54 protein-coding genes and 1 riboswitch (1 of these 55 only partly in view) are annotated in these 56,571 nt (G+C 71.7%); of the genes, 26 read left to right on the forward strand and 28 right to left on the reverse strand.

Annotated features, from left to right (window positions below; all coding sequences use genetic code 11):
• Nucleotides 1-45: 45 nt before the first annotated feature.
• From KBX50_RS13570 to KBX50_RS13580, 3 genes are read right to left on the reverse strand one after another with little or no spacing between them, the layout of a single operon-like run.
• Complete coding sequence (locus KBX50_RS13570; protein WP_210937396.1) at nt 46-1,254, reverse strand: ABC transporter substrate-binding protein; 1,209 nt, start codon at nt 1,252-1,254, stop codon at nt 46-48.
• Nucleotides 1,251-1,655 carry a roadblock/LC7 domain-containing protein gene (locus tag KBX50_RS13575; RefSeq protein ID WP_093408465.1) on the reverse strand — a complete coding sequence of 135 codons (405 nt, stop codon included), beginning with the start codon at nt 1,653-1,655 and terminating at the stop codon, nt 1,251-1,253. The genes KBX50_RS13570 and KBX50_RS13575 overlap by 4 nt, the downstream gene beginning before the upstream one ends.
• Before the next feature lie 38 nt (nt 1,656-1,693).
• The gene (locus tag KBX50_RS13580) at nt 1,694-4,186 is read right to left on the reverse strand and encodes a nitrate- and nitrite sensing domain-containing protein (protein WP_210937397.1); all 2,493 of its coding nucleotides are present in this window, start codon (nt 4,184-4,186) and stop codon (nt 1,694-1,696) included.
• 322 nt (nt 4,187-4,508) lie between these two features.
• Between KBX50_RS13580 and KBX50_RS13585 the strand changes: the two genes are divergently transcribed.
• Both KBX50_RS13585 and KBX50_RS13590 read left to right on the forward strand, forming a co-directional pair.
• Nucleotides 4,509-6,560, forward strand: coding sequence for a copper-translocating P-type ATPase (locus KBX50_RS13585; RefSeq protein ID WP_247673657.1), 2,052 nt, complete (start codon nt 4,509-4,511; stop codon nt 6,558-6,560).
• A 61-nt stretch (nt 6,561-6,621) separates the two neighbouring features.
• The gene (locus KBX50_RS13590; RefSeq protein ID WP_210937399.1) at nt 6,622-7,053 is read left to right on the forward strand and encodes a DUF2000 domain-containing protein; all 432 of its coding nucleotides are present in this window, start codon (nt 6,622-6,624) and stop codon (nt 7,051-7,053) included.
• On the opposite strand, the gene KBX50_RS13595 is transcribed toward KBX50_RS13590, so the two are convergent.
• The gene (locus tag KBX50_RS13595) at nt 7,028-7,849 is read right to left on the reverse strand and encodes an AraC family transcriptional regulator (protein ID WP_210937400.1); all 822 of its coding nucleotides are present in this window, start codon (nt 7,847-7,849) and stop codon (nt 7,028-7,030) included. The two genes, KBX50_RS13590 and KBX50_RS13595, sit on opposite strands and share 26 nt — an antisense overlap.
• Before the next feature lie 129 nt (nt 7,850-7,978).
• Here KBX50_RS13595 and KBX50_RS13600 point away from each other — a divergent pair, with 129 nt between their 5' ends.
• From KBX50_RS13600 to KBX50_RS13610, 3 genes are read left to right on the forward strand one after another with little or no spacing between them, the layout of a single operon-like run.
• Nucleotides 7,979-8,566 (forward strand): copper chaperone PCu(A)C, encoded by a 588-nt coding sequence (locus KBX50_RS13600; RefSeq protein ID WP_210937401.1) that lies wholly within the window; start codon nt 7,979-7,981, stop codon nt 8,564-8,566.
• A 17-nt stretch (nt 8,567-8,583) separates the two neighbouring features.
• Nucleotides 8,584-9,783, forward strand: coding sequence for a Dyp-type peroxidase (locus KBX50_RS13605; RefSeq protein WP_210937402.1), 1,200 nt, complete (start codon nt 8,584-8,586; stop codon nt 9,781-9,783).
• A 17-nt stretch (nt 9,784-9,800) separates the two neighbouring features.
• Nucleotides 9,801-10,430 (forward strand): copper resistance CopC family protein, encoded by a 630-nt coding sequence (locus KBX50_RS13610; RefSeq protein WP_210937403.1) that lies wholly within the window; start codon nt 9,801-9,803, stop codon nt 10,428-10,430.
• A gap of 42 nt (nt 10,431-10,472) precedes the next feature.
• Here KBX50_RS13610 and KBX50_RS13615 read toward each other — a convergent pair whose 3' ends face one another.
• The 3 genes from KBX50_RS13615 to KBX50_RS13625 all read right to left on the reverse strand — a co-directional run bounded on the left by KBX50_RS13615 (nt 10,473) and on the right by KBX50_RS13625 (nt 14,237).
• Nucleotides 10,473-11,573, reverse strand: coding sequence for an L-dopachrome tautomerase-related protein (locus KBX50_RS13615; RefSeq protein ID WP_210937404.1), 1,101 nt, complete (start codon nt 11,571-11,573; stop codon nt 10,473-10,475).
• Between the two features lie 141 nt (nt 11,574-11,714).
• Complete coding sequence (locus KBX50_RS13620) at nt 11,715-13,682, reverse strand: ABC transporter ATP-binding protein (RefSeq protein ID WP_210937405.1); 1,968 nt, start codon at nt 13,680-13,682, stop codon at nt 11,715-11,717.
• Between the two features lie 219 nt (nt 13,683-13,901).
• Nucleotides 13,902-14,237, reverse strand: coding sequence for a YnfA family protein (locus KBX50_RS13625; RefSeq protein ID WP_093408611.1), 336 nt, complete (start codon nt 14,235-14,237; stop codon nt 13,902-13,904).
• 192 nt (nt 14,238-14,429) lie between these two features.
• Between KBX50_RS13625 and crcB the strand changes: the two genes are divergently transcribed.
• Together crcB and KBX50_RS13635 are read left to right on the forward strand one after the other, a co-directional pair.
• A complete protein-coding gene (gene crcB, locus KBX50_RS13630; protein WP_374224624.1) occupies nt 14,430-14,912 on the forward strand; it encodes a fluoride efflux transporter CrcB in 483 nt (160 codons plus the stop codon).
• A complete protein-coding gene (locus tag KBX50_RS13635; protein ID WP_210937407.1) occupies nt 14,909-15,283 on the forward strand; it encodes a CrcB family protein in 375 nt (124 codons plus the stop codon). Before crcB ends, KBX50_RS13635 begins: the two co-directional genes overlap by 4 nt.
• Nucleotides 15,284-15,331: 48 nt before the next feature.
• Here KBX50_RS13635 and KBX50_RS13640 read toward each other — a convergent pair whose 3' ends face one another.
• Together KBX50_RS13640 and KBX50_RS13645 are read right to left on the reverse strand one after the other, a co-directional pair.
• Nucleotides 15,332-17,983 (reverse strand): HAD-IC family P-type ATPase, encoded by a 2,652-nt coding sequence (locus tag KBX50_RS13640; protein ID WP_210937408.1) that lies wholly within the window; start codon nt 17,981-17,983, stop codon nt 15,332-15,334.
• A gap of 215 nt (nt 17,984-18,198) precedes the next feature.
• On the reverse strand, nt 18,199-18,954 hold the full coding sequence (locus tag KBX50_RS13645) for a potassium channel family protein (protein ID WP_210937409.1): 756 nt from the start codon (nt 18,952-18,954) through the stop codon (nt 18,199-18,201).
• A 310-nt stretch (nt 18,955-19,264) separates the two neighbouring features.
• Here KBX50_RS13645 and KBX50_RS13650 point away from each other — a divergent pair, with 310 nt between their 5' ends.
• The 3 genes from KBX50_RS13650 (at nt 19,265) to KBX50_RS13660 (ending at nt 23,515) form a co-directional block, all read left to right on the forward strand.
• Nucleotides 19,265-20,875, forward strand: coding sequence for a potassium/proton antiporter (locus tag KBX50_RS13650; RefSeq protein ID WP_210937410.1), 1,611 nt, complete (start codon nt 19,265-19,267; stop codon nt 20,873-20,875).
• Nucleotides 20,876-20,963: 88 nt separating this feature from the next.
• Nucleotides 20,964-21,905 (forward strand): ABC transporter ATP-binding protein, encoded by a 942-nt coding sequence (locus tag KBX50_RS13655; protein ID WP_307870949.1) that lies wholly within the window; start codon nt 20,964-20,966, stop codon nt 21,903-21,905.
• Nucleotides 21,902-23,515 carry an ABC transporter permease gene (locus tag KBX50_RS13660; protein ID WP_210937411.1) on the forward strand — a complete coding sequence of 538 codons (1,614 nt, stop codon included), beginning with the start codon at nt 21,902-21,904 and terminating at the stop codon, nt 23,513-23,515. The genes KBX50_RS13655 and KBX50_RS13660 overlap by 4 nt, the downstream gene beginning before the upstream one ends.
• Before the next feature lie 59 nt (nt 23,516-23,574).
• Here KBX50_RS13660 and KBX50_RS13665 read toward each other — a convergent pair whose 3' ends face one another.
• Entirely contained in the window at nt 23,575-23,940 is a 366-nt protein-coding gene (locus tag KBX50_RS13665; RefSeq protein WP_210937412.1) for a sensory rhodopsin transducer, read from the reverse strand.
• A complete protein-coding gene (locus KBX50_RS13670) occupies nt 23,940-25,157 on the reverse strand; it encodes a D-arabinono-1,4-lactone oxidase (protein WP_210937413.1) in 1,218 nt (405 codons plus the stop codon). The genes KBX50_RS13665 and KBX50_RS13670 overlap by 1 nt, the downstream gene beginning before the upstream one ends.
• Before the next feature lie 122 nt (nt 25,158-25,279).
• Between KBX50_RS13670 and KBX50_RS33585 the strand changes: the two genes are divergently transcribed.
• Nucleotides 25,280-25,906 (forward strand): universal stress protein, encoded by a 627-nt coding sequence (locus KBX50_RS33585; RefSeq protein WP_210937414.1) that lies wholly within the window; start codon nt 25,280-25,282, stop codon nt 25,904-25,906.
• 113 nt (nt 25,907-26,019) lie between these two features.
• Nucleotides 26,020-26,856, forward strand: coding sequence for a zf-HC2 domain-containing protein (locus tag KBX50_RS13680; protein WP_210937415.1), 837 nt, complete (start codon nt 26,020-26,022; stop codon nt 26,854-26,856).
• A gap of 7 nt (nt 26,857-26,863) precedes the next feature.
• Here the strand turns inward: KBX50_RS13680 and KBX50_RS13685 are convergent, their stop codons facing one another.
• The gene (locus KBX50_RS13685) at nt 26,864-27,439 is read right to left on the reverse strand and encodes a sigma-70 family RNA polymerase sigma factor (protein ID WP_210937416.1); all 576 of its coding nucleotides are present in this window, start codon (nt 27,437-27,439) and stop codon (nt 26,864-26,866) included.
• A gap of 117 nt (nt 27,440-27,556) precedes the next feature.
• Here KBX50_RS13685 and KBX50_RS13690 point away from each other — a divergent pair, with 117 nt between their 5' ends.
• Both KBX50_RS13690 and KBX50_RS13695 read left to right on the forward strand, forming a co-directional pair.
• Nucleotides 27,557-28,402 (forward strand): MEDS domain-containing protein, encoded by an 846-nt coding sequence (locus KBX50_RS13690; RefSeq protein WP_307870950.1) that lies wholly within the window; start codon nt 27,557-27,559, stop codon nt 28,400-28,402.
• Nucleotides 28,399-29,358 carry an anti-sigma factor RsbA family regulatory protein gene (locus KBX50_RS13695; protein WP_210937418.1) on the forward strand — a complete coding sequence of 320 codons (960 nt, stop codon included), beginning with the start codon at nt 28,399-28,401 and terminating at the stop codon, nt 29,356-29,358. Before KBX50_RS13690 ends, KBX50_RS13695 begins: the two co-directional genes overlap by 4 nt.
• 57 nt (nt 29,359-29,415) lie before the next feature.
• On the opposite strand, the gene KBX50_RS13700 is transcribed toward KBX50_RS13695, so the two are convergent.
• The 4 genes from KBX50_RS13700 to KBX50_RS13715 form a co-directional block, all read right to left on the reverse strand.
• Complete coding sequence (locus tag KBX50_RS13700) at nt 29,416-29,589, reverse strand: CsbD family protein (protein ID WP_210937419.1); 174 nt, start codon at nt 29,587-29,589, stop codon at nt 29,416-29,418.
• A 72-nt stretch (nt 29,590-29,661) separates the two neighbouring features.
• Nucleotides 29,662-31,911, reverse strand: coding sequence for a cation-translocating P-type ATPase (locus KBX50_RS13705; protein WP_210937420.1), 2,250 nt, complete (start codon nt 31,909-31,911; stop codon nt 29,662-29,664).
• A gap of 11 nt (nt 31,912-31,922) precedes the next feature.
• Nucleotides 31,923-32,936 carry a hypothetical protein gene (locus KBX50_RS13710; protein WP_210937421.1) on the reverse strand — a complete coding sequence of 338 codons (1,014 nt, stop codon included), beginning with the start codon at nt 32,934-32,936 and terminating at the stop codon, nt 31,923-31,925.
• Between the two features lie 33 nt (nt 32,937-32,969).
• Complete coding sequence (locus KBX50_RS13715; RefSeq protein WP_093408540.1) at nt 32,970-33,179, reverse strand: heavy-metal-associated domain-containing protein; 210 nt, start codon at nt 33,177-33,179, stop codon at nt 32,970-32,972.
• 116 nt (nt 33,180-33,295) lie between these two features.
• Here KBX50_RS13715 and KBX50_RS13720 point away from each other — a divergent pair, with 116 nt between their 5' ends.
• The 3 genes from KBX50_RS13720 to KBX50_RS13730 all read left to right on the forward strand — a co-directional run bounded on the left by KBX50_RS13720 (nt 33,296) and on the right by KBX50_RS13730 (nt 36,532).
• The gene (locus tag KBX50_RS13720) at nt 33,296-33,592 is read left to right on the forward strand and encodes a metal-sensitive transcriptional regulator (RefSeq protein WP_093408543.1); all 297 of its coding nucleotides are present in this window, start codon (nt 33,296-33,298) and stop codon (nt 33,590-33,592) included.
• Nucleotides 33,593-33,867: 275 nt separating this feature from the next.
• On the forward strand, nt 33,868-35,214 hold the full coding sequence (locus KBX50_RS13725; RefSeq protein ID WP_210937422.1) for a YibE/F family protein: 1,347 nt from the start codon (nt 33,868-33,870) through the stop codon (nt 35,212-35,214).
• Nucleotides 35,215-35,380: 166 nt separating this feature from the next.
• Nucleotides 35,381-35,512: riboswitch (cyclic di-AMP (ydaO/yuaA leader) on the forward strand.
• Nucleotides 35,513-35,515: 3 nt separating this feature from the next.
• Nucleotides 35,516-36,532: a hypothetical protein gene (locus tag KBX50_RS13730; protein WP_210937423.1), complete on the forward strand. Its 1,017-nt coding sequence runs from the start codon at nt 35,516-35,518 to the stop codon at nt 36,530-36,532.
• Between the two features lie 136 nt (nt 36,533-36,668).
• On the opposite strand, the gene KBX50_RS13735 is transcribed toward KBX50_RS13730, so the two are convergent.
• Nucleotides 36,669-37,367 carry a carbonic anhydrase gene (locus KBX50_RS13735; RefSeq protein WP_210937424.1) on the reverse strand — a complete coding sequence of 233 codons (699 nt, stop codon included), beginning with the start codon at nt 37,365-37,367 and terminating at the stop codon, nt 36,669-36,671.
• Between the two features lie 198 nt (nt 37,368-37,565).
• Here KBX50_RS13735 and KBX50_RS13740 point away from each other — a divergent pair, with 198 nt between their 5' ends.
• From KBX50_RS13740 to KBX50_RS13775, 8 genes are all read left to right on the forward strand, one after another.
• A complete protein-coding gene (locus KBX50_RS13740) occupies nt 37,566-37,901 on the forward strand; it encodes a MarR family winged helix-turn-helix transcriptional regulator (RefSeq protein ID WP_093408553.1) in 336 nt (111 codons plus the stop codon).
• 97 nt (nt 37,902-37,998) lie between these two features.
• Nucleotides 37,999-38,397 (forward strand): hypothetical protein, encoded by a 399-nt coding sequence (locus KBX50_RS13745; protein ID WP_210937425.1) that lies wholly within the window; start codon nt 37,999-38,001, stop codon nt 38,395-38,397.
• 176 nt (nt 38,398-38,573) lie between these two features.
• A complete protein-coding gene (locus tag KBX50_RS13750) occupies nt 38,574-39,359 on the forward strand; it encodes a hypothetical protein (protein ID WP_210937426.1) in 786 nt (261 codons plus the stop codon).
• 92 nt (nt 39,360-39,451) lie between these two features.
• Nucleotides 39,452-40,606 (forward strand): AI-2E family transporter, encoded by a 1,155-nt coding sequence (locus KBX50_RS13755; RefSeq protein ID WP_210937427.1) that lies wholly within the window; start codon nt 39,452-39,454, stop codon nt 40,604-40,606.
• Nucleotides 40,607-40,909: 303 nt separating this feature from the next.
• A complete protein-coding gene (locus KBX50_RS13760; RefSeq protein WP_210937428.1) occupies nt 40,910-43,615 on the forward strand; it encodes a fibronectin type III domain-containing protein in 2,706 nt (901 codons plus the stop codon).
• Nucleotides 43,616-43,714: 99 nt separating this feature from the next.
• Nucleotides 43,715-44,548 (forward strand): hypothetical protein, encoded by an 834-nt coding sequence (locus tag KBX50_RS13765; protein WP_210937429.1) that lies wholly within the window; start codon nt 43,715-43,717, stop codon nt 44,546-44,548.
• On the forward strand, nt 44,545-45,471 hold the full coding sequence (locus KBX50_RS13770) for a nucleotidyltransferase family protein (RefSeq protein ID WP_210937430.1): 927 nt from the start codon (nt 44,545-44,547) through the stop codon (nt 45,469-45,471). The genes KBX50_RS13765 and KBX50_RS13770 overlap by 4 nt, the downstream gene beginning before the upstream one ends.
• Nucleotides 45,464-45,898 carry a lasso peptide biosynthesis B2 protein gene (locus tag KBX50_RS13775; RefSeq protein WP_210937431.1) on the forward strand — a complete coding sequence of 145 codons (435 nt, stop codon included), beginning with the start codon at nt 45,464-45,466 and terminating at the stop codon, nt 45,896-45,898. Before KBX50_RS13770 ends, KBX50_RS13775 begins: the two co-directional genes overlap by 8 nt.
• On the opposite strand, the gene KBX50_RS13780 is transcribed toward KBX50_RS13775, so the two are convergent.
• The 6 genes from KBX50_RS13780 to KBX50_RS13805 all read right to left on the reverse strand — a co-directional run bounded on the left by KBX50_RS13780 (nt 45,874) and on the right by KBX50_RS13805 (nt 49,783).
• Nucleotides 45,874-46,155, reverse strand: a complete 282-nt coding sequence (locus KBX50_RS13780; protein WP_210937432.1) for a PqqD family protein — start codon at nt 46,153-46,155, stop codon at nt 45,874-45,876. The genes KBX50_RS13775 and KBX50_RS13780 overlap by 25 nt on opposite strands.
• Entirely contained in the window at nt 46,152-47,303 is a 1,152-nt protein-coding gene (locus KBX50_RS13785; RefSeq protein ID WP_210937433.1) for an asparagine synthase-related protein, read from the reverse strand. Before KBX50_RS13785 ends, KBX50_RS13780 begins: the two co-directional genes overlap by 4 nt.
• A gap of 7 nt (nt 47,304-47,310) precedes the next feature.
• Nucleotides 47,311-48,186, reverse strand: coding sequence for an ABC transporter permease (locus KBX50_RS13790; protein WP_210937434.1), 876 nt, complete (start codon nt 48,184-48,186; stop codon nt 47,311-47,313).
• Nucleotides 48,183-48,797: an ATP-binding cassette domain-containing protein gene (locus KBX50_RS13795; RefSeq protein ID WP_210937435.1), complete on the reverse strand. Its 615-nt coding sequence runs from the start codon at nt 48,795-48,797 to the stop codon at nt 48,183-48,185. The genes KBX50_RS13790 and KBX50_RS13795 overlap by 4 nt, the downstream gene beginning before the upstream one ends.
• A 7-nt stretch (nt 48,798-48,804) precedes the next feature.
• Nucleotides 48,805-49,041 carry a lasso RiPP family leader peptide-containing protein gene (locus KBX50_RS33805; RefSeq protein WP_374224626.1) on the reverse strand — a complete coding sequence of 79 codons (237 nt, stop codon included), beginning with the start codon at nt 49,039-49,041 and terminating at the stop codon, nt 48,805-48,807.
• Nucleotides 49,042-49,105: 64 nt separating this feature from the next.
• Nucleotides 49,106-49,783 (reverse strand): dienelactone hydrolase family protein, encoded by a 678-nt coding sequence (locus tag KBX50_RS13805; protein WP_210937437.1) that lies wholly within the window; start codon nt 49,781-49,783, stop codon nt 49,106-49,108.
• A 167-nt stretch (nt 49,784-49,950) separates the two neighbouring features.
• Between KBX50_RS13805 and KBX50_RS13810 the strand changes: the two genes are divergently transcribed.
• Entirely contained in the window at nt 49,951-50,130 is a 180-nt protein-coding gene (locus KBX50_RS13810) for a hypothetical protein (RefSeq protein ID WP_210937438.1), read from the forward strand.
• Nucleotides 50,131-50,145: 15 nt separating this feature from the next.
• On the opposite strand, the gene KBX50_RS13815 is transcribed toward KBX50_RS13810, so the two are convergent.
• From KBX50_RS13815 to KBX50_RS13835, 5 genes are all read right to left on the reverse strand, one after another.
• Nucleotides 50,146-52,521 carry a glycoside hydrolase family 65 protein gene (locus tag KBX50_RS13815; protein ID WP_210937439.1) on the reverse strand — a complete coding sequence of 792 codons (2,376 nt, stop codon included), beginning with the start codon at nt 52,519-52,521 and terminating at the stop codon, nt 50,146-50,148.
• Nucleotides 52,518-53,270 (reverse strand): HAD family phosphatase, encoded by a 753-nt coding sequence (locus KBX50_RS13820; RefSeq protein WP_210937440.1) that lies wholly within the window; start codon nt 53,268-53,270, stop codon nt 52,518-52,520. The genes KBX50_RS13815 and KBX50_RS13820 overlap by 4 nt, the downstream gene beginning before the upstream one ends.
• Before the next feature lie 108 nt (nt 53,271-53,378).
• Nucleotides 53,379-53,963 carry a hypothetical protein gene (locus tag KBX50_RS13825; protein ID WP_210937441.1) on the reverse strand — a complete coding sequence of 195 codons (585 nt, stop codon included), beginning with the start codon at nt 53,961-53,963 and terminating at the stop codon, nt 53,379-53,381.
• Between the two features lie 799 nt (nt 53,964-54,762).
• Nucleotides 54,763-55,227 carry a DUF4442 domain-containing protein gene (locus tag KBX50_RS13830; protein WP_210937442.1) on the reverse strand — a complete coding sequence of 155 codons (465 nt, stop codon included), beginning with the start codon at nt 55,225-55,227 and terminating at the stop codon, nt 54,763-54,765.
• 236 nt (nt 55,228-55,463) lie between these two features.
• A protein-coding gene (locus tag KBX50_RS13835; protein WP_210937443.1) for an ABC transporter ATP-binding protein crosses the window boundary here: on the reverse strand, nt 55,464-56,571 show its 3' portion. Its footprint extends 194 nt past the window's final position; the window shows 1,108 of its 1,302 coding nt (coding positions 195-1,302); its start codon lies beyond the right edge, outside the window; it ends in the stop codon at nt 55,464-55,466.

Genomic DNA, 56,571 nt, shown 5'->3' on the forward strand with positions numbered 1-56,571 from the left:
GGCGGCGCCCCCCCCCCCCCCCCCCCACGCCGGGTACCGCCGAGCTCAGCCGCCGAGAGTGGCCAGTTCCGAGACGACGACGTTGGTCAGGGCCCGCCCGTCCCGGCGGACCTGGCGGAGATACCACTTCTGGATCGGTGCGTGGGTGGACTTCGCGAACTGCCAGGGCCCACGAGGGCTGTTGAGCTGCCCGAGACCGGCGATCGCGGCATTGATCTGCTGCGGGGTGGGGTTCGTGCCCGCCGCGGCGATCGCCCGGTCCAGCACGGCCGCCGCGTCGTACGACGCCATCACGATCGACGTGGGTACCCGGCCCGGGTAGGCCGCGTTCCAGGCGGCGACGAATTCCCGGTTGGCCGCGTTGTCGAGGTCGGGTGAATAGTTCAACCCGTTGTAGATGCCCTCCGCCGCGTCGCCCTGCTCGACCAGGCTCGCCGGCTCCGTGACGAAACCCGCCGCGTAGAGCGGCAGGTCGGCGACGGGGGATTCGGCGTACTGCTTGACGAAGGTGATGGCGTTCTGCGCGTCGAAGAAGCAGTAGACCGCGTCGGCGCCGGACTCGGCGATCTCGTCCAGGTACGGCCCGAAGTCCTCGGTGACCGGGAACGGGCTGAAGACGGCTTTGCCGCCCGGGTTGGCCAGTCGGCCACCGAGGTCGGTGAAAGTGTCGACGAATCCGCGCAGCTCGTCCCGACCGCTCTGGAAGTCCGGCCCGATGGCGTAGACCCGGCCCTGCCCCACCTCCTGCTTGACGAACGGTGCCATGGCCACCCCGGGCTCGACGGAGATCAGGTTGGTGTGCCAGATGTACGTCACGTCGGTCAGCGCCGGCCGCCCCAGCGCACCGACAAGCGGAACCTTGTGCTCGTCGATCAGCGGAAGGATGGCGGCGACGCTACCGCCGTTGATGATGCCGGTGATCGCCGAGACCCGGTCCTGCTCCAGCAGCTTCGTGGCGGATTCGACGGTCACGTCGCGTTCGTATCCCTCGTCGGCGACGATCAGCTCGGCCGGGTGACCGCCCAACTGCCCGCCACGCATGTCGAGGTAGAGCTGGAAGCCGTCGCGCAACTCGGAGCCCGGGGCCTCAAGCGACCCGGCCAGGGCGGTGATCATTCCGATCTTGATGGTCTGCCGCTCCGGCTCCGACCCGCCGTCACAGCCGGCGGTGACGGCGACCAGCACGCCGGTCAGCAGGGCTGCGCCGAGCCGTCGGGCGGCCGCGACACGTCGGGTGGGGTGGCTGGCGTTCACAGCATCCCCAGCAACTGGGAACGCACCGCCGGGGTCAGCACCTCGCCCATCCGGTTCGCCAGGTCGGTCATCTCGTACGAGACCTGGCCCACGTCGCAGACCGGGGACGCCAGCACGAGCAGCGAGGCCCCGTCGCTGAACGACATGCAGAACATGAAGCCGCCGTCCATCTGGGTCACGTTCGAGATCACCGTTCCGGCCTGGAAGAACCGGGCGGCACCGACCAGCAGGGCGATCAGACCACTGCCGGTGGCGGCGAGCTGATCCGCCCGATCGCGGGGCAGGCCGTGATTGTGTGCCAGGACCAGCCCGTCGGTGGAGATGGCCAGGGCATGACTGACCTCAGGAGTACGGCTCACGAAGTTCTGCAACAGCCAGCTCAGGTCGTTCGGGCTTGTCACGACGTCACTCCAGATCGGGGAGGGGTGGACAGTCAGCGTCAGAAGGAGTTGGGGGACCGGCGTCCGGCGACGCCCTTGGCGTAGGCCGACATGGCCGCCGCCACGGTTGCCGGATCCAGCTTCCGCTGCGGGTCCGCGCTCGGTTGCGGTGTATCGGGCACCAGATGGGGCTGCGGCACCCGGCGTGGCAACCCGACCTGGGTGGACGGCGCTGGCTTGGCGGTCGCCCATTTCTCACCGGCATCGACCGGCCAGATGACGGCCACCGAGTCGCCGTCGAGGGCGGTCTTGAACCAGCCGTTCACCGTCGGTCCGGCCGGCAGCCCCACCGCGGGTTGCGGCTGAGCTGCTGGCTGGAACAGCGGTGCGGGTACGGGAGGCGCGGCGACCGAGCTGGGTGGCGCCGGCGTGCTCGCGCGTACCGCGCCGGCACCGACCGGGACCCGCCCGGCATTCGGCACGGGGTTGCCGGAGCCGGCCACGGGGAGGCTGGCGCGGGTTCCGGAGGTCATGGCCGGACGGCCTCCGGTGGCGGAGGGTCGGACCCGGCCCAGCTCGGACTCCACCGGTTGCGGCTGCTGCACCGGCCGGCGTACGACGATCGATGCCGGCAGCGTGATCTCTGCCACCGTTCCGCCCGTCGGCCCGGGGCGCAGCTCGACCCGGACGGCGTGCCGGGCGGCGAGCCGGGCCACCACGGTCAGGCCCATGGCCCGCACGCCCGACACGTCGATCGACGACGGGTTGGCGAGCGCCATGTTCAGTTGCTCGCACCGCTGGGTGGAGAGCCCGACGCCCTGGTCCACCACCTGCACGATCGCCCGATCGGAGAGGGCGTGGCCGGTGACCAGCACCTCGGCCTCCGGCGGGGAGTACCCGGTCGCGTTGTCCAGCAGTTCGGCGACCAGGTGCACGATCTCGTCGACCGCCGTACCGGCGATCGCCAGCTCCTTGTCCACGGTGCCGATCCGGACCCGGGTGTAGTGCTCGATCTGGGACAGCGCGGCCTGGATCACGTGGTCGAGCGGAACCGGCTCCTGGCGTACCCGGGAGATGCCGGAACCACCGAGCACCAGCAGGCTCTGGTTGATCCGGGCCATCCGGGTCGCGAGGTGGTCCAGTTGGTACAGCTGCTGGAGACGTTCGGGGTCGGCCTCGTCGCGCTCCACCTCGTCGACCTGGGCGAGCATCGCGTCCACCAGCCGCTGCTCACGTCGAGAGAGATGGACGAAGATCTCCGCGACGTTGGCCCGCATCACCGCCTGTTCGCCCGCGATCCGGACCGCTTCCCGGTGCAGTGCCCGGGTCGCGGTGGCCACTTCGGCGATCTCGTCGGAACCGGTGATCCGGAATTCCGAAACGGAGCGGTCCGCCACCTCGTTGGGTTGCACGCTACCGGGAGGCGCAGCGGTGAGCTCCCGGACGACGGCCGGTAGCCGGTCGTACGCCACCTTGGTCACCGTGTTGCGCAGCGACCGCAGCCGCCGGGTGATCCGCCGCGCCACCACACCGGTCAGTACGGCGGTGAGCACCAGGACCAGGAAGATGCCGACACCCTGTAGCAACGCGTTACGCAGCAGTTGCCCGCGCTCGGTCGACACCCGGTCGGCGACGGCGGCATCCAGGTCGCTCTGGATCCGGAACATCTGGCTGACCCAACCGTCGGTGGCCTCGACCCAGGCGTCCGGGTCGACGGCGAGCCGTCCGCCGGGCAGCGTCCGGCCCACCTGGTCCTGAAGCCGTTGTGCGGCGACGACCTGGGGATCGGTACCGATCTGCTCCCAGCTGGCCGCCCACCCCGGTTCGGCGAGGGCCAGGAAGGCGTTGGTGGCCTCGGCGTATCGGGCCTGGGCACCGACGATCTCCTGCTGTCCGGCCGGGGTCAGCTCGCCCCCGGCGAGGCTGCGCAGCACGATGACCTGAAGCTGACCGATCGCTTCGCCCGCCTCCGAGACCGCCACCGCGGCCCGGACGTCGTCGGCGATGTTCGTCGAGGTGTCGGTGGCCACGGAAGCGCGGAAGGTCAGCAGGTCCGCGACGAGAATGCGGTAGCTGAAAGCGATCGCGGACAGGGTGGCGCGAGGGCTCGATCGGACCTGCTCGCGTACCGAGCCGAGTGCCGCGAGGCCGGCGTCGATCCGTTGCAGGGCGGAGTTTCCGGTCGACACCTCGTCTCTGCGTTGTTGGAACTCGGCGATCTCGGCGTCGGTCCGGGCGACCTGGTCGTCGAAGGCGGCGCTGGCAGCCTGGCTCTGGGTGGTCACCTCGACCGCGGCGATCACCCGCTCGGCCTGTAGCGCACGGGCGAGCGCGCCGGCCTGGGTGGAGAGTGTGACGACGTCGTGCACGGTGCCCGCGTTGAGCACCTGCCGGACCGTACCCTCAAGGGCCAGGCCGGCGAAGGCCACGACTGCGATCAGTGGTACGGCGACCAGCAGCCGTAGCAGTCGGACGATGCTGCCCCGCGCCAGCCATCCCCGGCGCGCTTCGGCATGGGTACGCACTGCGGCTGCCGCTGTAGCACGTGTCACCGGCGTACTCCGCCCCCTAGCCTCATCGACGTTGATCTCAGCAGAAACCGACGTACCCGTCGGTTACATGGTGGAGGGTGGGCGTGCCTGCCCACGTCAGAGCGCCATTCCTACCACGATGTATCGGTTCACCTCTAGATCCCTACTCGCCCGCTCGTGGGTTGACTGACGTCTCGGACATGAACCGGAAGCACGACAGCGAAACTTGTCCAACCAGTCGTGGTCAATGAATGACGGAAAGGGCGAGGTCCAACCTGGCTCGATCTTGTTATGTGTCATTAATACCCCCGAGGGGTATATGGTGGTGTCGGGAGGCGATGACATGTCCCACGGCGATACCCAGCACCACCCGAAGCGGCACGGGCACGGCGGGCACGACAAGCACGCCGGGCACGATCCCGCGGCGTTCCGCCGCAAGTTCTGGCTGAGCCTGGCACTGACCCTGCCGATCGTGGCCACCAGTCACATGGTGATGGACTGGCTCGGCTACGAACTGGACTTTCCCGGGATCGGCCTGGTGGGGCCGGTGCTCGGCACAGTGGTCTTCGGCTACGGCGGCTGGCCGTTTCTTCAGGGCGCGGTGCGCGAGATCCGGGACCGGGCGCCGGGCATGATGCTGCTGATCGCGATGGCGATCACGGTTGCCTACGTGGCATCGCTGGCCACCTCGTTCGGCGCCTTCGACCTGGACTTCTGGTGGGAACTCGCGGCACTGGTGACGATCATGCTGCTCGGCCACTGGCAGGAGATGAAGGCGATCGGCCAGGCCCGGGGCACCCTGTCGGCGCTTGCCGCGCTGCTGCCGGACGATGCCGAGCGACTCGACGCGGACGGAGCGCCGCACCGGGTGACGGTGGCCGACCTGAGCGTCGGCGATGTGGTCCTGGTCCGTCCGGGCGCCCGGGTTCCGGCGGACGGCACCGTGGTGGACGGTAGCGCCGAGATGGACGAGTCGATGATCACGGGCGAGTCGCGCCCGGTGGCCCGCTCCACCGGCGACCGGGTGGTGGCCGGCACGGTGGCAACCGACGCGGCGCTGCGGATCAGGATCGAGGCGGTCGGGGACGACACCGCGCTGGCCGGCATCCAGCGGCTGGTGAGCGAGGCCCAGCAGTCCAGCGGCCGGGCGCAGGTGCTGGCCGACCGGTTCGCCGCCTGGCTGTTCTACATCGCCACCGCGACCGCCGTGCTGACCCTCGTGGTCTGGTCGCTGCTGGGCACTGTGGACGAGGCGGTGGTGCGGACGGTGACGGTGCTGGTCATCGCCTGCCCACACGCGCTCGGACTGGCCATCCCGCTGGTCATCGCGCTGTCCACCGCAGTGGCCGCCAAGGGCGGCATCCTGATCAAGGACCGACTGGCCCTGGAGCGGATGCGCACCGTCGACACGGTGCTGTTCGACAAGACCGGCACGTTGACCCGGGGCGAGCACGTCCTGACCGACGTCGCCGCCGGCACCGGCACGACCGAGCAGGATGTCCTCGCCATCGCGGCGGCGGTGGAGGCCGACAGCGAGCACCCCCTCGCCCGGGCGATCGTGACCGCCGCCGCCGACCGGAGCGACAAGCGGGCGGCGTCCGGATTCCACTCGATGACCGGTCGCGGGGTACGCGCCGAGGTGGACGGGGTGACCTATGCCGTCGGCGGTCCGGCGTTGTTGCGGGAGCTCGACGTCACCGTGCCGGGCGACCTCGATGAGCACCGGCAGGACTGGTCGCGTCATGGCGCGGCGGTGCTCTACCTGCTGCGGCTCAGCGACGGCGGTGCCGTCGTCCTCGGCGCCCTCGCGTTGGCCGACCAGGTTCGGCCGGAGGCCCGGCAGGCCGTCGCCGACCTACGGAGCCAGGGCATCCGCAAGATCATGATGATCACCGGGGATGCCCGTCCGGTCGCCGAGGCGGTCGCCGCCGACCTCGGATTCCGCGCCGGTGAGGACGAGGTCTTCGCCGAGGTGCTACCGGCGGAGAAGGACGACACCGTGACCGGGTTGCAGCAGCGTGGACTGCGGGTGGCCATGGTGGGCGACGGGGTGAACGACGCACCCGCCCTGGCCCGCGCGAACGTCGGCATCGCGATCGGCGCCGGCACCGACGTGGCCATCGAGTCCGCCGGGGTAGTGCTCGCCTCCTCCGACCCGCGCGGTGTGAGCGGCGTGATCCGATTGTCTCGGGCCGCGTACCGGAAAATGCTCCAGAACCTGGCCTGGGCCGCCGGCTACAACGTGGTCGCGCTGCCACTCGCCGCCGGGGTCCTGGCCTGGGCCGGTGTGGCGCTGAGCCCGGCGGTCGCCGCCGTGCTGATGTCGGCCTCCACCATCGTGGTCGCACTCAACGCCCAACTGCTGCGCCGCGTAGAGCTGCGGCCACCGGATTGAACACCCGTCAGGGCAGCTTCGTACAAGACCCCGGCACGCCTGCGGGCCCAGACTCGGCGGCATGGAAACCGTCACCGAGCCCGTACGATTTGACACCAAGATCGCAGTCCTGCTCCGCGACGACCTGCCGACCTGGCAGCGACTCAACATGACCGCGTTCCTGGTCAGCGGCATCGGTCAGGCCGCGCCCGAGGTGATCGGTCAGCCGTACGCCGACGCCGACGAGACGCCCTACCTCCCCATGTTCCGGCAGCCGGTGCTGGTGTTCGCCGGCACGAAGGAAACGGTGACCGCCGCCCACCAGCGCGCCGTGGCCCGTGGGCTACCGCTGGCCGTCTTCACCTCGGACCTGTTCCGGACCGGCAACGACCGGGACAACCGGACGGCGGTACGCGCCGTCGGCCGCGACCACCTCGACCTCACCGGGCTGGCCGTGTACGGCCCGAAGAACGCCGTGGACAAGATCCTCAAAGGGGCTCGGATGCACCCCTGAACCGGCGGTGACGGGTGTACTGGCCGGGATTGAAGCCGAGGATCCGCTTGAAGTGCCGGCTCAGGTGTGACTGGTCGTGGAAGCCGGCCGTGGCGGCTGCCTCCCGGGCCGGTACGCCCTCGCGCAGCAGTCGTCGAGCCAGATCCACCCGCCGGGAGATCAGATACTGGTGCGGGCCGATACCGAAGGCCGCGGAGAAGGCCCGCACGAGGTGGGTCGGGTGAGCATGCACCAGACCAGCGGCCTCCGCCAGGGTGAGTCCCACCACGAAGCGCTCGTCGAGCAGGTCACGTAGCCGCCGGGCGATCCGTGGATCCCGCAGCGATGGGACCACGGGCGTAGGGCTGGCCAGTCGCGCCCGCAGCCGCTCGACAACGAGTGCGAGATGCACCTCGGCGGCGAACTCGTCACCCGGCTCGGTCAGCCGTGCGTGCAGCAGATCGATCCGCCGCCGCAGGGCTGCGTCGTCGAAGGTCGGTCGGTCCACCGCCCGACCGGCCAGGCGTTCGTCGAGCTGCCCGGCGTCGAGATAGAGCACCCGTTTGCGGAACCCCTGCGCGGTGACGGGGGAGCCGTTGTGCGGCACGTTCGGCGGCAACAGCGTGACGACCTGCCGGAACGCGCCGTGCTCGTGGCGATCCAGGTCGTACCGGACAACTCCCTCGTCGACCACGAGCAGCGCCCAGCTGTCATGGGTGTGCATCGGGTAGGCGTGGTCGGTGAACCGTGCGTGCAGCACCTCCGTGATCCCGCTGACCGCGGGGGACCAGACCTGTACCTGCTGTCGCCGGGACACGGCGGAACTGTAACCGCTCGGCCAGCGGCCACCACCAGAGCGCACGTGACCAGGGCTACTGCGGCGGGCGGAACTTCCGGGCGGCCCCGGCCGACCAACCTCATGACATCGATCTTCGAGGGGAATTCCATGCCCAGCCTCCTGCCCCGTCGGGCCCTGCGCCCAGCGGTCCTGTTCACCGGGGCCGCACTCATCGTCTCCCTGGCCGCCTGCGGACCGTCCGGGGAGTCGTCGACCACCCCCACGCCGTCCGCCACGGCCACCGCGGCCACCGTCGAGGCCGGCGTGCTGGGCGTACGCGATCCGTGGGTGAAGGCCGCCGACGAGGGGATGACGGCAGCCTTCGCCACGTTTGTCAACGACAGCGACACCGACGTCACGATCACCGGTGCCGCCACCGACCTGTCGCCGATGGAGCTGCACGAGATGGCCATGGCGGACGGCAAGATGGTGATGCGGGCCAAGCAGGGCGGCGTGGTGATCAAGGCGAAGAGCGAGTACAAGCTGGAACCGGGCGGCGACCACCTGATGCTGATGGACCTCGCCAAGCCGGTACGGGCCGGTGACGAGCTGTCCTTCACCCTCACCTTCGCCGACGGGCGCAGCCAGACGTTCCGCGCGGTGGTCAAGCCGTTCACCGGGGCGCAGGAGAGCTACGCGCCCGGGCACGGGGAGCCGATGCCGGACATGCCGACGAGCCACAGCCCGGCACCGTGAGGCCCACCAGCCGCCCGGTGAGCCGGCGTGGCCTGCTCACCGGCGGCGCCCTGGCCGCCGGTGGCACGCTTGCCGGCGCTGCCGCGGTGGCCAGCACCCGCACCGAGCCAGCGGAGCGCCCGCCGGAGCGGACACCGGTGGCGGGCGTCGGCGAGGCGGTCGAAGCGTTCCACGGCAATCGGCAGGCCGGAGTCGTCAACGAACCGCAGGCGCACGCCGCGTTCGTCGCCTTCACCCTGCGCCCCGGCACCGACCGGGCCGACCTCGGGCGACTGCTGCGGCTGCTCTCCGACGACGCCGCCCGGCTCACCCAGGGCCGACCCGCACTCGCCGACACCGAACCCGAGCTGGGGCTGCTGCCGGCCCGGCTGACCGTCACGTTCGGTTTCGGCCCGGGGTTGTACGCCGCCGCCGGTCTCGACGACCGCCGCCCGCCTTCCGTGGTCGAGCTGCCCGCGTTCCGCATCGACCGGCTGCAACCCCGCTGGTCCGGCGGGGATCTGCTGGTGCAGATCTGCGCCGACGACCCGCTCACCGTGGCACACGCGCAGCGGGTCCTGGTCAAGGACAGTCGACCCTTCGCCACCGTGCGCTGGGTGCAGCAGGGTTTCCGGCGGGCGGCCGGCGCGGAGCCGGGCCGGACCCAACGCAACCTCTTCGGCCAACTCGACGGCACCGCCAACCCGAAGCCCGGCGCACCGGTGGAGACCGCGGTCTGGGTCACCGACGGGCCGGACTGGCTGCGGGACAGCACCACCCTGGTGGTGCGGAGGATCAGCATGAACCTGGAGACCTGGGACCTGCTCGGTCGCACCGACCGGGAACTGGCCGTGGGGCGGCGGCTGGACACCGGCGCCCCGCTGACCGGCACACGCGAACACGACGAGCCCGACTTCGCCGCCCTCGGCCCGGACGGGCTGACGGTCATCCCGGACTTCTCGCACCTCACCCGGGCGCACGTCACCGACGACCGGTTCCGGATCCTGCGCCGTCCCTACAACTACGACGGCGTACCCGCAGCCGACGGCACCGCGGACAGTGGGCTCATCTTCGCGGCGTACCAGGCCGACATCGCCACCCAGTTCCTGCCCATCCAGCGGCGGCTCGCCGAGCGGGATCTGCTCAACGAGTGGACCACCCCGATCGGCTCCGCCGTCTTCGCCGTCCCGCCCGGCTGCCCGGAAGGTGGTTGGGTCGGTCAGCAACTGCTCGACTGACGAGGAGAATGACCGTCATGTCTCGCCACCTGCGCCGGCCGCTCGCCGCCGCCCTAGCCGCAACGCTGGCCGCCACCGCCCTGCTGATCGGGCCGGTTGCCCCGGCGTACGCCCACAACGTGCTGCGCAAGGCCACTCCTGCGCAGGACGCCAAGCTGAAGAAGGCACCGACCCGGATCACCCTGGAGTTCCTCCAGAAGCTGAACCCGTCGTTCACCACCATCACCCTCAGCGACGCGGACAAGCAGCAGGTGGCCACCGGCGAGCCGGAGGTCAGCGGCACCAAGGGCACCGTCACCGTCGAGCCGCCGCTGGCCAACGGCGTCTACACCGTCGCGTACCGGGTGGTCTCCACCGACGGGCACCCGGTGCAGGGGTCGTACAAGTTCACCGTCGCCGACCCGACGGCCACCGCCGAACCGAGCCCCAGCCCTGCGGCGAGCGAGCCGACGGAGACGGCGGCGACCCCGAGCGCCGAGCCGACCCCGTCCGCCGCAGCCGCCAGCCCGGCCGCGAGCAGTTCCTCCGGCGGTCCCGGCACGGCGGCGCTGCTGGCCGGCGGCGGAATCGTGCTGGCACTGGTGGCTGCCGCCGCAGTGCTCCTGCTGCGCCGACGCAACGCCGTCGGGGGCGGCCCCGCGCGCTGAGCATCGCCGGGGCGGCACCCCAGCGGTCAGCACCGGCGGGCCTCAGCGCAGCAGCACCGGTCCCGCGTCGATCCGGGTCCGGAACAGCGCGTACGGCTTGCGGCGCAGATCCCTGCCCTGCTGGAAGCTGGGCTGTCGGTGCAACTGGTTCGCGGTGACGTAGAGGTGCCCGTCCACCGCCACCGACAGGGTGTCCGGCCAGAGCAGCCGAGGGTCGTGGACGACCGTCTCGTACTCGCCGTCCGGACGCCGCCGCAGCACCGCGTTGTGCTCGTACGCGGTGAGGTAGATCCGCCCGGCGTCGTCGCTCTCCAGGCCGTCGGAGCCGGTGCCCTTGTCGCCCTCGTGGACCACCGTCGCGGCGACCTCGTCCGCGCTGGCCGAGACGTCGGCGAGCGCGTCGGTGGCGACGCTGTACCACTGGCGCGAGGCCAACGGACAGTAGTAGAGCCGGGAACCGTCGGCGGAGATGGCTATCCCGTCCGCGCCGATCGTCAGCGGTGTCGGCGGCCCGTCGGCCGACCGTTGCAGGAGGGGTCTCCCCTCCACCACCGGCCGGAACCGGGCCAGTGGTTCCGCCTTGGTCGAGGGATGGTCATGCAGTCGTCGCCAGGAAGCACCGCTGGCCAGGTCGACCACGATGATCCCGTTCGGCCCGGCGACCGCGGAGTCGGTGATGTACGCGAGGCCCGCCTCGCCACGCCGCAGGTCGAAGCGCACGTCGTTGAGGTACGTGGTGGGCAGCGCCACGTCCGGCGGAAAGGTGATCACCTGGGCAACGGTGTCGCTGCCCTGGTCGATCCGGACCAGTTTGGGGCCGCCCGGTCGAGTCGGTTGGAACTTCGGGCTGCCGGTGTCGAGCACCCAGAGCCGGTCGACGGGGTCGACCACGACGCTCTGCACCGAGACGAAGGCACCCGGGTCGTCGTCGTCTCGCGGCTGGTTCCACCGCTCGTCCGGGTACGGCACCTCGGTGCCGTCGCGCAGCTCGACCACGGTGGCCGGCACCTCGTCGCCCCACCGGGGAAAGTTGACGAAGATCCGGCCGGTGTGCGAGACGCTGACCCCGGTGGGCATCGGCCCGGTGAAGGCATGGACCAGTTCCAGCTCGCCGACGGGCTCGTCGGACACGGGCTCGCTCATCCGCTGCTCCTGCCGTCGGGCCGCGTTTCGTCCCGACCCGTGCCCGGGTCTCAGCCGACGCGGCCTGAGCAACCCCCGTTCCCGTCGTCGGATGACGCAAACGTGACGGCGCGGTTTCTCCGTCCGACGCGGAGGCGGGTGTCAGCCAGCGGCCGGGTGCGGATGTTGCCGGGGCGCGGGTAGGCGGTCGGTGTCCGCGTAGCCGGCGGCCTGGAGGGTGAACAGGTCGGCGTACCGACCACCGGCGGCGACGAGTTCGTCGTGGGTGCCCTGCTCGATCAGACGACCGTGATGCAGCACGAAGATCCGGTCGGCGTGCCGGACGTTGGCCAGCCGGTGCGTGATCAGGATGGTGGTGGCCCGGCCACGCCGGTCACGGATGGCCTGGAACAGCGCGTCCTCGGCCCGCGGATCGAGCGCCGAGGACGGCTCGTCCATCACCAGCAGTTCGGCGTCGCGGAGGAAACCGCGAGCCGCGGTGATCCGCTGCCACTGCCCGCCGGAGAGGTCCTGACCCTTGGCGAACGTACGGTCGAGCAGCGTCTCGTACCCGTGCGGCAGCTCGCGGATCATCTCGTCGGCGACCGCCCGGGCGGCGGCGGCCTCGATCCGGTCCTGCCGGGCCTCGGTGTCGATGTCCCCGATGGCGATGTTCGTGGCGGCGGTGAACGGCCACTTGTGGTACTCCTGGGTGACCACGGCGATGCGACCACGCAACTCGTCGCGGTCCAGCTCGGACAGGGGCTGCCCGTTCCAGCGGATCACCCCGTCGCTGGGCGTACGCAGGGCCGCGATCATCGCGGCCAGGCTGCTCTTGCCGGATCCGTTCTCCCCGACGAAGGCCACCGTCTGCCCCGCCTCCACGGTCAACGTCACACGATCCACCGCCGGGATGTCGCGATCCGGGTAACGCAGGCTCACCGCCTCCACGGTCAGCACCCGCAGCCGGTCGGGTGCCGCCACCACCGCCTGCTCCGGCAGGTAGGTAGCGGCGCGGGCCATGAACCCCGTGTAGTCGCGGAAGTGCTGGCCCTCGGTGTAGACGCGGTCCATCTGAAAGGTCACCACGGCCAGCGAACGCTGCGCCGCCTGCACCGCGATCACACAGGTCGCCGCCGCCGCGAGCGGGATCTGCCCGTCGATGAGCAGCAGGCCGAGCAGCACGTAGACCACGGCGGTGGCGAGGCCCCCGATCATCGAGCCCACCGTGACCGTCGTGGTCACCCGACGCGCCAGGGCCAGCTCGATGTCGGTCTCCACCGCCATCACCCGGTCGTACTGGTCCAGCAGGAACCGGCGCAGGCCGTACGAGCGCAGTTCCGGTGCCGACGCCCGTTCGGCCATCAGCCGGTGCAGCAACCACATCCGGCGTCGCCGGACCGAGCCGGCGATGTAGGTCTGGTACCGCAGGTGCCCCGCCCGCAGCGAGGCCCACGCGTTCGGCACGGTCGCGACCAGCAGCGCCGGCAGCAGCAACGGATGGATCACCACGACGGCCACGGTCACCGCGACCACCCCCACCAGCCCGGCGAGCAGGTTCATCGACGCGGGCACCAGATCCACGGCCGAATCGGTGCCCCGGGAGGCGCGCTCCATGTCGTCGGCGAAGGCGTCCGCGTCGAAGGCCTCCAGTCGCACGGCCGTGGTCATCTCGAACAGCCCTCGCTCCACCTCCCGGCTGACCCTGGGCGTCAACCCGTTCAGCGCGTAACCGGTGGCGATCGCCATGCCGGACCGCGTCGCGGTCGCCGCGGCCAGCACCGCGAGCGCCGGCAGCGCGGCCACCACCTTCTCGCCGGTCGGCCCACCGGCGAACAACTCCACCAGCACCCGCTGCGTCGCGAGCAGCCCGAACGCCGACATCACGCCGGCACCGACCGTCGCGACGGCGACCACCGAGGTACGCAGCCGGTCGGCCCGCCAGCTGATCCGCAGGGCCGCCCAGATCAGCCGGGGCAGTTCGGCGAGGACGGCGAGCAGACCGGCCTGGGTCCGCGCCCGCATCCCCGTCTCCCACCACATGGCCCGCATCTCGGGGAGCACCGACTCCCCGGCCGACGGCTCGGCCTGCTCCGCTCGGTCACGACGCCGGGTCGACGTGGCGGCCATGCAAACACCTCCAGGGGGTCGGCGACACGCGGCGATCGCCTCCGCCCCGGGGTGGCATCGGAGACGTGAAACCACCGACCTAGCCAACGGCGATCGACCAGCTACTTATCGTCACCGTCGATGCGGCGGTGGTCCAGCCCTGTCGGCGCGCCGAACCGCCCGGCCCGGACGCCGGGCTCCGGTCACCGCCGCTCGGCGCACCCCGGCAGCCGAGCGGAGTCAGGCACCGCGCGGGGCGTACATGATGACGGCGACGCCGAGCAGGCAGATCGCGGCACCGGTGAGGTCCCACCGGTCCGGGCGGAAGCCGTCGAAGATCATCCCCCAGGCGAGCGAGCCGGCGACGAAAACCCCGCCGTACGCGGCCAGGATGCGGCCGAAGTTCGGGTCGGGCTGGAAGGTGGCGACGAAGCCGTACGCGCCGAGGGCGAGCACCCCGGCGGCGACGAACCAGAGCCCCCGGTGCTCCCGCCAGCCCTGCCACACCAGCCAGGCCCCGCCGATCTCGGCGATCGCGGCCAGGACGAACAGCAGAACGGAACGCAGCACGGTCACCCGCCGCACCATACCGTCAGCGGGTGGCCGCACCCCCGGGTGACGTCGGGCGAGCGGCGTTATCCTCTGCACGGGGCATCCGCCGGAGGTGCCCGTGGCGGTGGGGCCCGCCACCCCGCCGGTGCGGGATGCCCGCGGCACCTGCCGCCGACGGTCCCTGCCAGGGCAGACGCGTACTGGTAGGGGGTGAGCGTGGCAGCACAGCGACCGCCCGTCGATCCGGATGTTGATCTCAGAGTTCCGCGTCAGCGCGCGGAACTGCGGGGCGGGACCGCCAGTCTGCTCGCCGCGATCGCCGTCGGCGGGATGATCGGCGCGCTGGCGCGATACGGGCTGGCCGTGACCTTTCCGCACCCGCCGCGCGGTTTTCCCTGGGCCACCTTTGCCGTCAACGTCTCCGGCTGTCTGCTCATCGGGGCGCTGATGGTGTTGATCACCGAGGCGTGGACCGCGCACCGGCTGGTCCGGCCCTTCCTCGGTGTCGGCGTGCTCGGCGGCTACACCACCTTCTCGACGTACGCCGTGGAGGTGCAGCAGGCGGTGGCGGCGGGCGCGGCGCGGACCGGCCTGCTGTATCTCGCCGGTACCCTCGTCGCCGCCCTCGCCGCCGTCCGGCTGGGCGTGACCCTGACCCGGCTGGCGACCGGCGTGGACCGCAACCGGAGCGCCGGATGACAGTCATCCTGGTGGCGCTCGGCGCCGCTCTCGGCGCACCGCTGCGCTACCTCATCGACCGGGCGGTGCAGGGACGTCACGACTCCGTCCTTCCGTGGGGCACCTTCGTGGTCAACGTGGTCGGCTCGCTCCTCCTCGGTGTCCTGATCGGTGGGGCCGCCGGGGGCGCGGTCCCCGGTGACCTGTTCACCCTGCTCGGCGTCGGTCTGTGCGGTGCACTTACCACCTACTCGACCTTCGGCTACGAGACGATCCGGCTCTTCGAGGACGGTGCCCGTCTCCCCGCGCTGGTCAACGCTGGCGTCAGCGTCGTCGCCGCGCTTGGTGCCGCGTTCGTCGGAGTCACCCTCGCCGAGGCGCTGTGGGCCTGACCGTCACGCGTTCTCGCCGGTGACCGGGCTCGTCGGCGTGCCGGCCGTTCAGCCGAGGTTGCGGCGCAGCCGCTTGTCGATGGCGACCACGACGGCGGAAACCGCCCCGACGGCCAGGATGCGCAACCACACGTCGGGCCCGATCGGTGCCGTGTCGAAGATGGTGTTCATCGGTGGCAGGTACGTGATGGCGAGTTGGCACAGGGCCTGCGCGGCGACGCCGAGCAACAGCAGACGGTTGCTGAAGAAACCGAGCCGCCAGGCCGAACGGGTCAGCGACCGGCAACTGAACAGGTAGAACGTCTCGACCACGACGAAGACGTTCATGGCGGCGGTACGCGCCTGTGCGACATCGGCGCCGTTGGACCGCTCCCACTGGAACACCCACCACGCGCCGGCCACCAACAACGTGGCCACCAGCACGATCCGGATCACCAGAGAGCCGGTCAGCAGCGGCCGGGCCGGGTCGCGGGGCTGCCGTCGCATGATGCCGTGCTCCTTCGGCTCGAAGGCCAGCATCAGGCCGAGCAGGACGGCGGTGGTCATGTTGATCCAGAGGATCTGCGTGGGCAGCAGCGGCAGCGTGGCACCCAGCACGATGGCGACCAGCACCACCAGCCCTTCACCGAGGTTCGTCGGCAGCGTCCAGACGATGAACTTGGTGATGTTGTCGAAGACCCCGCGGCCCTCCTCCACCGCGGCCTCGATGGTGGCGAAGTCGTCATCGGTGAGGACCATGTCGGCCGCTTCCTTGGCCACCTCGGTCCCAGAGCGGGCCATCGCGATGCCGATGTTCGCCTGCCGCAGCGCGGGGGCGTCGTTGACCCCGTCGCCGGTCACCGCGACCACGTGGCCTCGTTGCTGAAGGGTCTCGACCAGCCGGAGTTTCTGTTCCGGGGAGACCCGGGCGAAGACGGCGGCCCGATCCACCGCCTCGCCGAACCCCTCGGCGGGCAACTCTTCGAGGTCCGTGCCGGTGACCACCCGGTCCGGACGTTCGGCGTCGAGCAGCCCGAGCTGGCCGGCGATGGCACCGGCGGTCGCCGCATGGTCGCCTGTGATCATCTTGACGTTGATGCCCGCCGAGTGGCAGGCCCGTACCGCCGGGGCGGCGGCGCTGCGGGGTGGGTCGAGCATCGCCTGCAACCCGGTGAGGACCAGGGTGCCGGGCAGCGCGACCTCGTCGAAACCGTCGTCGGGCCCGTCCGGTGGTCGTACGGCGGTGGCCAGCACCCGCAGCCCGCGACCGGCCAGTTCCTCGGCCGCCCGGAGCGCGGCGTCGGCCCGGAGCGGGCGGATCTGACCGTCGGCACCCATCTCGCCCCGACACATCGACACGATCCGCTCGACGCCGCCCTTGGCCAGGACCACCGTCCGGCCCGTGGCGCGCTCGTCGTGCAACGTCGCCATGTACTGCCGCTTCGAGTCGAAGGGGATGGTGTCCCGGCGTGGATAGTCGGCGGACAGCCGACCGTGGTCGATCCCCGCCTTTGCCGCGACCACCTGCATCGCGCCCTCGGTCGGATCACCGGCCAGCAGCCACTCGCCGTCCTGCTCGCGTACCCGCGCGTCGTTGCATCCGGCACCGGCCAGCAGCGACCAGCGCAGCGCCTCGCCGCCCCGGCCGTCGTCCCGGACCTCCCCTTCCGGCCGGTAGCCGGCGCCGGTCACCTCGAAACCGGCGTCCGGGGTCCACAGCGCCCGGACCGTCATCTGGTTCTCGGTGAGCGTGCCGGTCTTGTCGGAGCAGACGACCGTCGTGCTGCCCAACGTCTCGATCGCCGGCAGCCGACGGATCACCGCCCGTCGACGGGCCATCCGGGTCACCCCGATCGCCAGGGTGATGGTGACCGCCGCCGGCAGCCCTTCGGGGATCGCACCGACGGCGAGCGCCACGGCCGCCGTGAACGTCTCGACCACGTCCTGGCCGCGGAGCAGACCGACGGCGAAGGTCACCGCCGCCAGCACCAGGATGATCACGGTCAGCACCTTGCTGAACCGGGCCAGCTTGCGGGTCAGCGGGGTGGCCAACGCCTCCGCCGCCCCGACCAGTCGGTGAATCTGGCCGAGTTCCGTCTCGGCCCCGGTGGCCACCGCGACGCCGGCGCCGCCGCCAGCCGCGATGAGCGTGCCCGACCAGACCATGTTGCGCCGGTCGGCCACCGGTGTGCCCACCGGCAGCTCCGCCTCCAGCTTGTCCACCGGCACGGATTCGCCCGTCAGCGCCGACTCGTCCACCCGCAGCTCGGCCAGCCGGACCAACCGCAGATCCACCGGCACCTTGTCGCCGGCCTCCAGCACCACCAGGTCACCGGGGACCAGGTCGTCGGAGGAGATCGCCCGCAGCTCGCCGTCGCGGATCACGCGCGCCTCGGTACGCACCATCGAGCGCAAGCTGTCCAGGGCCGCCTCGGCCCGCGACTCCTGGGCGTACCCGATCCCGGCGTTGATCAGCACCACCGCGAAGATCACCGCCGAGTCGACGTACTCCCCGAGGACCGCGGTGACCACGCCGGCCGCGATCAGCACGTAGATGAGCGGGTTGTGGAACTGCCGCAGGATCCGACGCAGCAGGCCGCCACCACCGGCGGCGGGCAGTACGTTGGGCCCGTACCGGTCCAGCCGCCGGGCGGCCTCGGCGTTGCTCAGGCCGCGCTGCGGGTCCGTCTCCAGCAGCAGCACCACCTCGTGGGTGGACATGCCGTGGTGTTCGTTGGACCGCGACGTCCCCGCTGACTGTTCGAGCGTCACCGTCACCCCGCCGACGAAGAGAACCGGACCCGCGCCACCGACTCGGGTCGCCGCCTCCCGCCCTGGCGGCCGGCCGGAGGCCGCGTCCACCATCTTCCGGGACAAACTCGACCAAGCAGGCCGGAACGCCTGATCACGGCCGACGCGCTGCCGGCCGTTGCCGCTCAGCCGCTGGTGCGCTCGGCCGGATCGGGGTCGAGTTGCCGCCGCAGGGCGGCGATCTCGGCGCGCAGGGCCGCCACGTCGTCGCTGGTGGCCGCCGCCGGCTTGTCGGCGCCAGCCGCGACGCGGTCGACGATCCAGGTCGCCAGCGAACCCGTGACGAAACCGATCAGGCCGATCCCACCGATCATCAGACCGAGAGCGACGAATCGCCCCGCGGTGGTCACCGGATAGAAATCGCCGTAGCCGACGGTGGTGATGGTGACCGTCGACCACCACAGCGCGTCGTCGAAGGCGGTGATGTTGGCGTCCGGCGCGAGTCGTTCGGCGTCCAGCACGGCCAGCGCGGAGACCAGCACCAGCAGTGCCGTGGTGGCGGCGACGTAGACGGCCAGCCGGCCGCGCGCCCACACCTCGGTGCGGCGATTGATGGTCAGCACCACCATGACCAGGCGTACCGCGCGCAGTGGTCGCAGCATCGGCAGGGTCAGCACCACGAGGTCGAAGAGGTGTTCCCGGAGGAACTTCCGCCGGTCCGCGGCCAGCCGCAGCCGAACGAGGATGTCCACCCAGAACAGCGCCCAGACGACAACCGTCGTGGCGGAACAGGCGGCCCGCCATGCCGGGCTGAGGTCCGGACGCAGGATCGGTGCCGCGTACACCACCAGGAACACCACGGACAGCACGGTGAGCGGTGCGGCGCTGACCCGCTCCCATGCCTCCAGCCGATCGGTCCGCTGCGCTGTCCCGCTACTCATGAGCCGGCTCCCATCTGCTCCGTCGTCGTACGCGTGACCGGGCCATGGTCGCGCAGCCGGACACGGTCCCCACAGGCGGTCCGCAGATCGTCCGGTCAGTGCGTCACCGTCACGCTCGGCATTCGGCGGCTGCTCGCCCGGTAACGTGAGCGCGGGGGACACACCGTGGCACGGGTTGCCGCCCGGCTGGCAGAGCCGGGCGTGCCGGCCGTGCGGCCCGTGGGGGCGGGTGTCGGCGTTGTACCCCACAGCGGGCGTGAGCGTGAGGGAGCGGATGCATGGGTCGACTGCGGCTGGGACGGGTTCCGAGATGACCCTGCAACAGGTCAATCTGCTCTTGATCGCCGCGGCGGCGACCGTGCTGGTCAGCGTCACCGCCGCTCGGCTGGCCACCCGGGTCGGCGTACCGATGCTGCTGGCGTACCTCGGCATCGGGCTGCTGCTCGGCGAGAACGGGCTCGGCCTGCGCTTCGACGACGCCGCACTGGCACAGGCCCTGGGCACGGCGGCGCTTGCGGTGATCCTGGTGGAGGGTGGCCTGACCACCCGGTTCTCCGACATCCGGCCGGTACTGGCACCGGCGACCGCGCTCGCCACCGTCGGTGTGCTGATCAGCGTCGGGGTCACCGCTCTCGGTGCGCACCTGCTACTCGACGTTTCGTGGCAGCTGGCTCTGCTGCTGGGCGCGGTGGTGTCCTCCACCGACGCGGCGGCGATCTTCTCGGTGCTGCGCACCCTGCCGTTGCCCCGGCGGCTGGCCGGGCTGGTGGAGGCCGAGTCGGGGCTGAACGACGCACCCACCGTCATCCTGGTGCTCGCCTTCAGCGCCACCGGACTGACCGCGACCAGTCCGGTGGAACTGCTGGTCCAGATGGTCTACCAGCTCGGCGTCGGTGGCGTGGTCGGCGTCGCGATCGGCATCGCCGGAGTGTGGTTCCTGCGTCGGCTCACCCTGCCCGCCTCTGGCCTCTATCCGATCGCCACCTTCTCCTGCGGCATCTTCGCCTTCGCCGCCGCCGGGCTCGTCCAGGCCAGTGGTTTCCTCGCCGCGTACCTCGCCGCGCTGATCCTGGGCAACGCCCGGCTGGCGCACCGCCGCGCCACGGTGTCGGTGGCCGAGGGGCTCGGCTGGATCGCGCAGATCGGCCTATTCGTCATGCTCGGCCTGTTGGCCAATCCCAGCGAGTTGCCCGCCGCGATCCTGCCCGCCCTCGCCGTGGGTCTGGTACTGCTGCTGCTCGCTCGCCCGATGTCGGTGCTGGTGACCCTGCTGCCGTTCCGGATTCCGCTGCGCGAACAGGTGCTGCTGTCCTGGGCCGGGCTGCGGGGCGCGGTGCCCATCGTGCTGGCCACCATTCCCGTCGTGGCCGGCGTCGGCGCCAGCGAGCAGCTGTTCAACATCGTCTTCGTGCTGGTCGTGGTCTTCACGCTGGTACAGGCTCCGACGCTGCCGTGGCTGGCCAAACGCCTGCGGCTCAGCTCGGCCGGGATCGGTCCGGACCTGCAGGTCGAGTCCGCGCCGCTGGACGCCATCGACGCGGACCTGCTGCATCTCACGGTCGAGCCCGACTCCCGGATGCACGGCGTGCACATCCGCGAGCTGCGGCTGCCGCCACCGGCCGCGGTCACCCTCGTGGTCCGCGACGGGACTGCCTTCGTACCCGAGCCGGACGCCCGGTTGCGCCAGGGTGATCAGCTGCTCGTGGTCACCACTCCACACGTCCGGGACCGGGCGGAACGCCGTCTGCGGGCGGTCGCCCGGGCCGGACGGCTGGCCCACTGGCGCGGCGAGACCGGCGACCCGGAGCAGCCGGCCAGGATTCGGCGCCACCCGGATGCCCCCACGGCTCCCCCGCCCACGGCACCACCGCCGGACACCGGCGACGAATCACCGCCGGTCCTCGTCCAGTCGGCTGGTTGAGCGGCCGGGCGAGCGGACTGCCAGGTGCATCACCTCGCGATGGCGACAACCGTCGGGGCATTGACACCGGCCCTACGGTGAGGCTGGTGTGCCGGGAAGCCTGGTCGGCGGTCGTGTCCTCAACAACCTCACGGAGGCCGCCGTGCAGCCACCCGCCATCCGCACCGAGCACCTGACCAAGCGCTACGGTTCGCTGCTCGCTCTCGACGATCTCGACCTGACCGTCGACGCCGGTGAGGTGTTCGGTTTCCTGGGCCCCAACGGCGCCGGCAAGTCCACCACCATCCGGCTGCTGCTCGGCCTGGCCCGCCCGACCGCCGGCCAGGCGTGGATCTTCGGCACTCCCGCCGCCGAGGTGGCCACGGCGCACCAGCGGCTCGCCTACGTGCCGCCCGATGTGACGCTCTGGCCGCAGCTCACCGGCGCGGAGATCCTGGAGCTGCTCGGCGCCACCGGGCCGGGCGTCGACGTCGCCTACCGGGACGAACTGGTGGCCCGGTTCGCCCTCGACCTGTCGAAGCCGGGCCGGGCCTACTCCACCGGCAACCGGCAGAAGGTGGCACTGATCGCCGCGTTCGCCACCCGCGCGCCGCTGCTCGTCCTGGACGAGCCGACCGCCGGCCTGGACCCGCTGATGGAACGCGAGTTCCGCCGCGCGGTCAACGAGGCCCGCGACGCCGGGAGCACGGTGTTCCTCTCCTCCCATCAGCTGGCGGAGGTGGAAGCCGTCTGCGACCGGGTGGGCATCCTGCGAGCCGGGCGTCTCGTCGACGTCGCCACCATGCCTGAGTTGCGGCGACTGCACCGCACCGAGGTGCTGGTGCGGTTCGCCGGCCCGGTGCCGGAGTTGACCGGCGTGGCGGGGATCGAGGGCGTTCAGGTCGACGGGGCGGCGCTGCGATTCACCCTCACCGGGCCGCCCGGCCCGGCCCTGCGGGCACTGGCGGCGGCCGACGTCACCACCCTCACCATGCGCGAGCCCACGCTGGAGGAGATCTTCCTCGACTACTACGGGGAGGGGAGCCGATGAGCACCGTCGGAGCCGGTGCCGCAGGCACCGCCACGGCCGCTGTCACCCGGCTCGCCCTGCGCCAGGTCCGCCGGCCCGCGCTCGTCGTGTCCGCGGTGACGGCCGGCATCACCGCCGTCGTCGTCGCCGGTTACGAGAGCACGGCCGGCACCGCACTCGACGCCGCCGCGTTGGCCGCCCTCGCTGAGAACCCGGCGGTCCGCACCCTCTTCGGCGAACCGTTCGCGCTGGACACCCCGGGTGGGTTCACCGTCTGGCGGACCGGCACCGTACTGGCCGTCCTGCTCTCGGTGTGGGGGGTGCTCGCCACCACCCGGGTCACCCGGGGCGAGGAGGAGAGCGGCCGGTGGGACCTCCTGTTGGCTGGCCGGCTGGCGGTGCCGGCTGTGCTCGGTCGGCACCTCGCCGTCCTGGATGCCGCCGTGGTGGTCGCCGGGGCCGCGGCCGGGGTCGTGCTCGTCGCGGCCGGTACGCCACCGGGCGGCGCACTTCGGTACGCGGCGGGTCTCGTGCTGGTTGCCCTCTTCGCCGTGTCGACGGCGCTGTTGACTGCGCAGGTGATGCCGACCCGGGCCGGAGCGAGCGGGTTGGCCCTGGCCGTGCTCGGCCTCGGGCTGCTGGCCCGGATGGTCGGGGACGGTGTCGCCGCGCTGGGTTGGCTGCGCTGGCTGTCGCCGTACGGGCTGCTCGCCCTCGTCCGCCCCTACCACGACGACCGGCTGTTGCCGCTGTTCGTGCTCGCCGGTGCGGCGCTCCTGGTCGGTACGGCGGCGATGGCGCTGGCCGGGCCTCGTGACGTTCGGGCCGGGCTGGTCGCCGCACCGGCCGGCCGGCCGCCCCGCACATGGCTGCTCGGCACGGTCGACGGTTTCGCGGTACGCCGGATGGTGCGCCCGCTCGCCGGCTGGTCCGCCGGGATCGGCGCCTACTTTCTGCTGATCGGTCTGCTGGCGACGTCGATGACCCGCTTCCTGTCGGACAATCCGCGCTTCGCCGAACTGGCCGCCCAGGCCGGCTTCACCGAGCTGGGCAGCGTACGCGGCTACACCGCGTCCCTGTTCGTCCTGCTCGCCCTGCCGGTCGGGGTCTTCGCCGCGTCCCGACTCGCCGAGTTCGTGGCCGCCGAGACGGACGGCCGGCTGACGTCGCTGTACGCGCAGCCGGTCAGCCGTAACCGGCTGCTGACCGCCGAGACGCTGGCCACCTTCGCCGGGGTGGCCGTCCTCGTCACCGTGGCGGCGACGGCGACCTGGCTCGGCGCCTATCTGGTGGACGCCCCGCTGCCGCTGACCGCGGCCCTGGCCGGCACCTGGAACGTGCTGCCGGTCGTGTTGCTCTGCCTCGGCGCGGCGATACTCGCGCTCGGTTGGCTGCCCCGGGCCACCGCGGCCGTCGGCGTCCTACCCGCGATCGGCGGGTTCCTGCTCCAGGTGCTCGCCGACAGCGCCGACCTTCCGGGGTGGGTGCCCGCGATCTCACCGTTCACCCATCTGGCGGCGGTCCCGGCCGAGTCGCCCGCCTGGCCGGCCTGGTGGATCATGACCGGGATCGCGGCGCTCGCCGCCGCCCTCGGCATGCTTGGCCACCGGCGTCGCGACCTGCTGGGTTGATCAGTGGCTGGCGGTTGGCAGCCGACCGTGGCTGCGCCTGCCCGGAAGGTGGACGCGGCCTAACCGAGCGGGTAGGCCATGGTCCCGGTGAGTGCCACCGTGCCCGGCAAGCGGGTGTCCTGCCGGAGGAACTGCACCACCACCGGCACCGGCGAACTGAGCACGCAGCCGTACGGGCGGTCGAGGCGGACAGCCTCCGGATCGATCAGGTCGTTGACCCGTACGTGCCGGATGCGTCGGGCACCGACGGCGAACCGGTACGGCCCGACCGGTTCGGCGTCCTCGTAGTAGAAGTTCAGCGTCACCTCCGCCTCGGAGGCGGTGGTGTTCAGCACACACAACTTGTCGAAACTGGTGAACTGCGGCTCGCCGCCGGTACCGCCGAACGGCACGTGCCCGCCCGGCACCGCCCACACCTGCGCCATCACGCCTCCTCCAGCAGTCGGGCCAGGTCCGGGGCGAGGAACACCCCGTCCGGGTCGAGGCGGCGGCGGGCCGCCTGGAAGTCGTCCCAGCGGGGAAAGAGCGGTCGCAGGTCGTCGGCGGTCAACCAGTGCTTCTTGCCCCAGTGCGGCCGTCCGCCGTACTGCCGGAAGACGGCCTCCATGTCCCGGAAGTACTCCTCGTACGGCAACGAGGCGTTCTGCAGGCAGGCGATGGCGGTGGTGGGGCGACCGTACGCGTTGCTGAGCCAGATGTCGTCGGCGGCGATGCTGCGGACCAGCACCCGCCAGCCCACGATGCGCCGATGTCGGCGCAGGATCCGCCGCCGGACCTCCGCGAAGCAGAACGGGAACGCCTCCGACGGGAGCATGTACTCGATTTCCTCGAAACGCAGTTTCCGGTTCTGCGGGATGGTGCGGTGGGTCGGCCCGACCTCCAATTCCCGGGGCGCGTACCACCCGTCGGTCTTGGGTGTCCGGCTGGTCGACGTCGACGACGGTGCGGATGCCCCGTCTGCCCGGTTCATGGTGCGGATCTGGGTCAGGTCGCTGCGCGGGTACCAGTAGAAGTCCACGTTGCGGTTGGTGTGTTGCAGGTCGGCCAGATGGTCGAGGGTCCACTCGACCGGTGCACACCAGGTCCGTCGGCTCAGGTCGTAGCGGGTTTGCAGGTCGAGCGTGAGCTGGGTGACCACACCGAGCACGCCGAGGGAGAGCCGGGCCGCAGGCAGCAGGTCGCTGTTGCGGGTCGCGGATACGTCCAGCACCTCGCCGGTGCCGGTCACGAGGCGTACCTCCGACACCTGGGTGGACAGGTTGCCAAAGCCGAGGCCGGTGCCATGGGTGCCGGTGGCGGTGGCGCCCGCGATGGACTGGTAGTCCACGTCGCCGAGGTTCTCCATCGCGAGTCCCGCCTTGTAGAGGCCCTCGCCCAGCTCTTTGAGCCGGCTACCGCCCCGGACCGTGGCCCGGTCACTGTCCTTGTCGATCACACCGGCCATCCGGTGCAGGCTGACCAGGGTGCCGTCGGTGCGTACCAGCGGGCTCGATGAGTGGCCCGAGCCCACCGGGCGCAGGGTGTTTCCCGACTCGCGGGCCCGCAACACCAGCTCCCGCACCTCGTCCTCGTCGGCCGGCTCGGCGTAGCCGGACGGGGTGAAGGCGAGACTGCCGGACCAGTTCACGAACGGACGGGACACCCCCGGCAACCTCCTCGCGACGGACGAACCGTGCGCTTACCCTCGGCCTGGCGGGGTAGTCGCGGGCATGGCCGAACCCGTCCCTGCCATGTCGAGGGCCCGACCCGACAGCGGGATACGTCGTGTCTGAGTGGTGGTACGCAGCGCTGGTGGCGGTGCTGTGGCTGGCCATCGGCCTGGGCACGGCGGCGGTCTTCGTCACCCGTGGCGGGCACCGCAGCCCGCTCTGGTACCTGGTGGGTGCGCTGCTCGGGCCGCTGTTCGTACCGATCGCGGTCGAGCGGGGCCGGGCCCGCCCACAGCTGGTCGACGTACGCCACCGGCCAGCCGAACCGGTCGGCACCGGACTGCGCGTGCTGGTCGGGGTGGACGGCTCCGCGCACTCCGACCGGGCGCTGCGTGCCATCGCCCGCGCCCTCACCGGAAGCACGAGTGAACTCGTCCTGGTCACCGTGACCAGCCCCGACCTGACCGACGCGGAGTCTCGGCGGGAGCACGAGCGGGCCCGTCGCATGATCGACGAGCGGGCCGCCGGACTTCCCGAAGGGTTGCCCCGGCCCACCACCGTGGTCGTCACCGGTCACCCGGCCGATGCCCTGCTGGCGGTCGCCGACGACCGGGATGTGGACCTGCTGGTGGTCGGCCGGCACGGACACGGGATCGGCGACCGCTTGCTGGGTAGCGTCGCCGAGGGGCTCACCCGCCGATCGAGGCGGGCCGTTCTGCTCGGCAGCCTGCCCGGCCGCTGACCGCCCGCGACCCACGCCACCACCCGGCACCCCACCAAGCCCTGACCTCGGTGTCGGTCGGTCCGGCGGTCCCGACCGGGAACCAGGCCGGCCCGGGGAGCGACTATAGGTACATGCGGTGTGAGCAGTGGCGGGAGATTCTGTCGGCGCAGTTGGACGGTGAGGTCACGGCGGACGAGCAGCGCAGGGTCGGTGCGCACCTGGACACCTGTGCCGGCTGCCGGGCCTGGCTGGACTCGGCGGCGAAGGTGACCCGCCGGGCGCGTACCCAGGTGGTGACCTCGCTGCCGGATCTGACCGAGGCGATTCTCGCCGCCGCGCCGCCGCCCCGTCGGCGCTGGCGCACGTTCGTCGCCGCCGCGATGCCAAGTCGTTGGTGGCCGGCGACCAGTGCGCGACCCAGCCTGGTCAACGGGCTGCGCGCCGCGCTGGGTCTGCTGGGCGCCGTGCAACTGGTGCTCGGGCTGGCGCAGATCGGCCGGGCCGAGGTCGCCGAGCACCTCCACTCCAACGGCCAGCACCTGTGGCACGAATCCGCCGCGTGGAACGTCGCCGTGGGTGCGGGCTTCCTCTTCGTCGCGTTGCGTCGAACTTCGCCGTCGGGGCTGCTGCCGATGCTCGGCGCCTTCGTGGTAACCCTGGTGTTGCTGTCGGTCAACGACCTCGTCGCCTCGCAGGTCGCGGTGGAACGGCTGGTGAGTCACGGTTTCCTGGTGGTCGGCTACCTGATCACCGTGCTGCTGGCCCGAAGCTCTCGCCAACCCGGCGACCCGAGCGACCGGCACCAGCCGGAGCGGTCCCGCTGGCGGTTGCGCCTCGACGAGATCGACGAGCCCGCCCCGCTACGGCTGCTGCCGCCCTACTCGGCCCAGGCGCACCACGGGCCGGCCCGGGCCGGTAGCGGCGCCGGCCGGGGCGACGGCAGCCGTGACCAGCGGCGGGTCGCCTGACAGGGCCTCAGCCGGCGGCACCGGGCCGGTCCGCCGGATGGTCGGCCGACCGTATCGCCGCGACCAGGTCCTCGCGGGCCCGGGCCACCCGGGACCGGATGGTGCCGACCGGCACGTCACACACCTGCGCGGCCTCGACGTACGACAGGCCGAGCAGTTGGGTCGCCACGAACGCCTCCCGCCGCTCGGGCGCGAGGCCGTCGAGCATTCCACGGAGTACCACCTGCTCGTCCACCCCGGCACGTACTCCGGCCGCAGTGCTCTCCGCGGCGGTCTGCCAGTCGCTGAGGTTCGCGGTCCGTGGCCGGCAGGTGGCGGCGCGTACCTGGTCCACGGCGACCCGGCGGGCGATGGCGAGCAGCCAGGTCCGTGCCGTGGAGCGGCCGGCGAACGACGGCAGTGCCCGCCAGGCTCGCAGGTACGTCTCCTGGACCAGGTCGTCGACCTCCCGCACCCCGGGCAGGTGGGTCAGGAACCGGCGTACGTCGTGCTGGGTGGCCCGCACGAACGCTGCTGCGGCGGCATGGTCGCCCCGGCCCGCGGCGAGCGCGTACCCGCTGATGTCGTCGGTCACGGCTGTCATCGCCGTATTGGTCGGTGGAAACCGCCGGTTGGTTCCCTGGCGAGCCGACAATTGGAGGACCTGCCTAGCCGGACCACTCCGGACGACGCCGTAGACTGCACTGATGGGGCACCTCACGTGAGCGAGCGGAGTGCCGTGCTGACTGACCAGCCGCCGCGGTACGGGCACCTGTGCTGGGCGTACGACGACCCGGCCGGGTTCATGACCCATGCCGTGGAGTTTCTGCGCGCCGGCTTGGCGGCCGGCGAGCGGGTCTGGTTCGTCGTCTCCGGTCCCACCGAACCGATCCGGGACCACCTGCTCGGGGTCCGGAATTTCGCCGACGCGCTGCTGACGGGCGCCGCCCAGGTCCGCTCCCTCGACGGCGCGTACGGCAGAACAGCGGTGATCGATCCGGCGAGTCAGGTGGCGGCCTACCGCCGGGCGACCCGGGAGGCGGTCGCCGCCGGATACACCGGCCTGCGGGTGGCCGCCGACGCCACCGAGCTGGTCCGCACCGCCGCGCAACGCGACGCGTTCGCCCGCTACGAGCAGCGCGTGAACGAGATGATGCGCACCGACCCGTTCCGGGCCATGTGCGCGTACGACCGCTCGCAGCTGGGCGAGCCGGCGGTCGCCGAGCTGGCCTGCCTGCACCCGGAACACAACCTCGGCCAGTTGCTGTTCCGGCTGTACGCGGTGCCGCTTCGTCAGGGGCAGGCCGCCCTCGCCGGTGAGTTGGACCCGTCCAACCACGACCTGTTCCGCACCGCGCTGGACCGCGCGGATCTGCAACCCGTCGATGACGAACTGGTGCTGGACGCCGACGGGCTCCGTTTCCTCGACCACCGGGCGCTCATCCACCTGAACGAGTACGCCCGGGACCGGCAGGTGACGGTGGTGCTACGGGCCGCCCGCTCCGGGGTGGCCCGGCTCGCCGCCCTGCTGGACCTGCCCGACCTGCGGGTGGAGGTGGCCCGGTGAGGACCGGTGCGGCCGCCGGGCGCACCGGCTATTTCCACGAGGCTCTCTGTTACGGCTCCGACCAGGAACTGCTCGCCGTCGTGATGCCATTCCTGGTCGGCGGTGTGGAAGCGAACGAGCCCACCTTCGTCTCGCTCGGCGAGCGCAACGCCAACCTGGTCCGTGCCGCGTTGCCCGCCGACACGAAGGTCGAGTTCCTGTCGGGCGGTGACGTCTACGCCCGGCCCACCGCCGCCATCCGGATGTACCGCCAGCTCCTCGCCGATCTGGTCGCCGACGGTGCCACCCAGATCCGGATCATCGGCGAGGTGCCACCGGTCGGTCTCGGCCCCACCTGGGACTGGTGGGCCCGGTACGAGTCGGCGATCAACCACGCGTACGACGACTGGCCGTTGTGGAGCATGTGCGCGTACGACACCCGGACCACAGCACCGGGGGTGCTGGCGGACGTCGCCGCCACTCACCCGTGCTTCGCCGCAGTCGACGGGCGGCACCTGCCGAGTGTCGACTACGTCGCGCCGGAGACCTTCCTGCGCCAGTCGCGCCCGATGCCTCCCGACCCGATGCAGACGACCCCGCCCCTGGTCGACCTGCTCGGCCCGACGGCGGCGCAGGCCCGCGCGGCCGTGCACCAGGTGGGCCAGGGCGGGCTACGGGATGACGAGTTCGACGACTTCGTCGTCGCCGTCAGCGAGACCGTCACCAACGGGCTGCGGCACGGCAGTCCACCGGTCCGGTTCCGGCTGTGGGCGGGCGCGGACCGCATCGTCGCCACCGTCAGTGACGCCGGCTCCGGCCCCCAGGATCCGTACGCCGGGCTGCTGCCGTCGGCCAACGGGATGCCCGGCGGGCTGGGCTTGTGGATCACCCATCAGTCGTGCAACCACGTCACCTACCACCGTGACGACCAGGGATTCACCCTGCGACTCACCGCCGGACGACCGCTGGGCGCCTGAGCACACACGAACCGCCGGGCCGGCGTTCGCCGGCCCGGCGGTTCGTCGCGTACCGGACTACTTGCGGAACGCGTCCTTGATCTTCTCGCCGGCCTGCTTGAGGTTGGCGCGCATCTGGTCGCCGCGACCTTCCGCCTCCAGGCGCTCGTCGTCGGTGGCGCGACCCACGCCTTCCTTGATCTTGCCGCCGGTGTCCTCGGCGGTGTTGTTGAACTTGTCCTCGACGCCCATGTCACCCTCCCGGGGAATCCTGTCGCTACGCCCAGTCAGGTACCCCAGTCCGGCATCGGCCAACCGGAAAGTTCAAGAAACGGGACGGAACCGGCGCAGCCGGAGGCTGTTGGCCACCACGAACACCGATGAGAACGCCATCGCCGCCCCCGCGATCATCGGGTTGAGCAGCCCGGCGGCTGCCAGCGGCAGGGCTGCCACGTTGTAGGCGAACGCCCAGAACAGGTTGCCCTTGATGGTGCCGAGGGTGGCGCGGGCCAGCCTGATGGCGTCCACGGCGGCCAGCAGGTCGTCCCGGACGAGAGTCAGGTCGGACGCCTCGATCGCCACGTCGGTACCGGTGCCCATCGCCAGGCCGAGGTCCGCCTGGGCCAACGCGGCGGCGTCGTTGACGCCGTCGCCCACCATCGCCACCGCCCGACCCTCCCCCTGCAACCGGGCGACCACCTCGACCTTCTCCGTGGGCAGCACCTCCGCGATCACCTCGTCGATGCCCACCTCGCCGGCCACCGCCCGAGCGACCGTGGCGTTGTCGCCGGTGAGCAGCACCGGCTTCAGGCCGAGCGCACGCAGCCGCCGTACCGCCTCCCGGCTGGTCGGCTTCACCTGGTCGGCCACGGCGAGCAGGCCGCGGGCCCGGCCGTCCCAGCCGACCAGCACGGCCGTGCGCCCCGCCGCCTCCGCGTCGGTCGCCGCCCGGGCGAGATCACCCGGTACGACCAGACCCCGCTCATCCAACAGCCGGGCCCGGCCGAGCAGCACCTGGCGGCCGTCCACGGTGCCGCTGACCCCCAACCCGGCCACGTTCGCGAAATCGGTGACCGGCGGCAGCGCGCCGACCTCGGCGGCACCGGCCACCACCGCCCGGGCGACCGGATGCTCCGAGCCACTCTCCAGGGCGGCGGCCAGGCGCAGCACCTCGTCGCGTCGCTCACCTGCGGCGGGGGTCACCGCGAGCAGACTCATCCGGCCGGTGGTCACGGTGCCGGTCTTGTCGAGCACCACGGTGTCCACCCGCCGGGTGGACTCCAGCGCCTCCGGCCCCTTGATCAGGACGCCGAGCTGTGCGCCCCGCCCGGTGCCGACCAGCAGCGCGGTCGGGGTGGCCAGGCCGAGGGCGCACGGGCAAGCGATGATCAGCACCGCCACGGCGGCGGTGAAGGCGGCGGCCGGTCCGGCGCCGTTCCCCAGCCACCAGCCCAGCGTGCCGGCAGCCAGGGCGATCACGATCGGCACGAAGACCCCGGAGATGCGATCGGCGAGCCGCTGGGCGGCGGCCTTGCCGCTCTGCGCCTGCTCGACCAGCCGGGCCATCTGGGCCAGCTGGGTGTCGGCACCGACCCGGGTCGCGGAGACCACCAGTCGGCCACCGGCGTTGACGCAGCCGCCGATCACCGCGTCACCCGTTCCCACCTCGACCGGTACCGACTCGCCGGTGACCAGGCTGGCGTCGACCGCCGAGGAGCCCTCCTCCACCGTTCCGTCGGTGGCGATCTTCTCGCCGGGCCGAACCACGAAGCGGTCGCCCACCACGAGCTGGTCGACCGGGATCCGGGTCTCGACGCCGTCCCGCAGCACAGACACGTCCCGCGCGCCGAGTTCCAGCAGGGCCCGCAGGGCCGCCCCGGCGGTTCGCTTCGCGCGCGCCTCGAAGTAGCGGCCGGCGAGGATGAAGGAGGTCACTCCGGCGGCCGCCTCCAGATAGATGTTGCCGGCGCCGTCGGTACGCCCGATGGAGAAGCTGAACGGATGGGTCATGCCGGGGGTGCCGGCGGTACCGAGGAGCAACGCCCACACCGACCAGCCGAGGGCGGCCAACGTGCCGAGCGACACCAGAGTGTCCATCGTCGCGGCACCGTGCCGCAGGTTGACCAGCGCGGCCCGGTGGAAGGGCAGCCCGCCGTAGACCACCACCGGGGCGGCCAGGGTCAGCGACAGCCACTGCCAGTAGGTGAACTGCCAGGCCGGCACCATGGCCAGCGCGATCACCGGCAGGCTCAGCGCCACCGATACCCACAACCGGGTACGCAGTGCGGGGAGCGGGTCCGCCGGCTCGGCGGCAGCCGGTCCGGCCGGGGTGGGCGGTGGCGGCAGGCTGGCCTGGTAACCGGTCTTCTCGACGGTGGCGACGAGATCGTCCGGAGTGACCGGGTCGGCGTACGAGACCGTCGCCTTCTCGGTGGCGTAGTTGACGGTGGCCTGCACGCCGTCCATCCGGTTGAGCTTCTTCTCGATCCGGGCGGCGCAGGACGCGCAGGTCATCCCGCCGATGGCCAGCTCGATCAGGTGCGGTGCGGCGGTCAGGGGTCGGCTCGTACTCATGGCTGGTCCTGTCAGTCGTGTCCGTGCCCGGGGGTTCCGTGCCCGTCCGCGGGCCCGGTGGGGTGCCCGTCGGCCGGTCCGGTGGTGGGGCGTCCGTCGGCCGGTCCGGTGGTGCCGCCTTGGTCACCGACGTGCACCGTGAGCTCGGCGGTACGCACCACTCCCCGGTGGCGGAAGTCGAGATAGAGCCGGTACGCGCCGGCCGAGGGGAACTCGGTGGCGAAGCTGACCTGTGGGCCGGGGGCGGTGCGCCCGTCTCCCGGGCTGCCCTCGGGGTGTACGTGGAGATAGGCCAGGTCACCACGGCGCAGCGCCACCAGGTGACCGTACGCGCCGAGGTACGGATCCAGGTCGGTGACCGGCGTGCCGTCGCGGCTGACGGTCAGCGTCAGGGTCGTGGTGCGCCCCGGCTGCGGGGCTCCGGTGAGGGCGACCGTGTAACCGTCGACGGTGGCGCTGCTCGCCGGGGCGGGCAGCGGCCGCTCGGTCAGCGCGCCGGGGACGGTCACGTCGACGCCGAGCGTCAAGGGGTCACCACCGGACGGGGTGAAGTCGGCGAAGGCCCGCCACACCCCGGGAGAGCCCAGCGGTGAGGCGATCCGCCAGGTGCCGTCCCCGGCCAGCTCCGGATGGACGTGCCGGAATCCGGAGAGGTCGCGGCGGGCCACGATGAGGTGCATCCGTTCGTCGTGGGTGACGTCGTACCCGGTCACCGGACGGCCATCGGGACCGGTGATCCGGAACGCGAACTCACCCGGCGGCGCGTCGACCGGCACCAGGGTGTAGCCACGGTCGGAAACGAGCAGGCCGCCGGGCAGGTGCCCGGCTCCTTCCTCGTGTCCGGCCACCCCCTCATGCCCGGCGTCACCCTCGTCGCGGGCGTCACCGCCGTGGCCGGCGCCCTCGCTGTCGTGGCCGGCGGCGACCACGGCAACCGGACCGGTCAGCTGCCCCACCCCGTAGGCCGTGCCGAACACCGCCGTCAGGCCGAGCACGAAGCCACTCAGCTTCGTCGCCGTGTTCATGGTTGACCCCTCGGTTTCCGCGCGCCGGCCGGCTCAGGCGCCGGCCAGCTCGTATCCGGCCTCGTCGACGGCGGCACGCACCGCGTCGTCGGAGAGCGGCTGGTCGCTGGTGACGGTGACCCGACCGGCGGCCAGATCCACCTGGACGTCCTTGACGCCCTCGATCGCACCGATCTCGGTGCTGACCGCGTTGACACAGTGCCCGCAGGTCATGCCCTGCACCTGGTACGTCGTGCTGACCATGGAACTCTCCTCGCTACTCCGAAAGGGGCGGGCCGAATGCCCACCCGGATACCCGCAGGGGGTATCCGTCGCATCGACCGTACCATACCCCCCGGGGGTAGGTTATTCTTGCCGGCATGAGCACACCCGCGCCGATCCGTGGCTACACCGCCAGCAAGGACCAGCTCCTCGCCCGCCTGCGCCGGGTGGAGGGCCAGGTCCGCGGCATCGAGAAGATGGTCGACGAGGACCGCTACTGCATCGACGTGCTCACTCAGATCTCCGCCATCCAGGCCGCCCTGGACAAGGTCGCCCTCGGCCTGCTCGACGGGCACGCCCGGCACTGCATGCACGAAGGTGCCGCCGAGGGGCGCGCCGACGAGATGGCGACCGAGATGATGGCCGCCGTGGGCCGGCTCATGAAGCGCGGCTGACCCGACCCGCCGACGCACCCTCGCGACAGGCGTCGGCAGGTCGGGCTGGTTACCATTCGCACACGATGGCCAGCCGAAATCCGTGCCTCGCGGCCCGAGGTCGCCGTCAGGCGTACGCCCGCACGGCCGTCGCGAGCCGGTCCACAGCTCACGGTACGCAGCCACCCTGCCACGCTCAGGCCATTCGGGCTGCCCTTCCACACCGCCGTCCGGCGGCACTGAACCGTCTCGCCCATCGACACGTACTCAGCCCTGAAATCGTTGGGAGACACTGAATGGGCGCCGACCACACCCGTTCCGCTCCGCCCACCCCGCCGGGGGTGCGGCGGATCCTTGTCGTGACGGTGGTCCCCCTCTTCATCGCCACCCTGGTCGCCGCCATCGTGCTCTGGCCCCGGGACGCCCCGCGCCCCGAGGCCGCCGACGACACCCCCCGCTACCACGGCACGGTCACCCGGGTGGTCAGCGAGCCGTGCCCACCCAACCCGGTGGTACCCGAGGGGACTCCGACGGCCGCGGACGGCCCCTGCGGCACGGTCACCGTCCGGGTGCAGACCGGACCGGACGCCGGGCAGGAGGTGCAGACACCCATCCCGACCGGGCCGGGCGCCCCTCGCGTGGAGGTCGACGACGACATCATCCTGGTCTCGCTGATCGACCCGGAGGACCCCTCGGTCAGCTCCTACAACATCGCCGAGCACCAACGCGGCAAGCCGCTGGTGTGGCTGGCCGTACTCTTCGCCGCCGCCATCGTCGCCTTCGGGCGGCTACGCGGACTGGCCGCGCTGGGTGGCCTGGCCGCCAGCTTCGCCATCCTGCTGACCTTCGTGCTGCCCGGCATCAGCGCCGGCCAGCCACCGCTCGCGGTCGCCATCGTCGGCGCCTCGCTGATCATGTTCGTGGTGCTGTACCTGACCCACGGCATATCCGCCCAGACCTCGGTGGCCGTGCTCGGCACGCTCGCCAGTCTGGTGCTCACCGGGCTGCTCGGGCTGGCCGCGACCGGGGCCACCCACCTGACCGGTTTCGGCAGCGAGGACGCCACCACCCTGTCCATGTTCCGCGCCGACGTCGACCTGCACGGTCTGCTGCTCGCCGGCATCATCATCGGCTCGTTGGGCGTACTCGACGACGTCACGGTCACCCAGGCCGCTGCGGTCAACGAGTTGCGCCACGCCAACCCGGGCCTCTCCCGCCGCGAGTTGTACCGCTCGGCGACCCGGGTCGGGCGGGCACACATCGCCTCGGTGGTCAACACGATCGTGCTGGCGTACGCCGGCGCCTCGCTGCCCCTCCTGCTTCTGCTGACCGCGGATTCCCGCGCGCTGGGGCAGATCCTGACCAGCGAGTTCCTCACCACGGAGATCGTTCGAAGCGTGGTCGCCACGCTCGGGCTGATCGCCGCGGTACCGCTGACCACCGCGCTGGCCGCGGTGGTCAGCACCGCCGGGCGCGGCGACGCCGACGTCCACAGCGGTGCGTCCACCCCCGTGATTCCCCGGCCGGCAACGGACCGGGCCGAGGCGCTCCACGCCCTCAGCACCCCACCCACCCGAAACACGTCCCCCGCCACCCCTTCGAGGTGGCCCGACCCGGACAGGAGCACGGACACCACATGGTGACACTCCTCAACGTGACCGCCTCTGCCAACGCGGCCCGTAATCGTGTCGCTGGTCACTCAAAGCGATTACGAAATGACGCATCTCGTCGGGTTCGGGGCGTAGAAGCACAGATGGACTGTCAGGTAACCTCACTGCCGGTCACCGCCGAAGGCGCGCAGCGGCGCCTGCGGTGCCGCCGCCCAATCGCCGCCAGGCGAGCCGGGGACCCAGGTACGTGGGGTGAATCCGCGAAAGCGGTAGGGGCCACTTCCGTCCCGAACCCGTCAGCTAACCCGGTCGGCGGTCGATGGAAGGGAATACAGTGACGGCACCCCTACGCCGCTGGTTGACGCCCGTGGTGGCCGTGTTCGCCGCGTTCGCCGTGTTCGCTGGTCCGATGCCGGCGACGGCCGCACCGAACGACCCCAAACCAGCGGAGCACGACGACGACCCGCCGATGCTCAACGACTTGATCGAGGCGACCACCCGGGACTACTCCAAGGCCAAGGCCAAACTGGAGAAGTCCAAGAAGCGCCAGCTCCGCCTGGCGGTCGAGGTCCGCGCCGCGCAGGCCGACCTCGACGCTCTCTCGCCACAGGTCGCCCAGATCGCCACCCAGTCGTACCGGACGGGCCGGGTCGGCGCGATCGCCATGCTGTTGCAGAGCAGCGCACCGGACTCGTTCATCAACCGGGCCTCAGCACTGGACGAGCTGAACCTGGTCAACGACAAGAAACTGGGCGAGGTCAACGCGATCAAGCTCCGCGCCGAGCAGGCCAAGCTCGCGCTCGACGCCGAGGTGCGCGAGCAGAAGAAGCTGACCAACGACATGGCGCGCAAGAAGAGCGAGGCGGAGAAGTCCCTCCGGCTGGTCGGTGGTGTCGGCCTGACCGGCGGGCTGGTGGACGCCACCTCGCCGGTGGCCCGGATTGCGCCGAACCGGGCCTCGGACGGCGGCTGGAAGTCCGAGTCATGCAGCCAGAACGATCCCACCACGTCGGGCTGCATCACCCCGCGGACGCTGCACATGTACAAGGAGGTCAAGCGGGCCGGATTCAACCGGTTCGTCGGCTGCTTCCGTCCGGGTGACAAGTTCGAGCACCCCAAGGGCCGAGCCTGTGACTGGTCATTGCAGAACAGCGGCTTCAGCCCGTGGCACAACAACGACACCCGGATCTACGGCAACAACCTGGCGGCCTTCCTGGTCCGCAACGCCGACCGACTGGGCGTCTACTACGTGATCTGGAACCGACAGATCTGGTTCGCGGCCACGGAACGCTGGAGTTCCTACAGTGGCCCGTCCAACCACACGGACCACGTTCACGTGTCGCTGCTCTGATCGCCGACGCGACGCACCGAGGGCCGTCCCGCCAACCGTGGCGGGACGGCCCTCGTCGTTCCGGAGGTCACCGTCGGACGCGGTCGCCGACTGCCGGTACCCGGACCCGCGTCATTCCTCGCGGTGGGTCGCGGGATCAGGGCGCGGTCGCCACCGCACCGCCGAGTTCGGCGGGTTCCGCGGCCACCGCCCGCACCTCACCGGCGGCCAGTCGGTACGACATGCCGACCACCGCACATCGCCCGGCAGCCACCTCCGCCGCGAGGGCCGCGGAGGAGGCCAGCATCGTCTCGACGGTCCGCGCGATGTGGACGTCCACGATGCCGTCCAGGTCGTGCACTCCGGCTTCCTGCGCCCGGTGCAGGCTCGGCACCACGGCGTCGACCACGGCACCCAGATGCCCGGGCGGCGTGGTGGCGGTGGCCAGCGCCTCGCGGGCCGCCTGGACAGCGCCGCACGAGTCATGGCCGAGCACCACCACCAGGGGCGTACGCAGCACGGCCACCGCGTACTCCACGCTGCCCAGCACCTCCGGCCCGACGGTGTGCCCGGCGGTGCGCACCACGAAGAGGTCACCCAACCCGCGATCGAAGATGATCTCGGCGGCGAGCCGGGAGTCGGAGCAGCCGACGATCACCGCGAAGGGATGCTGTTCGGCCGCGACGGCGGCCCGTCGCCCAGCGTTCTGGTTGGGATGCCGCAGTGCGTCGGTGACGAACCGCCGGTTGCCGGCGAGCAACTCGGCGAGGGCCCGCTGCGGGGCACCGGGAAGATCCGCGGTGAGTAACTCGCGGTCCGGTCCGGGCTGGGGACCGAGCGTTCCGGGTCGACTCATCCGGCTGCACCTCATCTCTGGGAGAATGCCTGGTCATCCCGGCCGGCGCTGGTCACGGGCTGCCATCACGGTCACACGCGGCATAACGCACGTCAAGCTATACGTGATATGCATTTCATGCATCAGTCGACGCTTGCGCCCGGCCGGACCGGGGCCGGTGACGGCGCGGGCCGGGGTACTCGAACGGCAGGTCATACGATGGCGGGCATGGCGAGCACTGACGGACGGGAAAGCGCACGGAACTGGACTTTCCTCACGAACCATGCGCACGTCCTGCTCGCCATCGCCCGTAACCCCACCGCCCGGCTACGCGACGTCGCGACGGAGGTCGGCGTCACCGAACGTGCCGCTCAGGCCATCGTCGCCGACCTGGAGGCGGGCGGCTACCTGCACCGCACCCGGGTGGGCCGGCGCAACGAGTACACCCTCAACCCGGCCGGGCGGTTCCGCCACCCGGCGGAGGCCGACCACCAGGTGGGTGACCTGCTGGCCCTCTTCACCAAGGAGCAGGTGACCGACACCGCCGACCATTGAGCCGGCGGCCGCCCTGATCAGACGACGTGGCGCGCTTCACCCACCCGGAACGATCGCCGCGCTGCGATCACGCCGACGGCGGGATAGGTTGGATCCCGTGTCGTCTCCAGCATTCGCCCGTCCACTGTGGCCGGCAATGCTGTGCGCACTACGTGAACTGACCCGGTTGGCGTTGGCGACCCTGGTGCTCGCCGTAGGTGTCGGTGGGGCCGTCGCGGCCGATCCGTCGGCCCGGCCCACCGCCGTACCACCACCGAGCGCCACGGTCGTCGGCGGCTCGCCATCCACCACGATGTCGGCCGTCCAGCCCATCGTCGAGCCCGCCCAGGCGGTCGACGCCGGCCAGGGTTGGCGGGCACCGGCCACCGGCGCGCCGCTGCGACCCGACCGTGCCGATGCCAAGCCGGCCGATGCCGCCCAGGTCGATCACCGCGTCGCCCCGGTGCCCGCCGTCCGTGCCGGTGAGCCGACCCGTCGCGGTCCACCCACCGACTGACCGACGGCGGTCCGCTCGACCGATCGAGCCAGGTGACGCCGCCGCTCCGCCGGCCAGACCCCCGGGACCCGGCCCAACGGCCAACCGTGGCATCAGCCGTGCCCCGGCGCGAGGCCCGCCGTCACAACCCGCGTCCATCACAGTCGACGACTCATCCCGACCGCGAGGTGTTGATGATGCGTACCGCTCTCTCCTCCGTCCTGCTCGACGCGCCCCGCGCCGCCGCCATCTGGCTGGGCCTGCTCGGCGTGGTGACGCTCGCCGTCACCGGCCTGCTGCTACGACCTCGACTTCTCCGCTTCGACGCCGGCACCCGCATCCGCGAGGCCGCGCTGCCTAGCCGGTCCGACCACGCCGAGCAACGACGTGACCAGGAGCGCTGGGCCGACGAGGTCACGATCGCCGCGGAGCGGGCCGACGCGACGGCCCGGCACCGCCGCGACGAATGGCTCACCGCGCAGGACGAGGCCGAGCAGGCGTGGCAGGCGTACGAGACCGCGGAGGCGGACGTACGCCGGCTCTCCGATGCCGCCGGCATGCCGCTGCCGCAGACCGCCCGCACCCCCGCCGAGTACGCCGACCGTGAGCGCTGGCTGCACCGGTCCGCCCTGGACGCGTACTGGCGGCGGGAGTTGTCGGTGGAGCAGCTCAGCGATGTCTTCGCGCACCGCGGCTGGGATCCCCGGTTGCACCCGGTGGAGCAGGAGTTGATGCTGCGCCGGGCGGTACGCGACCACCTGCTGGCCCGGCAGCGGGCGGCCCGGGAACGGGAGCAGGCGACCTGGCGGGCCGCGGAACTCGCCGCCGCCGCGGCGAGGAGCCTGCGCGAGGAAGCGGCCGCCGCGCTGTTGCCGGCGGCAGCGGAACGTGAGTCGCTCCTTCCGCTGACCACTCCCGCTGCCGCCGAGCAGACCCGGGAGATCCCGGCGGTCGTCGGCCGGGCACCGGTCGCCGCGTACTGATAGCCGAACGCCCTCCGGCCCGATCTCCGGCAATTAGTGTCGGAAGGACGTCGACCGGGTACCGACCTCGCCGGACATTGAGGAGGGCCGACGTGGTCGCAAGCGATGGCGGAAACCAGCCCGACGAGACGGCGGTTCGGGGTGCCGGGCCGCGCCAGACCTGGGCCGCCCTGCCCTGGCTGGTCCGTTCCGCGGTGGTGTGGAGCGCCTGCCTGGTGGTGATCGCCGCCGGGCTCTATCTGCTGGCCCGGATCACGCTGCTGGTCACCCCGCTGGCCATCGCCGTGGCCGCGACCCTGTTCCTCGCCGCGCTGCTCGATCCGGTGCAGCTGGCGCTCCGCCGGCTGCGTCTGCCGGCCGCGCTCGCCGCTCTGCTCAGCGTGCTGCTCCTGCTCGGCATCCTGGGCGGCGTCGGCGCACTGGTGTGGAGTCTGACCGCCGACCAGTTCAGCGAGTTGGGTCAGGAACTGCGGCAAGGGCTGGAGCGCACCCGCGACTTCGTCACCTCCACCCTGCCGGTCAGCGACGCACAGCTCGACAGCCTGCTGGACCAACTGCGCCAGGCGATCAGCCAGCAGCAGGTGGACCCGGTCGCCAGCGCCCGCACCGTGGCCGAGGTCGTGGGCTCCGCCCTGCTCGCCCTGGTGCTGCTGTTCTTCCTGCTCAAGGACGGCCGGGAGATGTGGCAGTGGACGCTGCGCCGGGCCGCCGGCCGCAACCGGGACATCGCCGCCGAGGCGGGCCGCATCGGCTGGCACACCCTCGGTTCGTACAGTCGGGGCACCATGTTGATCGCGGCCATCGACGCCATCGGTATCGGCCTGGCGCTGGTGCTGCTCAGGGTGCCGCTGGCGTTCCCGCTAGCATTGATCACGTTCATCGGCGGGTTCGTACCGATCGTCGGTGCCACCGTGGCCGGCGCGGTCGCGGTGCTGGTGGCCCTGGCCGCCAACGGGCCGACCACCGCCCTGCTCACCCTTGCCGCCGTGATCGCCGTTCAGCAGATCGAGGGCAACCTGCTGGAGCCGCTGGTGATGAAGCGCCAGGTACGGCTGCACCCGGTGGTGATCCTGGTCGCGGTGACCGCCGGCACCCTGATCGCCGGCATCGCGGGCGCCTTCGTGGCGGTCCCGATCACCGCCGTCGCCTGGCGGGTGATCGACAGCGTGCAGCGTCAACGTGAGGCCGCCGCGACACCATCTGGCCCGGCGCCCACCGAGCCCGCCCCGGACTCGACGCCGGCGTAACCCACCGAGTGGGCCAGCCACCGCGAAACCGCCTCCCACCTGCGAAAATAGACTGTCATCCGAGCGACAGATCTACCCCGAGCGCCGACCAGAGATGCTATAGAGATATGGGCGGAAACGGAAACTTTCCGAGTGAATGTCGTGTTTGACGGATATTCCGATCGCCGCTCTCAGGTGCGGGACGCGACCGGCAGAACAACGGGGTGACCACCGGTCGGGTGACTCTCCTCGCGCCACCGTCCACATCCGCGTTGAGGTCGAGCACCCGCCGCACCGGCGGCCGGTGCCCAGGTAGGAGCACCAATGTCAATTCCGCACCGAATCCGCGTGCTGGCCGCCCTGGCGATCGCATCCACACTGGCACTGTCCGCTGCGGCGGCGGCCCCGGCCGCCGCCCGGGATCCGGTCGTCGACAAACCGGTCGCTACCCGGGCGGCTCCGCCCTCGCTGGCCAACATGCAACTGGTGACTGAGTCCACGAAGGCCGCCAAGGCGGCACCGCAACCGGAGAAGCCGGCCGCGCCGGCCGCACCCCGGGCCGCCCGCAAGGGCAGCAAGGCCGTCGTCACCTGGAAGGCACCCGACGACCGCGGCAGCAAGATCACCGGGTACGTGGTGACGCCCTACCGCAACGGCAAGGCCCAGAAGCGGATCACCTTCGACGCGTCGAAGACCAGCCGAAAGGTCAGTGGTCTGCGCGCTGGCGGGGCGTACACCTTCACGGTGGCCGCGAAGAACGCGGCCGGCGTGGGGCCAGCCAGCAAGCGGTCCGCGCGGGCCGGCATCCTGGCCCTGCCGTCGGCGCCGACCATAGCGGCGGTCTTCGCCAACAGCGTGAGCGCCACGCTGAGCTGGACCCCCGGTTTCGACGGCGGCTCGCCGGTCACCAACTGGGTGATCACCCCCTACATCGGCGGCGCCCCCCAGGCGAGTCAGACCCTCGGCCCGGCGACCACCGGGACGGCCACCGGCCTGACGGCCGGGGTCACCTACCGGTTCACCGTGGCCGCCCGGACCAGCCAGGGCACCGGTCCCGAGTCGGCGCTGTCGCCGGTTGTGATCACCAACGTGTCCCCCACACTTGCGTTCCCCACGCCGCCGCCGGCCGCGGTGGGCGTCGCCTACGTCGCCGCCCTGGACGTGACCCGCGGCGTGCCGCCGTTCGTGTGGTCCGTCGAGTCCGGCAGCCTTCCACCGGGGCTGACCATCCGGCCCGATGACGGCACCCTCTCCGGGGTGCCGACCACCGCCGGCACCTACCCGCTGGTGGTCCGGGTCGTCGACGCGGACGGCCACTACGGCTCGCGGCTGATCGTGCTCCAGGTCAACCAGGCCCCCGAACTGCGCAACACGGAGCCCCCGCTGGGTGAGGTCGAGGCGGCCTACTCGAACCAGTTCACCGTGGTCGGCGGCACCGCGCCGTTCAGCTGGTCGCTCGCCGACGGGTCACTGCCGCCGGGCCTGACCCTCGACCCGGCCACCGGGAACCTCACCGGCCTGCCGACGGTCGCCAATGCCTACCCGTTCACGATCCGCGTCACCGACGCCTTCGGGCTCACCGACACCCAGAACTTCCGGCTGATCGTCCAGCCGAAGAGCGTGGTGACCCTGACCGCCTCCGTCGCCCAGACCGACTTCGGCACCCCGGTGACCTTCAACGTGACGGTCGGCCCGGGCGTGGCCGAGGGCACCGTCACGCTGATCGACGTGCTGCCGAACGGCACCGACGAACCGCTGGGCACCTTCCCGGTGAGCTTCAACGCGGCGGAGTTCCAGGCGCAGATGCCGGCCTTCGGCCTGAACAGCTTCCGGGTCCAGTACGACGCCAGCAACACCAACGGCGTGTCCAATTCGAACGTTGTCGTCGTCGATGTCCGCGCCGTGCCGGGGCAGGTGCTCATCGGCCAGTTCGCCCAGTCCGGGCTCGCCGGCCCCGCCGACCAGTTCGTCGGCATACGCAACACCACGGCGCTCAACCTGCCGATCGCCGGCTTCACCATCGAGACCGCGGGCGGCCCGACGGTCACCATCCCGCAAAGCGCCCGTCCCATCCCGCCAGGCCGCGGCTATCTGGTCGCGGCAGCCGACTACTCGCTGGACAACATCCTGCCCGACCTGGTGGTGCCAAGTCTCGGGCCCGGCGGCGGCCTCCGGCTGGTCGCCCCGGACGTGCCCGGCACCATCGTCGACGCGGCCGGCTCGGCACCCGGCTTCTTCGTGGGCAGCCCGCTGCCGGCCTTCGGCGCCCCACCGTTCGTCACCTTCGCCTGGGTACGGCTGCGCACCAACGGACAGCTGGTGGACACCGACGACACCGCCCGCGACATGACGCTGGTGTCGACCGTCCTCGGCCCGCTCAACGGGCTGCCCGCGGCACTCGGCAGCCCGTCGCCGCAGAACAGCCTCGGCGTCTACCAGCAGAACGGCAGCTTGCAGACCACCCTGCTGGACACCGGCGTCGCCTCCTCGGCGGTGCCCAACCGGGAAGTGATCGGCAACCGCATCGTGCTGCGCCGGACGCTCACCAACCGGTCCGCCCAACCCATCACCCAGGCCCGGCTGCGGATCACCGCACTCAGCCAGGCGAACGGCGCACCGAAACCGGGTGACCCGGAGCCGCCGCCGCCGCACGGCAACCTGCGGCTGATCAACCCGACCACACCCACCAGTTCGGTCACACTGAGCAACGGCGACACCGTGACCGTGCAGAACCTGCGGATGGACGCCCCGGCGACCAGCCCACCCGGCGGTGGCCTCTCCACCACCCTGGCCCTCCCGCTCGACCTGGGCGGCCTCGGCAGCGGTGAGTCGATCGACATCGCCCTGACCCTCGCCATCGACACCCCCGGCCGGTACTGGATCGGCTGGGACATCGACGCCCTCGGCGGCACCCCGGCTGCGACAGCCAGCAAGGTGTCCAGCGCGAACTCCCGCACCAAGCTCAAGAAGGCCGGCCCGAACTCGGCCAGCTTCCGCAAGGGGCACCTGGTCAGCGGCACACTGCGCTGACCGACAACGAACGGTGCGGGTGGTGCTCCGCTGAGCGCCACCCGCACCGCTGCCCGTCGTTGATCCACCGAGACACCCCACGCTCCGGGAGAACCCAGAATGCGGCCATCCGCACGCTTCGCCTACGGACTACGGGTCCACGGCCTGGCCGGCGTCACCGAGCTGATGCCGGCCGGGACCGACCCGTTGCCCGAGGTGACGGTCCGCCAGGACGCCGACTCACCACGGCCCGCCCCGCACCCGCTCGACCACCGGCGCGGCGTACGGCTGCTCGCCGACGGGCGACACCTCGCCGTCGACCGGGAACGACGCACCGCCGTCTTCCACGGCCCGCCGCTCACCCCCGACCTGCTCGCCCACCCGTACCTGGCTTCGGTGGCGACCACCTTCAACCGTTGGGCCGGTCGGGAGACCTTCCACGCCGGCGGCTTCATCCGGGACGGTCGCGTCTGGGCGGTCACCGGACCGCGCACCGCCGGAAAGAGCAGCCTGCTGGCGGCCCTCGCGGCCCGGGGCGTGCCGGTGGTCGCCGACGACGTGCTGGTCCTCGACGGCACCGACGTCTTCGCCGGGCCGCGCTGCATCGACCTGCGGGAACCGGTGCCCGGAGTTGCCCTGCCCAGCGGGCCGGCCCGGGCCAGCACCCGCACCCGCATTCAGCTACCGCCCATCCGGCACCGGACACCCCTGGGCGGCTGGTTCTTCCTGCACTGGGGCGACGCGGTCGAGGTGGCTCCGGTGCCAGCCACCGCCCTGCTGGCCCGGCTGGCCGCCTGGCGTTCCTGGCACCAGTTGCCCACCGACCCGGCTGTCCTGCTCACCCTGGCCGCACTGCCGGCATGGGATCTGAGCCGTCCCCGCGACTGGGGCACCCTCGACCAGGTCTGCGCGCTGCTCGAAGCGACACCCGCGACGGCGGTGGTGCTGCCGTGAACCACCCCGACGCGATGTACTGCCTTGCCCTGGACGAGGCCGCGGCGACCACCCACACCGCCCTGCGCGGCCGGGGCATCGACAGCATCCTGATCAAGGGAGCGGGGCTGGCCCACCGGCTGGGCGTCCAACGCTCCCGCACGTACACCGACGTCGACCTGCTCGTCGCCCCGGCAACGTTCGACGCCGCCCAGCAGGCGTTCCTCGACCTGGGATACCGGCGGAAGATGCCGGGCGTCCGCGAGGACGACTGGGTGGGCTGGCACGCGCGACCGTGGCGGACACCCGGTCCGGTGTCGCTCCCGATCGACCTGCACCGGAGTTTCCACGGAGTGAGCGACCCGGACGGCCTCTGGGCGGCGCTGCGAGCCACCGCCGAGCCACTGCACCTCGCCGGTCACACAGTTCTGGTCCCGGACCGGGTCGGCGCCACGATGCTGGTCGCGCTGCACGCCGTCTACCCCGGAGGCTCACCGCGCCCCAAGGCCGACCTCGAACGGGCGCTCGCGGTCATCCCCGAGGCCAGCTGGCGGGCCGCGGCCGACCTCGCGGAGCGGACCGGGGCCGCCACGACCTTCGCCTTCGGGTTGCGCCGGGTGGCAGCAGGTGTGGCGCTCGCCGACGCGCTGCGGTTGCCGTCAGGGTCCTCGACGTTGCACCACGTCGTCCACGGCGACGGCAGCGCCGAGGCGTGCGTGCTGGCTCGTGCCGGTGAGCTGCCGACCATTCGGCAACGGGTCGACTACCTTGCCCGCCGGCTGGCCCCCGCGCCGGCTGAGATGCGCTACAACCGGCCGCTGGCCCGGCGCGGCGGCGCCGGGCTGGCCCTGGCGTACCTGCTGCGCTTCGGGCGGGCCTGCTGGCAGGTCCCCCGGGCCATTCCTCAGGTCCGCCGCGCCGCCCGACGGGCGACCGATGGCTGATCGGCTGCGCCCGCTGACGGCCCTGCTACAGCGGCACGGTCTGCGCGGGTTGCGAATCGCGGTGTGGACACTGCGGGCCCGTCGCCGCATCCGCCGCCAGCTCGTCCGGGGCGGCATGGACGCCGTCGCGCCACCCGTGCCACCGGCGGGTGGCACCGACGATCGAACGGTGGTCGTTCGGGCGTTGCACCATGCGGGGGCGAACTGCCTGGAACGGTCGCTGGTGTTGCAGCGGTGGGACGCCCGCCAGCGGACGGCACGCACGCTGGTCATCGGGGTGACCGCGCCCAGCAGCGGGTTCCACGCGCACGCGTGGCTGGCTGGGGATCCCGATCCGCACCGTGCGGAGATGACCGAGTTGCTCCGTCGGGAGCCGCCCGCCGGCTGGCTGCCGGCCAGTGCTCAGGAGCGTTCGACCAGACCGTGACGGTCGAGGTCGGCGAGGAAACACCGTACGTCCTCGGCGACCCGGTCCCACTCGACGTCGGCCGTGGAGGCCAGCGTCTCGGTCAACTCCGCGACGGTGGCGCCGTCCACCAGCCGGCGCCACAGCAGCGCGCCGACCGCGTCCAGCCCGAAGTAGACGGACTGCCGGGTGTCCAGTACGACGATGTCCTCACCGGCCTGCCGCCAGGCGGTGCGCTGCTCGGCGATGCGGTAGACGGTCGGCTGTGCAGCGTTCACGATGACACCTCCATGTGGGGGGTTGGCCAGGGGGACGACGCCGGTGGGTTCTGCCTCAACCAGAGATGTTGGACGAGGCCGGCCGTGCACTCCGGGATCGGCCATCGCGACCAGACCTCCCGCAGGGCGGCCGGGTCGACCACATCCTCGTCGACGCCGTGGCCGTCCCAGTGCTGAACGAAATCGCGGGTGGGCCGGCGGAGAAAGACCGCCAGGAAGTGCGCCTTGCGGCGGGCGGCGGTCACCGGCGCGGGCAGTTCCCCGGCGGCGATGCCGGCGAGGAGTTCGGCGCGGGTCGGCCGGCGCCGGCGCCCCGCCCACCCGACGAGCGCGCCAGCGAACACCGGGTCGAGCAGGGGCTGCACCAGCCGTACGTCGTGGGCGTCGGCGACCCGAGTGAAGCAGGCTACCGACGTACGCAGGTCGCGCCGCCGTAGATGCCAGGCGACCCGTTCGTCCAGCCGTACCGGCTCGGCCCGTTCCTCGGCGCGGTAGGCCCGGTGGACGTGCCGCGCTGCGCGGGGCCGCAGCCACGGGAACACCTCGGTGGCCGCCGGCCGGTGGCGTCGAACCGCAGCGCGGAGCCGCCCGGCCGCCTCCCGCAGCGAGGCCGGGGCGGGACGGCGCCAACCGGCGAGGATCTGGTCGCCACCGCCGCCGGTGAGCAACGAGCCACCCGCCGCCAGCTCCACGATCGGCAGGTGCAGGTGCAGGTTCAACGGGTGCAGCACACCGAAGCGGTGCAGGAACCGCCGGGCGACCGGCCCGACCAGGTCGAGATCGTCCTCCGCGGTGAGGATCTGCCAGTCCCGGCCCACGTCCAGCACCCGGACGATCTCGTCCTGCCACGGTGACTCGTACGCGCGGGGCGCTCCGGTGAACCGCCAGGTGACCGGGACCGGGTCGGGCAGCCCTTCCCGGCGGGCGACCCGGACGGCGACGGCGAGCACCACCGACGAGTCGAGCCCGCCGGAGAAGCTGATCAAACACGGCGGCCGTCGCAGCGCGGGGAGCACGGCGGCCTCCAGCGCGGCCAGCGGGGACAGCGTGGTGGGCACGACGCGGAGCGGCCCGTTCTCGGCGGCGCCGGGCGGCGCTACGCCGGTGACGAGGCCGGTCGCCAGGTCGTATTGGGTGGGCCAGCGCATATCCGCCTCACTCTCGGTTCAGGGTGCCCCGCCGACAGGCGCGGTGCAGCGCCCCGCCGAACAACCCGACGGAGATCGGCAGCATGATGGCGGCGCAGCCGAGCAGGACGATCAGGTCGCTGCCCCACGGCTGCCCGTTGAGCGCGTGCCGGAACCCGTCGAGGGCGATTCGGGTGGGCAACGCGGCAGTCAGCCACGACGGCACCCCCGGGAGGGTGGCCACCGGAAAGTAGGTGCCGGATACGAACGCGATCACCACCATCGTCAAACGGGCGACAAGGTCACCGCGACCGAACGCGACGGTGAACGCCATCAGGGCGACGCCCACCGCCAGCATCACCCCGACCGCCGCCGCCAGGACGAGGACCGTACCGACCCAACTCGCCCGACTGACGTCCAACCCGAACAGCAGACTGAGGACGGCGAGGTAGATCGTGGCGCGGAGCAGCGCGAAGGCGAACGGGTGAGCGGCCAGCCCGACGGCGAGAACCCACCGGGGTACCGGCTGGGCGACCAGCATCTCGAGCGTGCCGTCCCGCTGCTCCTGGGCCACCCGGGAAGTGACCTGGCTGGTGGCGGCCTGGACGACGAGCATGAAGGTGAGACCCACCGCGACGAAGTCGAAGTAGTTGGCGAAGTGCCTGAGGGCGTCGTCGTCCGGGGCGCTGAGCACCCGGGAGATGAGCAGGAAGACAGCCAGGTTCACGATGCCGAAGGCCAGGTCCAGCAGCAGCGGCGGCACCAGCCTGCCCCGTTCGGCGAGGTCGCGACCGACCAGGGCGAACAGCGTCGAACCTGCGCTCGCTCGGTTCGGCAGCCGCACGGCGGTCGGTGGCGATTCGACCGCCGCGCCGCCGGGTCGCCCGGTCGTCGGGCGACTCACCGACGGACCGGGAGGGTCAGCGTGCGTTCGCACTGGTTACGATCCTCCGACTGGTGGGACACCACGACGCAGGCCAAGTGCCGACGACGGTCCAGCGCGGCCCAGAGCAGGCCTCGAGCCCGCTCGTCGAGGGAACGGGCAGGCTCGTCAAGCACCAGCGCGGTCGGGTCGGCGAGCAGGCTGCGGGCGATCGTCACCCGGGCCCGCATACCCGCCGAACAGCGCTGCATCGGCACCCGTGCGAACGGGCCGATCTCGAACTCGTCCTCGACCTCGGCGACCATCCGACGAGCGGCGGCATCGGGGAGCCGAAGGCGGGCCGCCAGCAGCAGGTTGTCGCGGCCGGAAAGCCTGCCGTAGAGGCCCTGTTCCGGGTTGAGGCAGACCCCCATGGCGCGGCGGGCACCAGACGATCCGGCCGGGTGGCCGTCGACCAGGGCGGTGCCGGAGGTGAGCGACAGGGTGCCGGCGAGACACCGCAGCAGGGTCGTCTTGCCGGAGCCGTTGCCGCCCGTGACGAGCAGTCGCGTTCCCGCCGGCACGTCGAGATCGAGCCCGGAGAAGACCCGGTGTCGACCGAACCAGCGGGACGCGCCACGAAGGCGGAGCATCGGGCTCTCAGAGGGAGTCGCCGGTGCCGCCCTGACCGTCGCCGATGGGACCCGTGCCGCCTCGGGTGAGCTCGGCGAGGGTGCCGAGTCGCTCCACCTGGGGGGCTCGGTAGCCACGAGCCTGGTCTCGCTTTTGGCCACTCTCTAGTGGAATGCGCTTTTCGCTCATATAATGCTCCAATATCCGATATGGGCTCTGCGACAGAGTAACGTATGTTCCCCGCAGGAAGCGCCGATTGAGCATTGGCCGTGCAACAGCCGGCTACCCATTCCCGTCCGAGCGCGCCGGCCTGTCCTGTGTGGCGTAGTCATCCCCGGCTGGTGCGGGTCGGTTGGGGGTGCAGGTGATCATGGAACCAGTCGGCCGCCGCGTCGGCGACCTGGTCCAGCGTGCCCGGCTCCTCGAAGAGGTGCGTCGCGCCGGGGATCACCCGAAGTTCGGCCCGGGACGTCAGCCGGCCCAACGCCTGCTCGTTGAGGGTGATCACCTGCTCGTCGAGACCGCCGACGAGGAGCAGCGTGGCGGCGCGTACCTGGCCCAGCGCGGAGCCGGCCAGGTCGGGACGACCACCGCGGGACACCACCGCTCGTACCAGATCAGGCCGTCGCGCCGCGGCGACCAGCGCGGCGGCTGCCCCCGTACTCGCGCCGAAGAGGCCGACCGGGGTCGTCCCGAACGGCCGCTCGGTGGCCAGCCAGTCCACGATCCCGGCGAGGCGGTCGGCCAGCAGCCCGATGTCGAAGCGCAGCTCGGCGGTGACCGCGTCCACCTCGTCCTCGGCGGGGGTGAGCAGATCCACCAGGACAGTGCCGAACCCGGCCCGGTTGAGCTGGTGAGCCACCGCCACGTTGCGTGGACTGTGCCGGGAACTGCCACTGCCGTGCGCGAACAGCACCGCGCCGACCGGCTCCGTCGGCACCAGCAGATCGGCCGGGAGCAGGACCTCACCCGCCGGGATCGTCACCACTTCGTCGCGTACGTCCATCTTCGCCCCCCAGTGACTGACTCACCCAGCCGGATACCCGGCTCGGCCGAGGACACGCCCTCCGGTCGCCCTGGGAGCGGGTTTGCGTCCGGGGGTGCCGGGTAGCCGACGAGCGACCGCAGACGGACCGGCGTCACCGGCGCCGCCGACAGATCGCGAGGACCGTCATGGCGCATCACCAGCGGGAGCCCGTGCAGTCCGCCGCCGAACGCGAGCGGCGGGAACAGGACGACAAGCGCGGACGGGACTGGGCGGACGACGCGGCCCAGGCGCGTTCGGCCGACGATCCCCGGGCGAGGACGCCCCACGACGCCACCGGCCGCCCTTCCCAGGGTGAGCCCATCTGACGGCGACGCAGCGGGTCAGGCCGGGTTCTCCGGCAGCCGGAGCAGGGGTGCCCGACCGGGTGCCTGCTCCGGCATCGGCAGGTCCGTACGCGGCGGCGGATTCGGTACGGTCACCGGCTCGTCGCAGGTGACGCGCACCGGTTTGCCGTGGTGCCGCAGCTCGATGACGGCGTCCGGGGCGGCGTGGTGCAGGGCGTACGTCGTGTCGTGGCCGCGTACGTCGACCCGCAGCCGCATTCCGCACCACTGGAGCGAGAACGACAGGCCGTTGAGCCGGCTCGACAGGCAGGGCGCGAACGACAGCGTCCCGTCGTGGTCCCGTAGGCCGCCGAACCCGGCGACCAGCGCTATCCAGGCACCCGCGAGCGAGGCCATGTGCACCCCGTCGCGGGTGTTCTCGTTCAGGTCGTGCAGGTCCATCAGCGCGGCCTCGCGCAGATAGCTGTGCGCCAGATCGGAGTAGCCGACCTCCGCCGCCAGCACCGCCTGGGTACAGGCCGACAGGGACGAGTCGCGGACCGTACGTCGCTCGTAGTAGAGGAAGTTGCGCAGCTTCTCCTCGGCGGTGAAGGCGTCGCCCCGCCAGTGCATGGCCAACTCCAGGTCGGCCTGCTTGATCACCTGTTTGCGGTACAGGTCGAAGTACGGATAGTGCAGCAGCAGCGGGTACTTGTCGGGCGGGGTCTGCTCGAAGTCCCACTCCTGCAACCGGGTGAAGCCCTCCACCTGTTGGTGCACCCGGAGTTCCTCGTCGTACGGGATGTGCATGGCCGCGGCGGCGTCGCGCCACGCGGCGGCCTCCTCGTCGGTGACCCGGAGGTGGAACGCCTCGTCGCGGTACCGCATCGCCACCTCGGCGGCGGTCCGTAGGTTCCGCTGGGCCATCAGGTTGGTGTAGATGTTGTCGTTCTTGACGGCGGTGTACTCGTCGGGACCGGTGACCCCGTCGACGTGGAAGTTGCCGCTGCGGTCGTGGTGCCCGAGCGAGCGCCACAGCCGGGCGGTCTCCACCAGCAACTCCAGCCCGATCTCCCGCTCCACCTGCCGGTCGCCGGTCACCAGCACGTAGCGGCGCAGCGCGTCGGCGATACCGGCGGCGATGTGGAAGGCGGCGGTGCCCGCCGGCCAGTAACCCGACGACTCCGGCCCCTCGATGGTCCGCCACGGGAAGGCGGCACCGGCCAGGTTGAGCGTCCGCGCCCGTTCCCGGGCCTGCTCCAGGGTGGAGAAACGCCAGTACAGTGCGTCCCGTACGGCGGCCGGGTGGGTGTATGTCAGCACCGGCAGGACGAACATCTCGGTGTCCCAGAACGCGTGCCCGTCGTACCCGGGGCCGGTGAGCCCCTTGGCCGAGATGGGCCGGCGCTCCGCCCGCGCGCCCGCCTGGAGCACGTGGAACAGGCCGAACCGGACCGCCTGCTGCACCTCCGGATCCCCGTCCACCACGACGTCGGCGGCGTCCCAGAACTCGTCCAGGTACTCCCGCTGCTCACGGACCAGCCCGTCCCAGCCGTCCAGCTTCGCCGCGGCCAACGCGGCACCGACCTGGTCGCGCAGCGCCGGCAGGGAACGCCGACTGGACCAACCGTAGGTCAGGTACTTGACCACCTGGAGCTTCTGCCCCGGCTCCAGTACGCAGGCCACGGTGGTACGGACCCAGTCCTCGTAGCCCTCGGAGCCGACGGACGTCCGGGCCGGCGAGGCCACCTCGTGGTCCATCGCGGCGGCGACCCGCAGCCCGGAGACCTTGGTCTGGTGGATCAGCAGCCCACCGGCGGGAGTGGTCAGCTCCTCCTCCGCCTGCAACGGCGACTCCAGCACGGCGGCGACGCGCGGGTCGCGGCTCTGCGGCGGCAACGTCTCGTTTGCCACCAGTTCCGACTGGATGATCAACCGCAGCGGCTCGTCGTCGGCCACCTCCACCTCGTAGCGGATCGCGGCCACCGAGCGCTGCCGGAAGGAGACCAGCCGGGTGGTGTTCACCCGGACCTCACGGCCGGCCGGCGAACGCCAGTGCAGTGACCGGTGCAGGGTGCCGGCGCGCATGTCGAGGATCCGCTCATGAGCGAGCACCTCGCCGTAGCGCACGTCGAGCGGCTCGTCGTCGACCATCAGTCGGATCAGCTTGCCGTTGGTGACGTTGACGATGGTCTGGCCGGACTCGGGGAAGCCGAACCCGGCCTCCGCGTACGGCAGGGGCCGCAGCTCGTAGAACGAGTTGAGGTAGGTGCCGGGTAGCCCGTGCGGCTCCCCCTCGTCCAGGTTTCCGCGCAGTCCGACGTGTCCGTTGGACAGTGCGAACACCGATTCGGACTGGGCGAGCACGTCCATGTCCAGCCGGGTCTCCCGGACGTGCCACGGTTCGACCGGGTACGCCCGTTCCCGGATCACTCGGGCCGCCCGGCGTCGAGCAGGTCGGCGAGGTCGTCAACCACCACGTCGGCACCGTGCGCGCGCAGCTCGTCGGCATGGCCGGCCCGGTCCACGCCGATCACGTACCCGAAACCGCCGGCCCGGCCAGCTTCGACGCCGGCCAACGCGTCCTCGACCACAGCCGCCTTCTCCGGCGTGACGTCGAGCAGTTTCGCCCCGGCGAGGAAGGTGTCGGGGAACGGCTTGCCGCGTAGCCCCTCGGCTCGGGCGGTGAGGCCGTCCACCCGAGCCTCCAACAGCGGCTCCAGGCCGGCGGCGGCGACCACCTCACGGCCGTTGGCGCTGGCCGTGACCACCGCACGCCGCAGCCCCGCCGCAGCCACCGCCTTCAGGTACGCGACCGAGCCGGGGTAGACGTCCACTCCGATGGTGCGGATCCGCTCCAACACCATGGCGTTCTTCTGGTTGCCGAGGCCGTGCACGGTCTGGGCCCCCGGCGGATCCTCCGGTGCGCCCTCGGGCAGGGTGATGCCGCGGGAGGCGAGGAAGGTCCGCACCCCGTCCAGACGGGGGCGACCATCGACGTAGCGGTGATAGTCCGGCCCCGGATCGAACGGTCGGTACGGCTCACCGGTGGTGGCCGATCGCCGCCTCAGGTAGTCGTCGAACGTCTCGGTCCAGGCGGCGTTGTGCACCCGGGCGGTCTGCGTGAGCACACCGTCGAGGTCGAACAGAACAGCGGTCACATGATCAGGCAGGCCGAGCATCGTATCAATCTATCCGCCGACGCGTACCGGCAAACACACTTCCACGGATACCGGCGCGGCGGCGTGCAGGGTGCAGTCAGTTGACCGCACCCAGTCCACACCGCGTGGTCAGAGTCCTGCTGCGGAGTCGTACCGGCGGCGCAGGTCGGCCATCTCGGACGCCTCCAGCGCCTCCTTCTCCGCCAGTTCCGCGTACTTGGCGGGGAACATCTGCCGCAGCCGGTCAATGAACCGGGTGTCCTCGGTCGCTTCGACCACCTGGATGCCCGCCGGTTCGGTGGACATGTCGATGATCACCGGGCCGGCCAGCTTGACCGCCCAGTCCCAGGGGCGCCCCTGCTCGGCGACCCCGCAGAGGTGGAAGCCGTAGACCGTCTGCACGTCGGCGAGCACGGTGACCTCGGCCGGCTCGAAGCCGTAGACGTGCACTCCGCAGATCACCGCGGGCTTGGTCTCCTCACCGTTGGCCACCTGCTGAATGTCGTGCCCGGCGTGGTTGTGCTGCTCCGGGTCCGCCTGTTCCAGGGTGGTACGCATCCAGTTCATGATCTGCCCATGCAGGTCCGGCGGCTCCGATTTCGAGGTGGCCGAGTTGACCAGCACGACGGCACCCGTCGACACCACCAGCAGGATCGCCGCCGCCCATACGTAGCGGTGCCGGAGCCACCTTGCGAAACTCTCCCGGGAAATCATGATCGCTTCTCACCTCGTCGCCGGTTCTGTGCATTGCGGACCGCTGGGACGCCTCCGGCGTGTCGATGCTCGACCGCCTCGGTCGACGCGAAGACGCATGCCGGTGATACGAACGGAACACCGTGCCCGGATAGGTGTGACCGGTGAAGCTGGCCCAGGTGAGCGGCGCGCAGGCATCCGCCCGAGCGATGCGCAACCGGCACTGCGTGACTCCCGTGCTGGCCGTGCTCAGCGCGTTTGCCCCCGCGCTGCGGCGATATGAGCCATTCCAGCACGCTTGGACCCGTCCCGGCAACATCGACGACCCTCAACGGTCTCGACGACAGCCTGAACGGTCTCGGCGGCGGCGCTCAATCCGATCATCGCCGCACGACCCGACGACATCCCAGTCGCCCGTCGCCCGTCGCCCGGCACCCGGCACCCGGCACCCGGCACCCGGCACCCGGCACCCGGCACCCGGCACCCGGCACCCGGCACCCGGCACAGGATGCCGCATGTCGGGTGATCCCCGAGTCAGTAAGCCCCAACATGCCGCATGCCGCGCGCGCGACCAGGACAGGAGCGAGCGACGACATGCCGCGCGCAACCAGGACAGGAGGGAGCGACGACATGCCGCATGTCGGGCCGTCACCAGGACGGGAGAGGGCGAGTTGCGGCATGTCGGGCCGCCATGAGGACGGAAGCACCCGACTTGCGGCATGTCGGGCGTGCAACCAGGACGCGACGGAGCGACTTACGGCAGGTTGGGGTCGACTGAGGCGGGGGTGTTGCGGGCCGAACGGCAGGGCGAGCTGCGTGGTCAGTTCGGGCGCAGGGTCCAGATGACGGTCATCTCCGAGGTCGGCTTGCCTTCCTCGGTGGCGATCTCCACGCGTACCGGGAATTCGGGTCGCTCGCCGGCCTCCAACTCCGCGACCACCTCGGCCGGCGGGCGGCCGAGCCGCGCCGTCGCCCGCACCGGGCCGAGGGCGAGCTTGCGGTACGCGATCTCCGCCCGGACCGCCAGCGGCGTGGCCCGGTCGAGCAGGTGACCGAACGCGGCGAGCACCACCGCACCGGAGGCCGTCTCTCCGAGGGTGAACATGGCCCCGGCGTGCGGGCCACCGATGTGGTTGTGGGTGGCCGGCGAGTCGGGCAGCCGGACCACCGCCCGGACCGAGCCCCCCGCCTCCGGGGCCACCTCGACAAATTCGAAGCCGAGCGTACGGGCGAAGGGCACCGCCTCAAGCATGCCGGCCGCCACCTGCCGCGAGTCGATGGTCATACCCAGACGCTACCCGTCGGTAACTTGCTGGGCAAGGAGCCATTCGTGGCAGTGCAGGCGGCCGACACGCCGACTCCGGTGCACCTGCACTGCCACGGATCGGGTCAGCTCCTTCGGCGTACGCCAGGAAGGCGCGCTGATCATGCAGTTGTGGCACGCGACAAAGGGCATTTCTGCCGCATATCGAGTGCCACAACTGCATGATCGACGGAGCAGGGGGGAGGGGGAGGGGGAGGTCAGCGCCAGCCGACGTCGATGCGGTCGCCGCGCTCGTCGAAGAAGTGCAGGGCGTCCATCCGTACCTGGACCGCTAGCGGATGGCCGGCGGTGACGGCGGGGTACGGCGCGAGCCGGACCGCGAGTTCGGCCGGGCGGCGGTGGTGCCGGCCCGGGTCGTGCAGCACGCTGGTCCGGCTGCCGTTGGTCGCTTGTGTCGTCGGCTCGTTGGCCCGGCCGGTGATCCGCTGCATCACCTGGCCGAACCGGCGCAGGCCGCGCTGACCGGGCGGAGTGTCCGCGTCCGCCGGGGCACCGATGTCGTCCACCATGATGGCGGTCGCACCGATATCGAGGAAGGCGAGCGACTCGTGGCCGTGGTGTTCGAGGTAGCGGATGCGACCCTGGAGCACGTCACCGGAGGTGTCCGGAGCGACCGGGGTGAGTGCCTCGGCCCGCATCCCGACCACGATCCGCTCGCCGTGGTAGTGCGCCACGGCCCGGCTGCGGATGTCGTCCCAGGGCAGGTAGAGCGCCTGCTCCCCGAGGGTGAGCGTGACGTAACGATCGAGGTGGACGTAGACCGACGCCTCCAGCAGGTTCATCCGGGGGCTGCCCAGGAACGCGGCCACGTAGAGGGTCGCCGGCCGGCCGTACACCTGGGTCGGGGTGCCCACGTCCTGGAGGACGCCCTTGCGCATGATGGCGACCCGGTCGGCCATGGTCAGCGCCTCGGCCTGGTCGTGCGTCACGTAGATGGTGGTGACCCCCAGCTCGCGGGTCAGGCCGGAGATCTCCGCCCGCAGCTCCGCGCGCAGGCCGCTGTCCAGGTTGGACAACGGCTCGTCCATGAGGAACAGCCCGGGCCGGCGGACGATCGCCCGACCCATCGCGACCCGCTGCCGCTGCCCACCGGAGAGCTGGCTGGGGCGCCGGGCCAGTACGTCACCGATGCCGAGGGCGCTGGCCACGTCGGTGACCCGCTCGCCGCGCGGGGTCGGCTCGACCCCGGCCAACTTGAGCGGGAAGGCGATGTTGTCGTTGACGCTCATGTGCGGGTAGAGCGCGAAGTCCTGGAAGACCATCGCGATCTTCCGCTCCCGGGGCGGCAGGTCGTTGGCCAGTTCC

This window comes from Micromonospora sp. C51, assembly GCF_018070435.1.
Taxonomy (GTDB): Bacteria; Actinomycetota; Actinomycetes; order Mycobacteriales; family Micromonosporaceae; genus Micromonospora; species Micromonospora sediminimaris.

Coding starts and splice junctions, on each gene's coding strand:
- KBX50_RS13735 (WP_210937424.1), bottom strand. CDS start 37,367: ATGAGTCGACCCGGAACGCTCGGTCCCCAGCCCGGACCGGACCGCGAG.
- KBX50_RS13680 (WP_210937415.1), top strand. CDS start 26,020: ATGCGGTGTGAGCAGTGGCGGGAGATTCTGTCGGCGCAGTTGGACGGT.
- KBX50_RS13585 (WP_247673657.1), top strand. CDS start 4,509: ATGTCCCACGGCGATACCCAGCACCACCCGAAGCGGCACGGGCACGGC.
- KBX50_RS13785 (WP_210937433.1), bottom strand. CDS start 47,303: ATGCGCTGGCCCACCCAATACGACCTGGCGACCGGCCTCGTCACCGGC.
- KBX50_RS13610 (WP_210937403.1), top strand. CDS start 9,801: ATGTCTCGCCACCTGCGCCGGCCGCTCGCCGCCGCCCTAGCCGCAACG.
- KBX50_RS13645 (WP_210937409.1), bottom strand. CDS start 18,954: ATGAGTAGCGGGACAGCGCAGCGGACCGATCGGCTGGAGGCATGGGAG.
- KBX50_RS13600 (WP_210937401.1), top strand. CDS start 7,979: ATGCCCAGCCTCCTGCCCCGTCGGGCCCTGCGCCCAGCGGTCCTGTTC.
- KBX50_RS13810 (WP_210937438.1), top strand. CDS start 49,951: ATGGCGCATCACCAGCGGGAGCCCGTGCAGTCCGCCGCCGAACGCGAG.
- KBX50_RS13635 (WP_210937407.1), top strand. CDS start 14,909: ATGACAGTCATCCTGGTGGCGCTCGGCGCCGCTCTCGGCGCACCGCTG.
- KBX50_RS13650 (WP_210937410.1), top strand. CDS start 19,265: ATGACCCTGCAACAGGTCAATCTGCTCTTGATCGCCGCGGCGGCGACC.
- KBX50_RS33805 (WP_374224626.1), bottom strand. CDS start 49,041: ATGCTCAATCGGCGCTTCCTGCGGGGAACATACGTTACTCTGTCGCAG.
- KBX50_RS13795 (WP_210937435.1), bottom strand. CDS start 48,797: ATGCTCCGCCTTCGTGGCGCGTCCCGCTGGTTCGGTCGACACCGGGTC.
- KBX50_RS13590 (WP_210937399.1), top strand. CDS start 6,622: ATGGAAACCGTCACCGAGCCCGTACGATTTGACACCAAGATCGCAGTC.
- KBX50_RS13615 (WP_210937404.1), bottom strand. CDS start 11,573: ATGAGCGAGCCCGTGTCCGACGAGCCCGTCGGCGAGCTGGAACTGGTC.
- KBX50_RS13830 (WP_210937442.1), bottom strand. CDS start 55,227: ATGACCATCGACTCGCGGCAGGTGGCGGCCGGCATGCTTGAGGCGGTG.
- KBX50_RS13805 (WP_210937437.1), bottom strand. CDS start 49,783: ATGGACGTACGCGACGAAGTGGTGACGATCCCGGCGGGTGAGGTCCTG.
- KBX50_RS13665 (WP_210937412.1), bottom strand. CDS start 23,940: ATGGCGCAGGTGTGGGCGGTGCCGGGCGGGCACGTGCCGTTCGGCGGT.
- KBX50_RS13685 (WP_210937416.1), bottom strand. CDS start 27,439: ATGACAGCCGTGACCGACGACATCAGCGGGTACGCGCTCGCCGCGGGC.
- KBX50_RS13620 (WP_210937405.1), bottom strand. CDS start 13,682: ATGGCCGCCACGTCGACCCGGCGTCGTGACCGAGCGGAGCAGGCCGAG.
- KBX50_RS13725 (WP_210937422.1), top strand. CDS start 33,868: ATGGGCGCCGACCACACCCGTTCCGCTCCGCCCACCCCGCCGGGGGTG.
- KBX50_RS13710 (WP_210937421.1), bottom strand. CDS start 32,936: ATGAACACGGCGACGAAGCTGAGTGGCTTCGTGCTCGGCCTGACGGCG.
- KBX50_RS13750 (WP_210937426.1), top strand. CDS start 38,574: ATGCGTACCGCTCTCTCCTCCGTCCTGCTCGACGCGCCCCGCGCCGCC.
- KBX50_RS13700 (WP_210937419.1), bottom strand. CDS start 29,589: ATGGGCGTCGAGGACAAGTTCAACAACACCGCCGAGGACACCGGCGGC.
- KBX50_RS13775 (WP_210937431.1), top strand. CDS start 45,464: ATGGCTGATCGGCTGCGCCCGCTGACGGCCCTGCTACAGCGGCACGGT.
- KBX50_RS13825 (WP_210937441.1), bottom strand. CDS start 53,963: ATGATTTCCCGGGAGAGTTTCGCAAGGTGGCTCCGGCACCGCTACGTA.
- KBX50_RS13715 (WP_093408540.1), bottom strand. CDS start 33,179: ATGGTCAGCACGACGTACCAGGTGCAGGGCATGACCTGCGGGCACTGT.
- KBX50_RS13740 (WP_093408553.1), top strand. CDS start 37,566: ATGGCGGGCATGGCGAGCACTGACGGACGGGAAAGCGCACGGAACTGG.
- KBX50_RS13760 (WP_210937428.1), top strand. CDS start 40,910: ATGTCAATTCCGCACCGAATCCGCGTGCTGGCCGCCCTGGCGATCGCA.
- KBX50_RS13640 (WP_210937408.1), bottom strand. CDS start 17,983: ATGTCCACCCACGAGGTGGTGCTGCTGCTGGAGACGGACCCGCAGCGC.
- KBX50_RS13765 (WP_210937429.1), top strand. CDS start 43,715: ATGCGGCCATCCGCACGCTTCGCCTACGGACTACGGGTCCACGGCCTG.
- KBX50_RS13720 (WP_093408543.1), top strand. CDS start 33,296: ATGAGCACACCCGCGCCGATCCGTGGCTACACCGCCAGCAAGGACCAG.
- KBX50_RS13660 (WP_210937411.1), top strand. CDS start 21,902: ATGAGCACCGTCGGAGCCGGTGCCGCAGGCACCGCCACGGCCGCTGTC.
- KBX50_RS13820 (WP_210937440.1), bottom strand. CDS start 53,270: ATGCTCGGCCTGCCTGATCATGTGACCGCTGTTCTGTTCGACCTCGAC.
- KBX50_RS13705 (WP_210937420.1), bottom strand. CDS start 31,911: ATGAGTACGAGCCGACCCCTGACCGCCGCACCGCACCTGATCGAGCTG.